The organism is Citrobacter sp. L55 (assembly GCF_002850715.1).
GTDB lineage: Bacteria > Pseudomonadota > Gammaproteobacteria > Enterobacterales > Enterobacteriaceae > Citrobacter > Citrobacter braakii.
Window position 1 is genome coordinate 843 of the sequence record NZ_KZ559420.1, and the last position, 45362, is coordinate 46204.

Consider the following 45362-nt stretch of genomic DNA (forward strand, 5'->3'; position numbering starts at 1 on the left):
CGCGGCCACAGCAGACACATACATTGAAATCACACGCATTATCATAGCGCGTATCATCCAAACCTCTTTGAATTCCATTGTCAATCCAGTACTGCCAGATCTTTTTTTTACTTGGTGCGTTTTGTCTAGGAACTACTGCCATATTACTGCTCCTCAAGAATTCAAACAGTTGACTAGAGATCAGCTGACCTGCGCCCTATAGATTAACACACTACGCTGTTAGCAACGTCCGTTCCTGGCACAGAGTGGACTGTCAGGTTAGGTTCGGCTCTGTGCCATAAGACTGCCAGCTCAGGTCTGAGCTAATACTACTCAAGCGATATGATGGTTCAAGGCGTTTAATCTGAAACCAGCCACATATCAGCCTCTTCAAACATTTCCTGAACAGTACGGCTTATCTGTTCCTTCTCATGCTTGCTGGCGTCAGTGTTGATCGCCGGCAGTGTCATCATCGGTTTAACCCGGACATCAGCATCAGGGAATACCCGGTGAACCCTCTTGGTCAATTCGCCCAGAATGATATCTTTTGCACCGGGCAGGCCATCAAAATTCCTTTTGTCATAAACGAGTTCCACGAACATTGCTTTTAGCCTCTTTACTGTATGGATATACAGTATTTATACTGTGTTTTTATCCGGTATTCAAGAGGGGTTAATTGATGCCACGACGCAGCGATATTGAAATGGCCTGGCATGCTTCGATACAGCAAGAACCTAATGGCCGGAAGACCGTCACCACACAGCGGTTTGTCCAGGAACTGAGCAAGGTTAACTGGAACTGGACGATGAAGCAGGCCAATGAATGGATTGAGTGGTATGTGACAACATTCCGCGATGTATCAACGCAGGAAGGGGAGAACCGTACCTTTCAGCTGTTCAATCCAAACGGAGGACTATAGCCATGGGCTTCCCTTCACCTGCCAATGATTACGTTGAAACAAGGATCTCCCTCGATCAGCAGCTAATCAGCCAGCCCGCAGCGACTTATTTCATGCGCGCATCACGTTCACATTTCAGGGAAGGGATAATCCAGGGTGGGCTGCTTGTTGTGGACGCGTCGCTTTCAGCCTGTGATGGCTCGCTGCTGATATGCGCGATAGATGGGGAATTCAGGATCAAGCGATATCGAACTCACCCTCAGCCTCACCTGATAAATCTGGAGAACGGGAAAAGGGAAGAACTGCCAGTAGATGATGACGCTTACAGTTCTGCACCGGCTATATTCGGGGTGATTACTTACATCATTAATGGTGCCAGGAACGCGGAGTTTGATGATTGTCCTACGATATAATATTAAAAAAGGCCCTGGGGGAACCAGGGCCTTTGCTTAATGAAGGTTAACCACGATATTTAGAAACTGGAATCTTGATCGGAAAGGCTGAAAGACCTTTCTGATGAGCGAAGATTCGCTTACCCTTTACAGTAATAAAAGGGCGATAGATAGTGATATACTCTTCGTTACTGGCGTTTGTAATACTCATGTATATGTACCTTTGAAGTTTCGCTGTTGACAAAACCTAAGGTAAGCGTATACTCACAACCGCCAAGTTTTTCGTATTCGCTTACGATAGGAGAAGCCAGCGACAGCGGTTCGCTGGCTTTTTCGTTATCTTTTAACATTTTTTCTCATCCACGTTTCAGCTGCCTGCAAGCTGACTCCGAATGTTATGCTAACGTCTTCAGCATTCATTGCTGGAGAGACTAATCTTGCATCTATAAGGAAATGGCTGGCAAAGACGTCTGCTTGCCACTCACTGTCCTCATAAATTTTGTGTCCACCATTGCTCTTACTACGAGCGTATGCTCCTTGATTGCGGTGCATAATCAGATGACCAATTTCGTGTGCGACAGTAAATCGTGCATGATTTTCTCCATTACAGAGGGCATCATAAACAGACTGTTGCAGAACAATCTTGTTTTTGTCTGGGTAAGTCACTGCGTACCGTTTAGGCAACTCGTGATCTTCCACAATTTCAAGGTCGATGCTTTCTGAGGCCATAAGACCTTCAAGCAATACATCCAGTCTCAGATATGTATGATTCGATATCTGAAGAACATCCCTCAAACGCTGCGCATAAGATTTAATCATGTCATTGCTGAGAGGTGAAACGCGATGGCCAAGTTCTCGTTTCGCAATAGTCATCATCTAGTCCTTTAACATTTTGTTGAGTTTATCAAGCTGTTCAGGACTCAGATCTTTGAACTTACGGGCAAAGACAAGCATCAATTCTTTATTCTGATCCTCTGCATCGGACATATCGACTTTCAGCGATGGTTGAGAAATCTCAGCCTGTTTCCTAAGGTCGTTGGCTTCTTGACCACTTAATCCGAATACAGCAGCTACTGAATTTACTAATGAGTCAGGTATGGCTCGCTTACCTAATTCAATGGCTGACAAGTAAGCTGAGCTCACCCCCAACATATCAGCCATATTCTTGAGTACCATACCCCGGTCTATTCTCAGTTTTCTGAGAGCCTTACCAAAGCTAGTTACCATGTTGTGCCTCCTACAAGTCCTGCTTACTTTATACTGAAAGCCAAACCCAAAATCAACAAAATTTGTAGAAATTTTTAAGCTCAACGTGTGCACTTAATTTACAAATTTTTTTCTCGAAGTGCAATGGTTAACCCAAAATAACTACATATTGTATGTGTGTTGGTTTTTGTGTCTGCATATAGTTCACTCTCAACCCCCATCTTTCAGAACCAAGTATTGTGTTTATAGCTGTCCCAAGGAAGAGGTTGGTGATGTGGAAGTGATAGTTTTTTGAACTGTGCGGGCTGGGAGTAATTCATCCTTAGTGTACGATTTTTCAGTTTTGTAGGAAAATGTGACTTATTACTATACCCATGACAATATTGCTGCCGACGGTATAATCAAAAAACTAAGGAGGGGTTGCGTGCAGAAAAACTTGTTACAACTTTGCTACGAAGGGGAGTGTGGCGAAAATTACATTCGTAGCATGAACGAAAAAGGACAGCTTTTTGTTTCACTCTCGGACGTTTTGAAGACACTTTCAGCAGAAAACAGAAAGCTTGATGGTAAAACATCCCAAAGTCTTATAACTGTTCTTAAAGCAGTAATTAAGACGCTAGATCCAGATGAATTCAGAAACCTTCCACTCATTGTAGATGGTGAGACAATTTCTGAAACTTTCCTCACTGAACCTGGTTTATACAGGGTCCTTGCTCAAGATACGACGGCAGCAGGGAAAAAATTTCAACGCTGGCTCTTTCATAGCGTTCTGCCCTCAATTCGCGAGTTTGGTGTTTATCCGCCCCCTCCTAAGCAGGAACGTTCGGAACTGAGTGCTTTCGCAAATAGTCTTCAGCAAACAGTTCAAGCTTTAGTGATGGAGATTGAAAGGCGCGAAGAACTCGAGAGCCGGGTTAACCAGGTTGAACTAAAAGTTAACTCTTTAGAAAGTTTAAGGGATTTATCAAAATTCAGAAGTGTTCCGCAACGCCTGTTAGAACTTGAGCTTGAGGGATACTCTGTCGAGGAGATTTGGCAGTGGTGTGAGAAACTACGTAGCGAAACTGGTGCCGAGAAGATTAAATGTCCTTCAGGGATTAATATCAACACCTGCTATCCATTGGCTCTGGTTGATGAAGCAATCACACTGTATCAAAAAGTTATCGAGGCAAGAATTCGGCCTTGAGCTAATGAGTATAAAAAAGCCCGCATCAGCGGGCTTTTTTGTCACTCGGGAGCCGCGGCTCCTTTGCGTATCCTTTTTCGTCCCCTCACCGTCTGGTCGGTGTCCTGCTGAGACTGCTAACTTCCTGTTTTTGTTAGTGCTGTCCTAGCACTGTCCAATCATGATTGGTGGAGCTGGCGGGAGTTGAACCCGCGTCCGAAATTCCTACATCCTCGGTACTACATGCTTAGTCAGTCTTTACATTCGCCTGGCACCTGCGGACAGACACGCCACTACCAGACTAGCCTGATTAGATTTAACGCTTCAACCCCAGGCAGGGCCTCCACGCGATCTCTTTTGGGTTTGACCTCTCTTTGATCCCCGTCTTAAGAGCGGAAGCTAGGGAGAGAGGGCTCAGAGCAGGTTATTAAGCTGCTAAAGCGTAGTTTTCGTCGTTTGCGACTATTTTTTTGCGGCTTTTTACGAGGCCAACCGCCCCTCGGCATGCACCTTGGGTTTCGCGAATCCCGTCGAATCCAGAATCAGCCCCAATGTGTTAGAGCAAGTATAACAGACTTGTGACATGCGTGACCAGCCCCCGCAACCCCTAATCCTCAAGGATTTACCGCTCGCGCAGCGCTTCTTTTGCGCGATTAAACGGTTTGATTAAATAGTCGACGATGGTTTTTTCACCTGTTTTTATATCCACTGTGGCAATCATTCCCGGTACGATGGAGAAATGGCGTCCCAGTTTGTTCTGTAAGAAGTCCTGATGGGTGCGGATAAACACGCGGTAGTAGAATATTTCCGGTTTTACTTTGTCCTGAATAGTATCCGGGGAAATAGTTTCGACTACGCCTTCCAGACCGCCGTAAATCGCGTAGTCATAAGCGGTTATCTTCACCAGCGCCCGCTGGCCGGGGTGGATGAACGCGATATCGCGCGGAGACAGGCGGGTTTCAATCAGCAGATGATCGTCCAGCGGTACAATCTCCATCATCTCGCCATTGGGCGGGATAACGCCGCCAATGGTAGTGACCTGGATGTTTTTCACAATACCGCGCATCGGCGCGCGCACGGTCAGGCGGGTGACGGAATCCTCGCGTCCTTTCAAAATAGCCGCCAGCATATCCACTTCGGCATTGGCTTTTGACAGCGCTTCCCGCGCCTGCACGAAGTATTGTGAGCGCAGATCGGTGATTTTTAATCCTAAATCGCTTTTTTGTCGTTGCAGACGCAGCACTTCAACGTGGCTGGCGGCACCACTTTTTTCCAGCCGTTGGGTTATGGCCAGCTCTTTATTTACCGAGACCAGCGCATCCTGCAGTTCTGCCATAGAATCAGCGAGCTGCGCGCGACGGCTTTTATACAAGCGCGTTTCGGAGGCGATGAGATCCGGCCAGGCGCGTAGTGAAGCGGGAAAAATGAGCGGCAGATCGTTAACTTCGGCATTGAGCCTTGCGCTGGAAGCCAGTGAGGCGCGATAGCGGGCGGCGCTCTCCCCAACGTTGGACTCAGAGCGAGTGGGGTCGAGGCGCGCGACAATCTGATTAGCCTGTACTTTATCTCCTTCGCGTACCGTGAGCTCGGCGAGAATGCCGCCATCCAGCGACTGCAAGACCTGCTCGCGCGAGCTGGGGATTACCTTCCCGCTGCCGGTCGAGACTTCATCCAGCTTGCCGAAATACGCCCAGATACCCAGAATGGCAAACAGCAGTGTGCTGAGCAGAATAATGCGGCTGGCCCCGGAAAAACGGTGCTCGCGACGGATATCGAGGTCGTCCATGGCAGCATCATGCGGATTGGTTTTCATTTTTCCACTCCCGACCGTGAGTAGGGGCTGGTGCCCGGCTCGCATTCAGCGCCTGCGCTTTCGGGGCATCCATGACCAGTTGACCTTCTTTTAACACCACTACGCGCTCGACCAGCTCCAGAACCGGTACGCGATGGGTGGCGACAATCAATGTTCGGTTGCCCAGCCACTGGTTCAGGCGCTGAATAAACTCTCGTTCGGTATGTTCATCCAGCGAGGCGCTGGGTTCGTCGAGCAGCACGATATTGGGCGATCGCAGCAGCATTCTTGCCAGCAGGATCGACTGCCGTTGTCCACCGGACAGGCCGTTGCCGCCCTCCATAATGGGGTGCGCCAGCCCTTTGGCGAGTTGTTTAACGAAAGCCGCCGCGCCGCTGACCTCCAGTGCTTCGAAGATCTGCGCGTCGCTGGCATGCGGTGCGCCGAGGGTCAGGTTCTCGCGCAGGGTGCCGAAAAACAGCCGCGCATTCTGACTGAGAAAACCGATATTGCGGCGTAAATCGGCCATATCGATCTGCGCCAGACTCAGGTTATCGAGTCGGACATCGCCCTGGATAATCTCCACGCCGCCCGCCATGGCCTGTAGCAGCGTTGATTTCCCGGCGCCGTTACGCCCGAGGATCGCCACCCGTTCACCGGGCATGACCTCCAGACGTGAGATGCGCAGCGGAACGCGTTGATCGTCGCTGTGGTAGCGAAAGTGCGCGTTTTCAAACAGATAATGGCCGTGAAAAATCTCCTGATGCACACGGTCTTCATCGTACTGCGTTTCGGTGGGAAGCTGCATGATGCTGTCTAACCCCATCTTCGCCGCCTTGACCTGCTGCCAGCGGGCCAGCACGCCGCACAGGTTCGCCATCGGGGCAATCATTCTGGAACCGAGCATCGACGCGGCCACCACCGCCCCGGTGGTCATTGTGCCTTCAATGACCATCGGCGCGCCGAACATAATGATGGCGGCGTAGACCAGGCTTTGTACCGACATGCCCCAGCCAATCAGCCCCTGAGTCAGCTTGCGCGTGCGCAGCCCGGACTCTCCGGTAATACGGATGTAGCTGTTCCACTGCTGTAAAAAGCGGTTTTCCGCCTGCATCAGCTTGATATCTTCCAGCCCCTGAACGCTCTCGACCAGCACCGCGTTGCGCAGGGTGGATTCATGCGCTGCCTGGTTGGCGAGTACCGCCAGTTTCTTCTGTAACAGCAAACCGGGCAGGATCATCAGCAGGGCCGCGACGGGGGCTATCCACGCCAAGGGCGGGGCGATAAAGGCCAGCACCACGATAAACAAAAAGAAAAACGGTAGATCGACAATCGTCGACAGGGTCGAGGAGGTGATCATCTCGCGAACCTGTTCCAGCTCGCGCAGTTGAGAAATAAAGCTCCCCGTCGAGCGGGGAACGGCGCTGTTGCGCAGCCGCAATGCGTGGCTGAACACGCGATCGGAAATGCGCATATCAGCGCGTTTGCCGAGCAGGTCCATTATGTGGGTACGCGCTTCGCGCAGCAAAAAGCCAAACAGCACCGCCACCAGAACGCCGGTGGAGAGAACATACAGCGTTGGATAAGACTGGGCGGGGATCACCCGATCATAGACCTGCATCGAAAAGATAATCCCGGCAAGCGACAGGACGTTAATCAGAAAGGCGGCAACCATGACCGGCAGGTAAGGGCGGATGTCCTGTAACACCAGTTCGCGCATCCAGTCGGGCCTGAAGCGCGAAATATAGCGGTCTACCCGACTGTCCTTCAGCGCTGACAGCGGGCGCAGCGCAGTAATGCTCACGAGCTCCGGCAGAAGTTCTGCAACTGTGAGTCGGTTACGCTGGCCCTCTTCGGCGATGATAAAAACATCCAACGCATCTTCACCGTTGAAATGTTCTATCACCATCAGTTGGCCGTCGCGCAGTTCCGCCACCACCGGCAGACGCCACTGGCCGAATGCCTGCGTGGCGGTATCCAGCGCATGAAATGACAGCCCCGCCTGACGCGCCAGCTGCGACAGGGCCATAGCTCGGCTTTTTCCCGCAAACCACGGGGCATTGGCCTGGATTGCGCCGGGCGAACAGGCTACGCGATAGTGGCTGGCAATATGCGTCATCGCCAGCGCCCACAGGCTCAGGGCGTGTTCGCCAATCGCATCTTCCGCATGTGTATCGACGTCGCTCATAGCTTTATCTCCACCGATTGAATACTGCGGTTATTTAAGGCGAACGCCTGGCGAAGCGATCCGGTGTTATAGAGGCAGTTCAACTGGAGCTGGCGCAGCTGGTTTTGAGTCTGGAGTTCAGCAAAACGGGCCTGATATACCTCCTGCTCGGCGTTAAGCACGTCGAGCAGTGGGCGTGACCCGAGGTCCAGATACTGCTGTTGATAAAGCTCGCGCGTTTGTTCACTCAGCCGTTGCTGGCGACGCAGGATCTGCAGGGCAGTGGCGAGGCTCATCGCCTGGCTGCGGGATTCCAGTAATTTCTGCCGCACTTCAAGTCGGGTACGCTGGATGGAGTACTGTGCAGACTCTACCGCGTGACTGGCGGCGTTGCGTCTGGCGGTGAGTCCGCCCCCCTGATACAGCGGCATCTCGACTTTTACCCACGTGGAGTACTGGGTTTTGTCGAGCACCTCATGGCTGGGGTATTTGTCGTTGAGATAGTGCTGAACCGACGGTTCCAGGGAGATAGTGGGCGTCATCTGCGCGTTGGCGTAATCGAGATTTGCCTGTGCCACATTCGCCTGCGCCCATGCCGCCAGCACCGCGGGAACCAGCTTATCGTCCGGTTTGACCACATCACAACTGCTGTCCAGTTTGACCGGAAATTCGTTGCTGATGCCGTTAAGCGAGTTCCAGCCGAGGAAGCTCATCAGCGTTGCCTTGCTGCTGTCGAGATTAGCCTGATACTGCGCCAACTGAGAACGTGCAGACTCGATACGCGCATCGGTTTGCACCACGTCGGATAGCGAGGTTGCCCCTTCATCATTGCGTTGACGGGTCAGCCGACCAATACCGTTCAAGGCGCTGAGCTGCTCTTCGGCGGCGTCCACCATTTGCTGCCACGTCTGCACCTGGACTATCGCGTTGGCGGTTGCGTGGGCGATGGTATCAATACTGAGTAACACATTCGCCTGCTGTTGTGCGGATCCGGCGGTTTCAGCGCGGACCTGGCTTGCCACTTTGCCGAAGTCGTACAGCATTTGCGATACTGAAATAACCAGGGCCGGGCTAAAGCCGTGATCGGTATAAGTATTGCTGTAACCGTTGTTCATCCCGGCAGAAACCTGCGGGTAATATTTTGATTTCGCCACGTCGATCTGCTCATTTTGTGAGAGCAGTTTGCCGATGGATTCACGAATAGAAGGATGCCAGCTCACGGCGCGGCTCACTGCGTCGTTGAGCGTCAGGCTGCCGGGGGCGGCGGCGCTCAGCGGCAGATCGGCAACCGCGCCGTCCAGCGAGGGCAGCATCTGGCTGGTGGCCAGGCCTTCCGGCGTAATAATTTGCGGTTCATCTTCGGCATTCACCCGCAGGGTACAGAGCGTTAATGCCAGCAGTAAGGCAACAGGCGCGACATTTCTCATAGTTTATCCCTTACAAAATACGGCAGCGACGACTGTTATTGCCCCGGACGTCATGGCATCCGGGGCTGTAGTTATGGCGCTTTAACGTTATGCGTTAGCTTCAGGGCACAATGTGATTTTGTTGCACCAGCTCATCGAGCGTGGTGTGTACGTTCTCCAGCGTTATGAGATTGGTTGAGTGCCAGGTGTTGCCGGTACCGTCGCGGTCGATAGCAATCACCGTGTTGTTACCGTTGGTGGTCACGGTGAGGTAGTTGCCGAGCGTAGCGTTCTGCCCGTTCCAGCCCACCAGCAGGTCGCCGATATCGATTTTGTCGCCCTGGGCCAGCGAGAAGTTGGTCCAGTTGTCGGTAGCGCCATTGCTAATGTTGCCGCCGGTAGCGTCGTTGGCGTTGAGCAGGTGATAAATCAGCGTATCGCCGTAGACCGATCCGGTGATCACCTCATGCTGTGCGGTGCTTACCATCTGCGGATTCATATTGATGGTCAGCGTAGCGGTGTCCGTATGCCCGTTTTGGTCGTTAAGCGTATAGGTAAAGGTCTCTTTGCTGGTGATCGATGCTACGGTTGCACCCGGCTTCAGCGTGTAGATGTATGAGCCATCCAGGTTCATGGTCAGTGATCCATAATGACCCTGAATTATTGCGCTACTGGCGCTGCTGGCCGGATTGAGGGTGGCAGTACTGCCGTTAAAGCCGGTGACGGTGAGCTGGGTATGGACGGTTGAGAGCTGATCGTGCGCGCCGGCGGCATCACTGCCATCAAAAATATTGCCATTCACCGTGGTGGCGTTAACGTCATAGGTATTGAGGTGCCATGTCGTGCCCGTGACGTTTGGCGTAATGCTGACGTTGCCAACTGCCAGTCCTCCCATTGTTCCGGTGAAGCTGATGTTGTAATGGCCTGCGGCCAGCTCGGCATTACCCAGCGAGATGGCAATTGAACTGCCTAACAGGCTGATGGAACTGGCGGGTACAGAGCCAGAAAGCGAGAATCCGTCGGGACCGGTGATTGTCCAGGCAATGCCCAGCGTACCGACGGTGATAAGCGTGCCGATGTTGAAGTTGAGCGTGGCGCTTTTCAGTACGTCATTTGTCGCGATATCAAACGAACCTGTACCGGTTGCTTTGTTCCCAAGCGTCGGAATTGTCGCTGTTCCCAGCGCGCCGCTTCCGTATGCAGCAGAATCCTGAACGGTACTTACCGCCATCGTGCTGCTGACGTCATTTACGGCGTCCAGCGGCTGCGGCGTTGGTTTGATATTCAGCGAGGCGCTGCCGGTATCGCCGTTTGGTGCTCTGACCTTATACACGAAGCTGTCCGGGGTGTTGATACCGTCTGCACCCAGTCCGCTTCTTAGCGTGTAGGTGTAGTTCCCCTTCGCATCGATAGTCAGCGTGCCGTACTGCCCATTAATAGTGGTAGTGCCCGTCCCGTTAACGACGATACCGTTTACTTCGGTGATAACGGTATTGGCCGGAGCCGAGTCGTTGACCAGCAGATTGCCATTGGTTGTCGCACTCAGGCTGTCGACGGCGTAGGTGTGATCGGCCTGAATATTCAGGGTATAGCTGGTCAGCAGCGTCAGGCCGCCGGAAGCGTTAAGCAGGAATAGATAATCGCCACCCGGTAGCGTAATGGTATACGCTGACGAACTTCCGCCCAGTAGGGCGGTGACCCAGTTTGGCTGTACCCGGTACTGCTCATACTGCTGAATTGACTCGTTGAAGCGATAAACATAGAGATCGAAGCCGCCAAGCGTCACGCCGAGAACATTCGCCTGTACGGTCAGCGTGCGGGTTGCGCCATCGTCAACGTTGAACTTAATCGGGTTAGTCAGACCGTTGACCAGACTGACGTCCAGCACATTGCCGAGTCCGACGCTGGCGAGCGTGAAGCCGGTTTGTTGTGATGGCAAGTGGTCAACCGCGATGACCTGCGTTCCGTAAGTCAGCACTGCTGCATCGTCTGCCGCGGTTACCGTGCTGGTGGTTGGAGCCTGACCGAGCGTTACCACCAGTTTTGCCGAGGAGTGATCGCTGCCATGCGTCAGCGTGTAGGTGAAGCTTTCGGAGCGCCCATACACCGAGATTGACGTATTGGTCAGGGTATAGGTGTAGCTACCGTTCTGATTGATATGCAGAATACCGTATTTCCCTTGCACATCAATGCCGCCCGCCGGGATATTCACGACGTTGCCGTTACCGTCGGTGATGGAAGTGACCAACGTGCCGGAAGGCGCATTATCCTGCCCATTGGCGGGATCGGTATCCGTGATGATGTTCCCGGATTCCGTGGTACCGCCGATGATGGTCCCTGCGCTGGCTTTCACCACCGAGACATCAAGGCTGGTGTATGCCCCGGTCGCCAGCAGGTTGGTGTTGTAACTGACCACGCGGTAATCACCGCCAGTCAGCCCGCTGTAATTGAGCGTTACGCCCGAGGCGCCCAGGGTGAGCAAGCTGGCAAAGTCTGATTTACCGGTATCCACCACCGTTACCCAGGCATTCAGCGAGGTGTCAAAGCGTTGGATGACGATCTCCAGCGTGTTTAACAGCGACAGCACCACGCCGGTCGCGGCGGCATTGATCGTAATGGACCCGCTGCCGCCAGAAGCGATGCTGAAATTAACGCTTGCCGTATCGTTCCCCAACACGTTGGCGACATTCCCTAACGCATTAACCAGCAGGAAACCATAATCGCTTTGATGATCGGTGCTGACGATAACATCGGTTTGCAGCGGCAGGCTGGTGACGTTGTCTTCAGCCAGCAGCGGTAATACCGGTGCGATAGCGCTTGTCGGCGATGAGGTATTGCCCGCCGCATCGGTCGCCGTGGCGGACAGCGACTGGCCTTCAATCTGGCGAACCGGCAGGTTGACGCTGTAGACACCGCTGCTGTTGGCGATTGCCGTCACGCTGGTGCCGCCGGGCAGGGAGATAGTGACCGTGCTTCCCGCTTCGGCGACGCCGCTGACGGTGCCGCCATCGGCGCTGATCAGTATCGTTGGCGCGGTCGGTGGCGTGGTGTCCACAATCACGCTGAACGAGCTGGACAACCCGCTTGCGCCGTTGGCGTTTGTTGCAGTGGCGGTAAACGCGTGGTTACCTTCGCTGAGCGCCCCGGATGGGGTAAAGCTCCAGATCCCGTTACCGTCTGCGGTCGTGGTGCCCATTAGCACGCCGTTGTTGTACAGGCTGACGATGGCGTTAGCCTGCGCCGTTCCGTTGAGCGTTGGCAGCGTATCATTGGTGGTTTTGCCCGCCGCGACGGGCCCCGTGATCGTACCGACGTCATCGAGAACGGTGGCAATAACCGGCGCAGGCGGTACGCCAGTAAACGGTGCCAGAACGTTACCCGCCGTGCCGATGTTGCCTGCGGCATCCTGGGCGCTGACCTGCAGCGTTTGCCCACTGATTTGCGGTGGGTTCAGCGTGAAGGTGAAATTACCGGAGGCGTTGGCGGTTGCCGTGCCGAGCACCGTTCCACCGCTGGAGGTAATAATGACCGTGCTGTTTGGCTCGGCAACGCCGGTGAGCGTGGTACCGTTGGCGTTTACCGCCAGCCCTGTAGGAATGCCCGGGGCGACGGTATCGACCACGATCGCTGCCGCAGACGATATGCCACTGGTATTACCCGCACTGTCCGTTGCGGTGATGGTAAAGGAGTGGGTACCTTGTGCCAGCGCGGTGGTTGGGGTGTAACTCCAGTTGCCGCTGCCGTCCGCTGTCACGCTGATGACAAAGCTGCCGTTATCGTAAATATCGACCCGCGCGTTGGCTTCTGTGGTGCCGTTTAACGTTGGGCGTGCGTCGTTGGTTGGCTGATTAGCGCCAATCGCCCCGGTGTTTGGCCCGACGTCGTCAATAATGCTGCTGATTGAAGGCCGCGTCGGCGCCGTGGTGTCGACCACCACGCTAAAGCCTGCCGTCGCACCGCTGGTGTTGCCCGCCGCATCAGTCGCGGTGACGGTGAAGGTGTGCGATCCATTCGTCAGCGGCGTAGTTGGGGTAAACGACCAACTGTTATTACTTTGCACCAGCGCCGTACCCAGCAGGGTGCTTCCATCATAGATGCTGACGGTGCTGCCTGCCTCGGCGGTACCGTTCAGCGTCGGGCGCGCATCGTTGGTCAGTTGTCCGTTGTTGAGCGCCGCATTGAACACGCCGCCTGCGATATCATCCACCACTGAGACCAGCAGCGGGGCGGATGGCGCAATGGTGTCGACATTAATAATAAACCCGCCGGAGGTAGGACTTACGTTTCCGGCGGCATCGGTGGCGATAGCGGTAAACACATGCTGACCGTTACCCAGCGCGGCAGGCAGATATTCCCAGGTGCCGTCTATCGCCGCAGTTACCGTTGCCAGCAGTGTGCCATTATCGTAGATGGCTACCCGGGCACCGGCTTCCGCCGAGCCGTTGAGTACGGGACGGGTGTCGTTGGTAAAGGCCCCGCTCGAAAGCGTTCCGGTTCCCGGTAGCACGTCATCAAAAGCCTGGATAATCGTTGGCGCAAGCGGGGCGACGGTATCAACAACGATGTTAAATCCAGCGGACGTGGGGCTGACGTTTCCGGCAGCGTCGGTGGCTGTCACTGTCAGCGCGTGGTTACCGTTGCCAAGCTCGGTTCCTGGCGTGAAGCTCCAGGCGCCCGTGCCATCCGCTGAGGTAAAGCCGATAAACGATCCGTTATCGTAAACTCTTACCGTGGAATTGGCTTCAGCCGTGCCGCTAAGCGTCGGGAGTGGATCGTTCGTGGCCTGACCGTTGTTCAGATTACCGATCAGCGGGCCGACATCATCTGCAACCTGAGTAATCGCTGGCGTACCAGGCAACACGGTATCCACGATAAGCGTGAAGCTATTGGATGGCTGGCTGGTATTACTGGCGCTGTCGGTGGCGGTGACGGTCAGCGTATGCGGGCCGTTACTGAGTGCATCCGTTGGGGTTAAGCTCCAGGTGCCGTTAGCCCCAACGGTGGTGGTGCCGATGGGCTGACCATCGCTCAGGACGGTAATGGTCGCGCCAATTTCACCGGTGCCGCTCAGGGCCGGACGGGATTCATTCGTGGTCTGCCCGTTGGTTATCGGGCCTGTTGTCGGTGCGGTGCTGTCCTGAACTGAGCTGATGACCGGGATTGACGGGGCAACTGAGTCCAGCTCAATAGTAAACGATGATGATACTCCGCCGGAGTTACCTGCCTGATCGGTGGCAACGGTAGTGAATATATGTTGTCCCTGTCCCAGCGGTGCATCCGGTGTGAAGCGCCAGTTGCCTGACTCGTCCACCTGCGCTGTACCGATGGCGACGCCGTTATCACGGATCGTGATGATGGTACCGATCTCGCCTTTGCCGTTCAGCGTAGGCTGCGCATCGTTCGTCAACTGTCCGTTGGTCAGCGCTGTATTGCCAGGCTGATCGTCAATTACGGAGGTAATGGTCGGTGCCGCTGGCGGCAGCGTGTCGACGACAACCACAAACGGCGGCGTTGCCGGGCTGATATTGCCCGCGCCATCTGTGACGGTGGCAGTCAGCGAGTGGCTGCCTTCACCGAGGGCAGGCGCAGGCGTAAAGCTCCAGTTGCCGTTTTCATCGCTGATGGTTGTGCCGATGACCGCCCCGTTATCGCGGATAGTAACAATCGAATCCGCCTCGGTAACGCCAGCAAGCGTTGGAGTATTATCGTTGGTCAACTGCCCGGAGGTCAGGATTTGGGTTGTACCAACGTTGTCCGTGACTGTCACAATAGAGGGGGCATTCGGCACCAGGGTATCGACAATGATCTGGAAATCACCGGATGGATCTCCCTGGTTGCCTGCGGCATCTGTTGCGCGAGCGGTAAAGATATGGTCGCCTTCTCCCAGCGGCGCGGTCGGGGTAAAACTCCAGAATCCGTTGCTGTTTACTGTGGTAGTGGCATAAGCGATGCCATTATCGTAAAGGGTGATGGTTGCCCCCGCTTCGCCGGTTCCGTTAAACGTCGGGCGTGAATCGTTGGTAATTTGCCCTTTATCCAACGATCCGGTGCCGGGGGCAATATCGTCAATAATACTGGTGATCGTTGGCACCTGCGGGGGCGTGGTGTCGATGGTGATTGCGTAGTTGGGCGACAGACCACTTGGGGTACCGTCCACCGTTTGTGAAACCGTGAAGTTATAGGTAATGCCGTTAGTCAGCGCAGTGGGTAGCTGATAACTCCATGCGCCAGACACGGCATCGGCGGTTACCGTGGCGATGGATGCGCCATTTTGATAGATAGTCACCGATGCCCCTGCAGTGGCGGTCCCTTGCAGCAGCGGTAAGGTGTCGTTGGTGGTTTTACCGTTGCCAATCACCCCCATGATGGGCGCGATGTCATCAACGATCTCAAGAGTCGGTGGATGCGGAACGCTGGAGGTAGCGGCGTTAAACGTTGTAGGGTCGCTTTGATTTCCGGCGGTATCCTGAGCGATGGCGTTGAGCGCCTGACCGGTTGTTTGCGCTGGCGAAATGGTGACAGAGAAGTTACCAGAACCGTCTGCCACCCCCTGGCCGAGAATAGTGTTACCGCTGCGAATAATCACGGTGCTGCCGGCATCGGCCGTACCGCTTACCAGCGTCCCGTTAGGATCTACGCTGGTAACCGTAGGCGTTGCAGGCGGCAGGGTATCGACAATCACCGTCAGCGGGTTATCTGCAGCCAGTGAGTTACCTGCAGCATCCACGGCGCCGAACGTCAGTGTGTGAGAGACGTTAGGCGTGAGGGGAACATCCACACTCCAGGTGCCGTTAGCAGCAACCGTAGCCGTAGCAATTGCGACGGGATTATTGCCATCGAAAATTAACACCGTACTGCCCGGTGTGCCGGTCCCGCTAATGGTCGGGGAGGTATCGTCCGTGACGCTGCCACTGGTTAGCGAACCGGTAAAGATTCCAACGTTATCCTGGATATCCGTTACCTGCGGCAACGTCAGCTTCGTGTTGTTAACCGTAAACGAAATGCTGCTTGAATTGTCGCTGATGTTACCTGCCGGATCGGTTGCGGTGGCGCTTAACGTGTAGCTTCCGTTCGCCAGCGCAGTCCCTGGCGTAATACTCCAGGTTCCGCCAGCCACCGTTGTAGTACCGATCACCGTCCCCCCGTTATACAGGGTGATGGTATCCCCGTCTGTGCCAGTACCGCGAATGGTTGGCGTGGTGTCATCAGTTACGGCATCTGGCGCAAGGTCGCCCGTGGCGTCACCGACATTATCGTTGGCGGCGATGATCACCGGTGGTGCAGACGGCGTCGTGTCGATGTTCAGTGTTATGGCGTTAGATGGCAGGCTGACGTTGCCTGCTGGATCGGTTGCGGTGAGAGTTACCTGATAACTACCAGGAGCAACCGGTGCTGACGGAGTGAAGCTCCAGGTACCGTCTGCACCTACTGTTGCTGTTCCCTGCAATGGGGGAGTACCAGCAAGATAGAGGGTAATCAGATCCCCGACGTTCCCCGTGCCGCTAAAGGTTGGCGTGGTGTCATTGGTGTTGCCATTAGTGACCACACCCGTTACCGGAGCCACATCGTCGGTAATGATTGGCGCGGCTGGTTGTGCGGGAGGCGTATTGTCTACTGTCAGAGTAAAGCTTGCCGACGGGATCCCCGTGTTGCCTGCAACGTCAGTCGCCGTGGCGGTAAATTTATGCGGCCCGTCGGCGAGTGAGGTTGGGGTAAATGTCCAGGAGCCGTCTGGCTGTACGGTGACGGTGCCAATAGAACCGCCATTATCATAAATCGTAATCTTCGCGCCGGGCTCGCCGGTTCCGGAGAGTTCGGGATTCGAGCTCTTGGTACTGCTGCCGTTACTCAGCGTTTGTAGATTTGTCCCAATCAGACCTTCTGCAGAGCTGATAACCGGGGCAACTGGTGGGGTGGTATCAATCGTCAGCGTAAAGTTCCCGGCATTGCTGGCGTTGCCTGCAGCGTCCGTGGCGATAGCGGATAAATTGTGTGCGCCTTCACTGAGCGGTTGGCTGAGTTGAATACTCCAGGTGCCGGCGGGTAAAACCGTTGTGCTGCCAATTGGCGTGGAACCCTCATAGAGGGTGATTGTAGAACCGGCTATTCCGGTTCCTTTCAGCTCTGGTAAGGTATCGTTTGAACGGCTTCCGGAAGGCAGATCGATCGGCGCATTCCCAACGTCGTCGGTGGCAACCAAAATGACAGGATCGCCTGGCGGTTGAGTATCTACGGTAACGCTGACCACTGTGGGTGAGGTGATGACATTACCGGCGGCATCGGTTGCCGATACCGTAAACTGATGAGTGCGATCGCTGAGCACCTGATTTCCCGGAACGGTATAGCTCCAGGTGCCTGAACTGTCGACAAGAATAACCGTCATCAACAGACTGCCATCGTACAGGCTCACCAGTGAACCTGGTTCACCGGTACCCGAGAGGGTTGGCGTGTTATCGTTGGTGACCCAACCGTTATTTGCAACGTTGCCCGTAATGCTGCCAACATCATCGTTAACCAACGTTATCACTGGAACGGTTGGGGCGATGCTATCGACAATAATTTTCCAACTGGCGGCGCTGCTGGTGTTGTTGGCAGCGTCTGTTGCCGTCACCGTAAATACGTGCGCGCCCTGGCTTAGTGCTGCGGTGGGCGTATAGTTCCAGTTACCGTTGTTATCAGCGGTAACGGTCGCAAGCAGGGTGCCATTATCATAAATTTTGACCCGCGAACCTGCTTCGGCGATGCCTTCAATTTTCGGTTTATCGTCGTTGGTTAACTCATTGTTATTGATGGGGCCAGTGAAATCGTCAACATCATCAGTAACGGCAATAATAACTGGCTGGTTTGGTGCAGTGATATCCGGAGCCAACGCGGAGGTAGGCTGACTCTCGTTATTGCTGCTGTCCGTTGCGGTGACTTTTACCGTTTCGCCGTTCTTTTGCGACGGCGCTATAGACACGGTGAAATTGCCGCCGCTGTCAGCCTGGCCTATGCCAATCGGGTTACCGTTGCTGTCTTTAACGGTGACGGTGCTTCCCGCTTCAGCATGTCCGCTTACAGAACCGCCGTCTCCGGCGACGGTGACGCCGGTTGGCGCATCAGGTGCCGTGGTGTCCGGTGCGTTGACAGAGGCGTCGTTGCCCTTGTTGCCTGCGGTGTCGGTCGCATTTGCCGTAAGGGTCTCGCCGTTGGTTTGCGGCGGAACCAGCGTTGCGGTGAAATCCCCATCCGTATCGGCAGTTGCCGTACCAATGATATTGCCATCTGGATCCAGAATATTGACCGTACTGTTGGGTTCGGCCTTGCCGGTGACCTGGTCGCCAGTGCCATTAACTAGCAGGTTTGTTGGGGGCTGTGGCGCGGTAATGTCTGGTGCAAGCGCTGTTTCAGGCAGGCTTGGGTTTCCTGCCGGATCGGTTGCGATGGCTTCAATGGTTTCGCCATTGGTCTGTGGTGGGTTAATGGTGATGGTAAATGAGCCGTCCGTTCCGGCGACGCCGCTGCCGATCTGAGTTCCGCCACTGCCGGTGATAACCACGGTATTGCCTGGATCGGTCGTTCCGGTGACGACAGTCCCATCCGCAGATACGTTGAGATCATCAGGTGGCGACGGTGGCTGGGTGTCGATGTTGATATTGAACGCTGGTGACATACCTCCTGTACCTGACTGGTTTGTCGCGGTGGCGGTGAAGGCGTGTAGCTCATCTGATAACGGGGAGCTGGAAGTCCATGTCCAGTTACCGTTACCGTCAGCCAGTACGCTGTCGATAATTGTGCCGTTGTCGTAAATAGTCACCGTGCTGTTGGCGTCGGCAGTGCCAGAGAGCGTGGGGGTATTATCGTTGGTGGCCTGATTATTGCTCAATGGTCCGGTTGAGGGGGCAAAATCATCCATTATGCTGACGATAACGGGCACGCCCGGGTAGCCAGAGTTGGTGGCATTGAAAGATGTATCTGGCCCGATGTTGCCTGCCTGGTCCTGAATTTTCGCGATCAGCGCTTCACCGTGCGTCTGTGAGGGCGAAATCGCGATGACGAAATTGCCGGTTTGACCGACCGTTGTTGAACCTAAAACCTGATTATTACTGCCGATGATAATGACCAGGCTTCCCGCCTCAGCGCTACCGGTTACCGTTGTACCTTCCGGATTAACGGAGGAAATGACTGCGGCTGCAGGCGGGGTGGTATCAACGGTGAATGTCGGCACGCGCGTTTCCGCGCTCACGTTACCCGCGGCGTCAGTTTGCGTCAGCGTCAGATTGTGAACACCATCGCTGAGCGGAATGTCCGGTGTAAATGTCCAGTTACCATTGTCATCCACTTGGGCCATGCCGATCAGAATGCCGTTATCAGAAATGCTGATGAAACTACCTACTTCGCCTGTGCCCGTGAGCGTCGGCGTGGCATCGTCGGTTACGCCGTTATTGGCGATAAAGCCGGTAATGGAACCGACATTGTCGGTTTCCTGAGTGACCACGGGGGCGTCGGGGGCAAGCGAATCGACAATAATTTCCCAACTGTCCGACATGCCGCTGCTGCCAGCACCGTTTGAAGCGCTGACGGTAAACTGGTGTGTGCCGTCTGCCAGAGGAGAGGATGGCGTAAACGACCAGTTGCCGTTGGCATCGATTGTGACCTGGCCTATTTCGACGCCGTTATCAAAAATATGTAATGTGGCATTCGCGGGGCCGGTGCCCTGGAGTGTCGGCGTATTATCGTTGGTGGATTCCTGCTGATTGACAGGGCCAGTAATCAGGTCCTGGTTATCGATTATGCTGGTGATAACGGGGACGTCTGGCCTGTTAGGAGTTGTCGTTGGCGGTGTGCCGCCATCACCGTCACCGTCGCCATCACCGTCGCCATTACCGTTACCGTTACCGTTACCGTTGCCGCCGTTGCCATTGCCGCCGCTACCATTGCCGTTCCCAGCATTACCGTTTCCAGCGTTACCGTTTCCAGCGTTATTATCACTCCCACCGCCGCCGCCACCGCCACCACCCGCAGCGAGGCCAATCCCGCCAGCGACAGCGATCCCGCCAAGAACCCACGGCCAGACGGCGCCGCCTTCATGACTGCCTTCGGCCGTCATCAGCGGTGTGAGATCGTCCAGGTGCTGGAAATGGAATGCTCCGTCAGTATCCTGAACCCACCACAGTGCGCCATTACTGTCCTCCAGAACAAGTTGGTTTTGCGCTTCGCCTTTTCCGAGGTAGAAATTTTTAATGGTGATGGTTTCACCTGAGCGGAGTGTGACAACCAGATCCTGATTAACGCGCGTGAGTTGACTCACCTCCTCACGCGACACAGACAGTTTCACGATAGAAGGTGAACTGAGCGTAATTTCAGAGGCTTCAACATTTGTGGAAACGCCAGTTAATTTTGATACAACGGCGAGTAGACGCATATGTTCACTCCTGATGGCATGCCGGGAGTATTAATCCGCAACAGCGCGCTGGGAAAATGAGCAGACAGGGGCTCCGTTCATCATAAAGATGAATTTACACATGTAATTTCATTGATTAGGTCACATAGATGTTAGTTTATTGATTAAATACGTCCGGGCCCTTTCGGCTGAATAGTTCTTTCGTATTAGATGATATAGTCAGAAAGAAAGTATTCTGCAACTTATCCATATTAAAAAAGTAATTAGTCATTTGAAAAGGATACTTTCCAGTTTGCTTTTAACGGTTGTATTCATGGCAACTAATTGTATTTAAATGATTTTGTTTTTATTGAAATGAATGTCAATATAATAAACAATAGTAATAATAGTGTTATTAAATAAATGGAAATATGAATGCTATGGTCTTGAACTTTTATATTATTGGACTATAGACCGCAACGGTAATGGCAGGGGGTTTATTTCATATCTGAACGATTCAGCATAAATAAACTATAAACTCGGTGAATGTATTGTGTGGGTTTCGATAACTAAAAAATAAGAACCAGTCTCAGGAGGAGAGACTGGTCACAGGGGAGTAGCATTTAGCGGCCAGCATTTTTCATGATACGCGCTTTATCTAACTGCCATTCGCGTTCTTTCACATCAGAGCGCTTGTCGTGCTGTTTCTTACCTTTCGCAACGCCAATTTTCACTTTGCACCAGGCATTCTTCCAGTACAACGAAAGCGCAACGACGGTATAACCATCACGATTCATACGACCATACAGGGAGTCGAGTTCACGCTGGTTTAACAACAGTTTACGGGTTCGGGTGGGGTCGCATACCACGTGTGTTGAGGCCACCGCCATTGGCGTGAAGTTGGCGCCAAACAGGAACGCTTCGCCGTCTTTGAGTATGACATAGCTGTCGCCGATGTTGGCTTTACCCGCGCGCAGGGATTTGACTTCCCAACCTTGCAGGGCGAGTCCTGCTTCGAACTCTTCTTCAATAAAGTATTCGTGTCGTGCGCGCTTGTTTAGCGCGATTGTGGCTGAGCCAGGTTTGTGTGCTTTTTTCTTCGTCATAATGCCGCTCAGTATAGGTAATCTGGAATCGAAAAACACCCCATTTCATCCAGCGGGGCGCAAGGCGCTATCTTAGCACGAGTTAGGCTATAGCGTTTTTTTTAGCGGGTGATAAATGGTATTATTTGTGTGATTGATATTGATGGGAATTGTTATGCCTCAGATTAGCCGGACCGCTTTAGTACCCTACAGTGCGGAACAGATGTATCAGCTAGTGAATGATGTTAAGTCCTATCCTCAGTTTTTGCCGGGTTGCACCGGTAGCCGCGTACTGGAGTCGACTCCGGGACAAATGACGGCCGCTGTGGATGTCTCGAAAGCAGGGATCAGTAAAACGTTCACCACGCGCAATCAACTGACCAGTAATCAGAGTATTCTGATGCATCTGGTCGATGGGCCGTTCAAGAAGCTGATTGGCGGCTGGAAGTTTACGCCACTGAGTCATGAAGCGTGTCGTATTGAATTTCACCTCGATTTTGAGTTCACCAATAAGTTAATCGAGCTGGCGTTTGGCCGTATCTTTAAAGAACTGGCTTCAAATATGGTGCAGGCCTTCACGGTTCGCGCGAAAGAGGTTTACAGTGTCAGCGTCGGCTAAAATTGTCGTTGAAGTGGCGTACGCGCTACCCGAGAAACAGTATTTACAGCGCGTAACGCTGCAGCAGGGCGCAACGGTGGAAGAGGCTATCCGCGCTTCCGGGCTGCTGGAATTACGTACCGATATCGATCTCAGTAAAAATAAAGTGGGTATATACAGCCGTCCGGTAAAGCTTGCTGATGTTCTGCATGACGGCGATCGGGTGGAAATTTACCGGCCACTGATTGCTGACCCAAAAGAGCTGCGCAGACAGCGAGCAGAGAAATCCGCTAAAAAGTAACAGACAATAAAAAAGGTGCTCATTGAGCACCTTTTTTTGATCTCTCAAACCTACTTGTTATCGGTCAAAGCGGGTTTGTTATCAATGTTGGTCAATACGCCGCTGCTGTTAAAGGTCAGCGTCAGCGTTTGCTGGGTTACGCCTTCATGTCCAGGTTGCTGACGGAACACATAAAACCAGGTGTTAGTGCCAAAAGGATCGGACATCATTGGTGTACCCAGAGCATAAGCAACCTGCTGTTGCGTCATACCCGTGCGCACTTTAGCGACATCGGTAGGTGTCAGATAATTTCCCTGGTTGATGTCAGGGCGGTAAACCACTCGCTCCAGAGTGGAACAGCCTGCAGTCAACATCAGTAGTACTGCTGCAGCAGCAGTCAGCGTTTTACAGCGCATAGTGATTTGATTCCTTTTCGGGCCCGAGCAGTACGCGGCTCATATGTAATATGCCGATGATAATAGACCTTTCACCACTTTAAAACCTTTTGCTGTCGGGTCGGTCGGCGATTTTATGTTGAACTCAGACCTTCACAAGGTAAAAAAGTTTATGCCGCCAGCAGTTCTTTTGCATTTGCGAGGGTATTACGCGTCACTTCGCTACCGCCAAGTAGACGGGCTAATTCCTGCAGGCGAGCGCGTTTATCAAGCGGCTGCATGTGTGTTTCCGTCATCGCGCCATCTGTTTCTTTGCTGACATAGAAATGTTGATGACCACAGCCCGCAACCTGCGGCAGGTGAGTCACACACAGTACCTGCGTTGACTCGCCCAACTGTCGCAACATTTTACCCACTACCGCAGCCGTCGGGCCGCTGATACCAACATCCACCTCATCGAAAATTAGCGCAGGCGTTTCCATCTTACGTGCTGTAATGACCTGAATAGCCAGCGCAATACGTGACAGTTCCCCGCCGGAAGCGACTTTCGCAATTGGCTGTAACGGCTGACCTGGGTTAGTGGTCACTTTAAACTCCACGCGATCGGCACCGTCTGCGCTCAGATGATGCTCCTCAAATTTCACATCAATGCAAAAGACACCGTGCGGCATCGAGAGAGCATGCATGCTCTCTGTAATAAGTTGCCCCAGTTCCTGCGCATAATGCTGACGCTGTTGGTGCAGCATTTTTGCCGTTTCCAGCGCCTGCTGGTGGTGATTGTTCACCGCCAGGGTTAAGGTTTCGAGCGAGTCGGCCTGATCGTCCAGTTGCTGTTGTTCATCCAGCAGCGACTGATAGAACTGTGGCAGCACTTCAGGGGCAACATGATGCTTACGCGCCAACGAGATTTGCCTGGAGATACGCTGTTCGAGTTCGAACAAGCGGTTAGGGTCTAAATCCAGACGATCGCAATAGTGGCGCAGCTCGTCGCTGGCTTCGCTGAGCTGGATGGTGGCCTCTTCCAGCATATCCAGAATACCTGAAAGTTTGCCGTCCATGCCTGCCAGTTCAGTGATCAGGTGTTTTGCGGTGTACAGTTGGCTTTGCAGATTGATGTCTTCACCATCTGCCAGGATAGCCAGCGCCTGTTGGCTGGTGGTGAGCAATTGCCCACTGTTAGCCAGGCGCTTGTACTCTTCATCGATTTGCTCAAACTCACCCGGCTGCGGATTGAATTCGTTCAGTTCCTTTAACTGGTATTGCAACAATTCCGCCCGGGCTGCGCGTTCCAGGCTTTGTTGCTGATGATGCGCCAGGTCACGGCAACTTTGGTGCCATAGTTGGTAGCGCGCAGCCATTTCCTGGGTCAGAGACGCTTCATTGGCGTAACCATCAAGCAGGGATTTTTGGTGTTCTGATTTTGTCAGGAGCTGATGCGCATGCTGGCCATGGATTTGAATAAGTAACTGGCCCAGCTCGCGCAACTGCGATAACGGAACGGCGGTTCCGTTAATAAACCCACGGGAGCGGCCATCGCTGCTGATAACGCGACGCAGCAAACACTCACGGCCTTCCTCAAGCTGGTTCTCTTCCAGCCAGCGCAGGGCTGCGGGGGTATCTTTTAAGGCAAAACGGGCGCAGAGGTCGGCTCGCATGGCGCCTGCACGCACCATGTCTGCGTCTGCGCGTCCGCCCAGACACAAACCGAGAGCATCAATGGCAATGGACTTACCCGCACCGGTCTCACCGGTGATAACGGTCATTCCGTTCTGGAAATCGATCTCAAGTTCACGAACGATAGCAAAATTGCTGATGGTCAGTTGTGCCAACATAGCTGTTTTCCTGTATGAAAAACCATAACTGTGATTTCATACAGTATAAACTGGTTTTTTATACAGTAAAGAGGTTGGCGTTAAATTAGAATAATTTTTTTGACCAACCAAGCTTAGTGCTTAATGTGTTGAAATAGCTGTAATCTTTTGGATGTATCAGGTTCAGATGATAATCACAGCGGCGAATCAATACGTCTTCACCTTCCTGTATAGGTAGGGCGATTTGGCTGTCACAGCTGATTTCCAGATCGTTACGGCGATGGGAAAAGCGCAGGCGAATGGTGCTGCTACTGTTGATCACCAGCGGTCGCGCGGAAAGCGTATGCGGAAACATGGGTACCAGCGTAATGGCATCCAGAGAAGGCGTCAGAATTGGGCCTCCGGCAGAGAGTGAGTAGGCGGTAGAGCCGGTCGGCGTCGAGATAATCAGCCCATCTGAACGTTGGGAGAAGGCAAAAATTTCATCGATATAGACTTCAAATTCAATCATGTGCGCCACTTTCCCGGGGTGCAGCACAACTTCATTGATGGCAGTGCTAATGCGCTTCTGGCAATCCTGTTGACACACCTGAGCTTCGAGTAAAAAGCGCTTTTCGCTGATGTAGTGGCCTTCCAGCACGTCAGCTAACTGTTGCTGGGCATTGTCTGGGTCAAGGTCGGTCAAAAAACCGAGGTTGCCGCGGTTAATGCCAATAACCTTGATGTCATAACGTGCCAGGGTGCGTGCGGCGCCCAGCATATTGCCGTCGCCGCCGACTACGACGGCGAGGTCTGCCTGTTGGCCAATTTCTGCGAGCGTGCCGGTTTTCACATTTTTCAGCTGCAGTTCGTGGGCGATTTGTTGCTCAACGATAACCTCATAACCTTTGGTGCACAGCCAACGGTAGAGCATTTCATGTGTGGTCAGTGCAGTGGGGTGACGTGGATGCCCCACAATGCCAATACACTTGAAATGTTTGTTCATTTTCTCGAGGTCCTTGTAACGAAGATTAGTGACAATGTGAGTACTTCCCTTGAATCCCTGAATCTGATCCCCATAATAAGCCAAGTTAGCGAGATGAATGCGAAAAAAACGCGGAGAAATTCATGAGTAGTAAAGAACAGAAAACGCCTGAGGGGCAAGCCCCGGAAGAAATTATCATGGATCAGCACGAAGAAGTTGAGGCGGTTGAATCAGACGCTTCTGCTGAGCAGGTGGATCCGCGCGATGAAAAAATTGCGAATCTGGAAGCTCAGCTTGCTGAGGCCGAAACTCGCGAGCGCGACAGCGTGTTGCGTATCAAAGCGGAAATGGAAAACCTGCGTCGTCGTACCGAACTGGACGTAGAAAAAGCGCATAAGTTTGCGCTGGAAAAATTCGTCAACGAACTGCTGCCGGTGCTGGATAGCCTGGACCGCGCGCTGGAAGTGGCGGACAAAGATAATGACGCTATGGCGGCGATGGTTGAAGGTATTGAGCTGACCCGTAAGTCAATGCTGGATGTCGTGGCGAAGTTTGGTGTACAGGTGGTTGCGGATATCGATGTGCCGATGGACCCGAACGTGCACCAGGCAATTGCAATGGTAGAGTCTGACGACGTTGCTGCCGGTAATGTGCTGATGGTGATGCAGAAAGGCTATACCCTGAACGGACGTACCATCCGCGCCGCGATGGTCTCTGTGGCGAAAGCCAAAGGCTAATCAGCCTTCAGGCCGGGTAATGCTCACGCGCTACCCGGCCTGAATTATTCTCACTGGTCCGACACGCTCTCCCGTAGCGGTTTGACCGGCAATACCTGCACCTGTTTAATCATATTGTCCTGCACGTCGAGAATATCGATATCGTACTGTCCAATGCGCACACGCGTGCCAGCAACCGGGATCTCTTCCAGCGCTTCAAGAATAATACCATTCACGGTACGTGCGTCATCTTCCGGCAGGTGCCAGTTAAACGCCTTATTGATTTCACGAACGTTGGCGCTGCCGTCAATGATCACCGAGCCATCATTCTGCGGCGTTACCTCTTCGGCAAGCGTGGGTGACATTGAAGTGGTGAAGTCGCCGACAATCTCTTCCAGAATATCTTCGACCGTGACCAGCCCCTGAATATCGCCATATTCATTAACAACCAGACCCACTTTCTTCTTGTTTCGCTGAAACTTAATGAGCTGGGTGCTGAGAGGCGTACCTTCCGGGACGTAATAAATTTCGTCGGCGGCACGTAACATGGTCTCTTTGGTGAACTCTTTTTTCTCTGCCATCAATCGCCAGGCTTCACGTACGCGCAGCATACTGATGGCGTCGTCCAGCGAGTCGCGGTACAGCACAATACGGCCGTGTGGAGAGTGCGAAAGCTGACGCACGATTGACTTCCAGTCATCGTTAATATCAATGCCGATGATTTCGTTACGCGGGATCATGATGTCATCGACGCTGACTTTTTCCAGATCCAGCACTGACAGCAGCATATCCTGGTTACGGCGTGAAATTTGCGAGCGCGATTCATTCACCAGCGTTCGCAGTTCATCTTTACTCAGCGAACCGCTCACCACGATATCCGTTTTGATGCCCATCATGCGCATAAGTAGCCGCGTGATGGTGTTGAGTAGCCACACCAACGGCATCATCAGAATCTGCAGTGGAGCCAGCAGTACACTGCTCGGATAGGCGACTTTTTCCGGATACAGCGCGGCAATAGTCTTGGGCAGTACTTCGGCAAAAACCAGCACGACAAACGTCAGTACCCCAGTGGCAATGGCGACACCCGCATCGCCATACAGGCGCATACCGACAATGGTGCCGAGCGCGGAGGCCAGAATATTCACCAAATTATTACCGATGAGCACCAGGCTTATCAGGCGGTCCGGCTTACGAAGTAGCTTTTCAACGCGTTTTGCCTGACGATTTCCCTGCTTGGCCCGATGACGTAGACGATAGCGATTCAGGGTCATCATTCCGGTTTCAGAACCGGAAAAATAGGCGGAAATGACCACCATGATGAGAAGCGTGATAATGAGCGTGGTGGTGGAGATGTGTTCCACGTAGGGTTCCTTAAAGATTTAACTCACGAACTGCTGCAGGATACGACTGCCGAAATAGGCCAGCGTTAGAATGCCTGCGCCTGCGACGTTAAACCATACGACGCGACGTCCGCGCCAGCCTTCATGGTAATGCCCCCACAACAGAACGATATAGACAAACCATGCCACGATAGAGAGAACGGCTTTATCAATGTTCTCGGTACTGAACAGGTTATGCATGTAAAACAGGCCAGTGCACAGGGTGAGCGTCAGCAGAACCACGCCAATTTGGGTGATATGAAACATTTTCCGCTCAATACTCATTAGCGGCGGCATCTCATTGCTGAAGGCCAGTTTTTTGTTTTTCAACTGGTAGTCGATCCATGCCAGTTGCAGCGCATACAGTGCGGCGATAATCAGCGTGGCGTAAGCGAATAGCGATAGCCCGATGTGAATCATCATGCCCGGTGTAGCTTCGAGATGGGTGATGAACTCGTTCGGCATAAACGTGGCGAAGGCCAGGTTGATTAGCGCAAAGGCGTAGACAATGGGCAGCAATAGCCAGCCACGATTGCGGGAAGCGACGATAGTCATTACCGTACAGATCATCAGGCTAACCAGCGAGCCGACGTTCAACAGACTCAGGTTTTGTCCGCTTTCACCGCCGGGCAGAATTCGCGCTTCCAGGGCGATAGCATGACTTACCAGCGCGACGACCGCAGAGAGAATAGCCATACGCCGCCAGCCGCTGTTTTTTTGCAGCAGAGCGGGAATAATCAGCGCAAGGCTGACTGAGTAGGCGACAAGGGCAAGCAGAGCAAAAACGGGCATATAGGTGTCGACAGTTGGCCAGTGATAAAGAAAAACAGTATAGCGTTACGTGACCGCTGCTCCAACCGTTGCATAACAACAAAGGCGGCTTCATGTTATACTGCGACAAATTTCTGTTGATGTGTCGCTGTCGCGACCGACCGTTTCCACCCCAGGCGAGAGACAATGTTTGATAATTTAACCGATCGTTTGTCGCGCACGCTGCGCAATATCAGTGGCCGTGGACGCCTTACTGAAGACAACGTTAAAGAGACGCTGCGCGAAGTGCGCATGGCGCTGCTGGAGGCTGACGTAGCGCTGCCGGTAGTGCGTGAGTTTATCAATCGCGTAAAAGAGAAAGCGGTTGGTCATGAAGTTAACAAAAGCCTGACGCCGGGTCAGGAGTTCGTCAAGATTGTCCGTAACGAACTGGTTGCGGCAATGGGCGAAGAAAACCAGACCCTGAATCTGGCTGCACAGCCGCCAGCCGTTGTGCTGATGGCTGGTCTGCAGGGGGCGGGTAAAACGACCAGCGTCGGTAAGCTGGGGAAATTCCTGCGTGAGAAGCACAAGAAGAAAGTGCTGGTGGTCTCCGCGGACGTTTATCGCCCGGCGGCGATAAAACAGCTGGAAACGCTGGCCGAGCAGGTCGGTGTGGACTTCTTCCCGTCGGATGTCGGCCAGAAGCCGGTCGATATCGTTAACGCCGCGCTGAAAGAAGCCAAACTCAAATTCTACGACGTGCTGCTGGTGGATACCGCCGGTCGCCTGCACGTTGATGAAGCGATGATGGACGAAATCAAACAGGTCCACGCTTCTATTAAGCCGGTTGAAACGCTGTTTGTGGTCGACGCCATGACCGGTCAGGATGCCGCGAATACCGCAAAAGCCTTCAATGAAGCGCTGCCGTTAACCGGTGTCGTGCTGACCAAAGTTGATGGTGATGCTCGTGGTGGTGCGGCGCTCTCTATTCGTCATATCACCGGCAAGCCGATTAAATTCCTCGGCGTCGGCGAGAAAACCGAAGCGCTGGAGCCGTTCCACCCGGATCGTATTGCTTCGCGTATTCTCGGCATGGGTGACGTGCTGTCGCTGATCGAAGATATCGAAAGCAAGGTTGACCGCGCGCAGGCAGAGAAATTAGCCAGCAAGCTGAAAAAAGGCGACGGCTTCGATCTCAACGATTTCCTTGAGCAGCTCAACCAGATGAAAAACATGGGCGGCATGGCAAGCCTGATGGGCAAGCTGCCGGGCATGGGGCAGATCCCAGACAACGTGAAATCGCAGATGGACGATAAAGTGCTGGTGCGTATGGAAGCCATCATCAACTCGATGACGATGAAAGAACGCGCTAAGCCGGAAATCATCAAAGGTTCCCGTAAACGCCGTATTGCTGCCGGCTGCGGTATGCAGGTACAGGACGTAAACCGCCTTCTGAAACAGTTCGACGACATGCAGCGCATGATGAAGAAAATGAAGAAAGGCGGTATGGCGAAGATGATGCGTGGCATGAAGGGTATGATGCCGCCAGGCTTCCCTGGTAGATAAATATATCGGGCTACCTAATTTGCCTTTTTGACGTCGGGGTGGGCTCGAAATGCTCACGTACTGCATGTACGTTCCGCTTTCTGCGTGCACACCGACGCCAAACTGGCTGCAACGGTAATGCCCAAGTATAAAGCCTCATCACATGTTGATTGCTTTTTTCCCAGAAATCAGTAAAATTTTCGGGCTTTTAATATGACACCCGGGCTCCGTTCCTCGATGGGGCCTGGGTGTTTTATTCACACAAGAGGATGTTATGGTTACTATTCGTTTAGCTCGTCACGGCGCTAAAAAGCGTCCGTTCTACCAGGTTGTTGTTACCGACAGCCGTAATGCACGCAACGGTCGCTTCATCGAGCGCGTTGGCTTCTTTAACCCAATCGCTAGCGAAAAAGAAGAAGGCACTCGCCTGGATCTGGATCGCATCGCTCACTGGGTTGGCCAGGGCGCGACTATTTCTGATCGCGTAGCTACGCTGATCAAAGCAGCAAACAAAGCAGCTTAATCTGTCACGGTGGTCATGATGAGCAAGCAACTCGCCGCGCAGGCTCCTGTGGAACCCATCGTTTTGGGGAAAATGGGGTCTTCTTACGGTATCCGTGGTTGGCTCAGAGTGTTTTCTTCCACTGAAGACGCCGAAAGCATTTTTGACTATCAGCCCTGGTTTATCCAGAAGGCGGGTCAGTGGCAGCAAGTACAGCTGGAAAGCTGGAAGCACCACAATCAGGATCTGATCATCAAGCTGAAAGGCGTTGACGATCGTGATTCGGCGAATCTACTGACTAATTGCGAAATTGTCGTGGATTCCTCGCAGTTGCCAGCGCTGGAAGATGGTTCCTACTACTGGAAAGACCTTATGGGCTGCCAGGTAGTGACCACTGAAGGTTACGATCTCGGTAAAGTCGTCGATATGATGGAAACCGGTTCGAATGACGTCATTGTCATTAAGGCAAACCTGAAAGATGCGTTTGGTATCAAGGAACGTCTTGTACCGTTCCTCGATGGGCAGGTTATCAAGAAAGTCGATCTCGCTACTCGTACTATCGAAGTAGATTGGGATCCTGGTTTTTAAACCACCGGATAAACGGTAAAAGTCGGCGTTATGGGGATTGGCTTGTGTTTATAGGTATCGTTAGCCTGTTTCCAGAAATGTTCCGCGCAATTACCGATTACGGGGTAACTGGCCGGGCAGTAAAAAATGGCCTGCTGAACATCCAGAGCTGGAGTCCTCGTGACTTTACTCATGACCGGCACCGTACCGTGGACGATCGTCCTTACGGCGGCGGACCGGGGATGTTAATGATGGTGCAACCTTTACGGGACGCCATTCATGCAGCAAAAGCTGCGGCTGGTGAAGGCGCAAAGGTGATTTATCTGTCACCTCAGGGACGCAAGCTTGATCAAGCGGGCGTTAGCGAACTGGCCACGAATCAAAAGCTGATTCTGGTGTGTGGTCGCTATGAAGGAATAGATGAGCGCGTGATTCAAACCGAAATTGACGAAGAATGGTCAATCGGCGATTACGTTCTCAGTGGTGGTGAGTTACCGGCAATGACGCTGATCGACTCCGTTTCTCGGTTTATTCCGGGAGTTCTGGGTCATGAAGCTTCAGCAATCGAAGATTCGTTTGCTGATGGGTTGCTGGATTGCCCGCACTATACCCGACCTGAAGTGTTAGAACAGATGGAAGTACCGGCAGTGTTACTGTCGGGGAACCACGCTGAGATACGTCGCTGGCGTTTAAAACAGTCGCTGGGCCGGACCTGGCTTAGAAGACCTGAACTTCTGGAAAACCTGGCTCTGACTGAAGAGCAAGCAAGGTTGCTGGCGGAGTTCAAAACGGAACACGCACAACAGCAGCATAAACATGATGGGCTGGTCTGAGACCCCCAAATATCAGTTTACCCAGGATAAGAGATTAAATTATGAGCAACATTATTAAGCAACTTGAACAAGAGCAGATGAAGCAGGACGTACCTTCCTTCCGTCCGGGTGATACCGTGGAATGAAAGTATGGGTTGTTGAAGGTTCCAAAAAACGTCTGCAGGCATTCGAGGGCGTGGTTATCGCTATTCGTAACCGCGGTCTGCACTCTGCATTCACTGTTCGTAAAATTTCCAACGGCGAAGGCGTTGAGCGTGTCTTCCAGACTCACTCTCCGGTAGTTGACAGCATTGCTGTTAAACGTCGTGGTGCTGTTCGTAAAGCTAAACTGTACTACCTGCGTGAGCGCACTGGTAAGTCTGCTCGTATCAAAGAGCGTCTTAACTAAGATTCGCGCAAGCGACATCCTGTTAGAAAAGGGCTGGCCGAAAGGCTGGCCCTTTTTTTATTCCGACCTTACTCTTTTGTTTTATTGCAATTGGATGACTGCGCGGCGCGCAGCCAGTTGAAGACTTTTACGGCGTAGCGATCACGACTGCAACCCGGCGGTTTTCAGCACGACCTTTTGACGTCTGATTACTGGCGATCGGGTATTTTTTCCCGAGTCCCTGCGTTGTCAGATTAGTGCGGGGAATGTTGGCGCCCTGTGCCCACGCATCGGCAACCACATTCGCGCGTTTGAGCGACAGCGCTTCGTTGTAGCTGTCTTCGCCGTAGTTATCGGTATGACCATCCATACGCGCATGGTTTAGCCCGGTAGCTGCCAGTTTGGATGCCATTTCCTGGATCTGCTTTTCACTTTCAGGGCGGAGCTTATAGTCGTTTTTGTCAAACAGGATGTTGTCAGACAGACCAAGAGACCAGTCTCCGGAAGCTTCGGTAAATCCGTACGATTTCATGGCTGCAATTTGCTCCGGGGTAAATTTTCCCAGAGGTGCCTGACAGCCTGCCAAAATCAGTAAAAGCAGAAGGAAAGGGGATGATAGACGTTTTAGCATGTGTAAGTCCTTATTTTTTAATAATGCGTTCAGAACGCAAATTTTTGGCCTGATACATATTTTTATCGGCAAGTTCTTGTAATTTCTCGGCAGAGGCATGTTCCCACGTCAGCGCAAAACCAATGCTGAGAGTCATGCTTGCCTGATGACCGTTATGCAGGTCAAAAGGTCGGTTAAACTCGTGTGACAGTGCCGCACATATCCGCTGAACTTCGTATTCAGAGTGAACGCTGTACAGCACCATAGCGAACTCATCGCCGCCAAGTCTGTAGGGGTGATGTCGATTACCACCAAACTCGGACAGCCTGTTTGCAACTTCAATCAGGACCCGATCCCCCGCTGCGTGGCCCCAGGTATCATTAATAAATTTAAAATTATCACCATCAAGAAATAACAGTGCGGAGCTGCTGTGGGCGGCATGGTCATTCATCAGGGCGTTAATGCTGCTGCGAAATGCGGCGCGATTCGCCAGGCCGGTCAGCGGATCGTGTAGCGCCGTACGCAAAAGCTGGGCGTTCTTTGCCTGCAGTTTAAGTTGCCACTCCTCCATCTCGTCCAGCAGGCTATTAAAATCCTGGGCAAAAAGGTGAAACTCTTCAATGCGCTCTTCTGAAACGCGCCGTGAAAAGTTACGGTTGGTACGAACATCATGTACCACCTCGGTTATATTTTGCAGGGCTTCCACGACGCCATTATGTAAATAACGAGTGAGCATTAATGCAATGCCAGAGGCCAACAGAATGCACCCGGTAAGGACGGCCAGCGACAAATAGATGAAATGGCTGATAACACTATCGCGCGCAGTCAATCGCACTTCGCCGATGACGTTGCCATTATGCAAAATAGGTTGAGTGACCGGTTGTGGGAACAGCCAGTGGCTGATAAGTCCGCTGATTTTTTCAGTGGTATCCTGCGCGTTATAGCGCCAGGTGGCGATCACCTTCTGGTTTTTATTACGAACTTCTGCAACGGAAAATTGCCCCTGCTGGCCCAGTGCTGCCAGCGTTTCAGTGGCCGCGACGCCATCAGAAAAAACTAATGCTGCTTCAAGTGTGCGGGTCATGGTTGCAGCGGTCAGATCCAGGTTCTTTTGCGCATACTGTCTCAATGCCAGCACCGAAGAAATGCTGAGCAGCAGCCAGATCAGCGTCATAGTTACCAGAACGCTGATTATGCTGATACGCCGTAATGTCCGCTTAAACGTCGGGCGTGTTATGGGAGAATGGCCCTTATCCATGCTTCTGATTCCGTGCAAGCATTAATACGTCCGGACTGACCCTTACGCCACTGCGTGAAAGGGAATCCATATTTACGGAAAATCTCACATCTTCATCTTTAATTATGAGGCAAAAGGCGCTGCCAATAACGCATTCGGGGTTCTGTTCGGCAATTAATAGCAATGCCTTAGACGGATATTTATTCTTTAATTCCACCTGATAAGTAGGGGATTCTTTTCCAAAATAAAAACCGTCACACTGCGAAACTAATATTTCTTGTTCCGTACGAATGATGACGGGAAGATAGGGTAATGCTCCGGCACTGGTATCTCCCAGGACACTGGAAAAACGCGATGAAGAGAAAATACACAGTTTGGGGGGCCCGGACAGTGCAGGCCAGCGCGTATAACTGACGATGCCGGAAACCATAGCGCGTACAGATTTTGCTTCTTCCGTAACGCTTTGGGCGTACAGCGGTAATCCGGTCAGGAGCAGTGCCAGTAGAAGTATGAGTCGGTAAGAATAGCTCATGAATAGTTACCTACCAGCGTTTGCCGTAAAACGTCGAAATACATTCAAGATTATTTAGGACAAAATAACATTATTTTCCTAAGCCGTCATTATGCCAGGTGGAAAGCTATTAGTGATTTAAGTTAAATCTTAGTAATTTATAAAATATAAGCTATTGTTTAATTTAATCTTATTGAGGTGGCACCTTCGTTTGCTCCTTTTTGCCAGGCACTGTGTAACTGGTCAATATTTTCGACCGTATCACAACTTGGGGGAAAGGTTTTCCCGGTCAAACCTCTGGCGTAAACAAAATCCGGCTGGCAGATTTTACGTTGTCCCTCGGCATAACCCTTAAGATATTCCGTACGATCGACTTCGGGGTCATTGTAGTTGTCGGCAAGAGTTTCATTATCTTTAACGGCATACCCCGAAATGGCATCTTGTATTCCGGCGTCGTACCAGGCGGTTCCCGTCCATGTGGGGGCGTGGGTATAAGGATCTATCTGACATCCGCTAAGAAGTAATAGAAATAGGGTGCTGATGAGTTGCTTCATTGCCTGTACTCCCTCGTTTTTTTAAGCATAGTGGATCTCAATACCGGACGGTGTAAATTTTAATGTACGAAGTGGAGGGCGTATTCTGTCATTAAAGTGTATGTTGTAAATTAAAATTTACGGTTTGTGGATTGAAATCTTTACCTGTTGTGTTATCGTTATCTCCTCCTCGCTGAGGATCAACTATCGCAAACGAGCTAAACAGGATCACCACCATGCAAAAAGACGCGCTGAACAACGTACATATTACCGACGAACAGGTTCTGATGACTCCGGAGCAGCTGAAAGCTGAATTCCCGCTGAGCCAGGCGCAAGAAGCGCAAATCTCCCAGTCGCGTAAAACCATTTCAGATATTATCTCTGGTCGCGATCCGCGCCTGCTGGTGGTATGTGGCCCGTGTTCCATTCACGATCCTGAAATGGCTATTGAGTACGCTCGTCGGTTTAAAGCCCTTGCCGCAGAGGTCAGCGATAGCCTCTACCTGGTGATGCGCGTCTATTTTGAAAAACCCCGTACCACCGTCGGCTGGAAAGGGTTAATTAACGATCCTCATATGGATGGCTCTTTTGATGTTGAAGCCGGCCTGAAAATTGCGCGTCAGCTGCTGCTTGAACTGGTGAATATGGGACTTCCGCTGGCAACTGAAGCGCTGGATCCCAATAGCCCGCAATACCTGGGCGATCTGTTTAGCTGGTCTGCAATCGGTGCGCGTACCACGGAATCGCAGACTCACCGCGAAATGGCTTCCGGTCTTTCGATGCCGGTCGGCTTTAAGAACGGTACTGACGGTAGCCTGGCGACCGCCATTAACGCGATGCGCGCGGCGGCACAGTCGCACCGCTTTGTTGGTATTAACCAGGCTGGACAGGTTGCACTGCTGCAAACTCAGGGTAACCCGGACGGTCACGTGATCCTGCGCGGTGGTAAAGCGCCGAACTACAGCCCGGCGGATGTCGCCCAGTGCGAAAAAGAAATGGAGCAGGCGGGACTACGACCTTCTCTGATGGTAGATTGCAGTCATGGTAACTCCAATAAAGATTACCGCCGCCAGCCTGCCGTGGCTGAATCCGTGATTGCACAAATCAAAGATGGCAATCGCTCGATCATTGGCTTGATGATTGAAAGTAATATTCACGAAGGCAACCAGTCTTCTGAACAGCCGCGTAGCGAAATGAAATACGGCGTGTCTGTAACTGATGCCTGCATTAGCTGGGAAATGACGGATGCGCTACTGCGTGAAATTAGCCAGGATTTAAACGGCCAGCTGTCGGCGCGTGTAGCATAAGAGGTTGGTTATGGTTGCTGAATTGACCGTATTACGCGATCAAATTGATGAAGTCGACAAGGCACTGCTGGGTTTACTGGCACGTCGCCTGGAGCTGGTGGCCGAAGTCGGTGAAGTAAAAAGCCGCTTTGGGCTGCCTATCTACGTGCCGGAACGGGAAGCCTCTATGCTGGCCTCCCGCCGGGCGGAAGCGGAAGCCCTTGGCGTGCCGCCGGACCTGATTGAAGATGTGCTGCGCCGGGTTATGCGCGAGTCTTACTCCAGTGAGAACGACAAAGGATTTAAAACGCTTTGTCCTTCTCTGCGACCGGTGGTGATTGTCGGCGGCGGCGGTCAGATGGGACGTCTTTTCGAAAAAATGCTCACCCTGTCAGGTTATCAGGTACGGATCCTGGAACAGCAGGACTGGGATCGTGCGCCGGAGATCGTCTCTGATGCGGGCATGGTGATCGTCAGCGTGCCGATCCACGTCACTGAGCAGGTGATCGCCAAATTACCGCGTCTGCCGTCCGACTGCATCCTGGTGGATCTGGCTTCGGTGAAAAATGGTCCTTTGCAGGCGATGCTGGCGGCGCACGACGGCCCGGTGGTGGGATTACACCCCATGTTTGGCCCGGACAGCGGCAGTCTGGCAAAGCAGGTCGTCGTCTGGTGTGACGGACGTCAGCCGGAAGCTTATCAGTGGTTTCTGGAACAAATTCAGGTGTGGGGTGCGCGACTGCATCGGATCAGTGCTGTTGAACACGACCAGAACATGGCATTTATTCAGGCATTGCGTCACTTTGCGACCTTTGCTTACGGTCTGCATTTAGCGGAAGAGAATGTTCAACTGGAGCAGTTACTGGCACTCTCTTCGCCGATTTATCGCCTTGAACTGGCGATGGTCGGACGTCTGTTTGCCCAGGATCCGCAGCTCTATGCCGATATCATTATGTCGTCTGAGAGTAACCTTGCGCTGATCAAACGCTACTACCAACGTTTTGGTGAGGCGATTGGTTTACTGGAGCAGGGCGATAAGCAAGCGTTCATCGACAGCTTCCGTAAGGTGGAGCACTGGTTTGGTGATTATGCGAAACGCTTCCAGAATGAAAGCCGTACTTTGTTGCGCCAGGCTAACGATAGTCGCCAATAAATACGATGCTTGATGGCAACGCTGATGCGTTGTATCAGTCATACAAGGATCGGCTAAATAGAATGCCGGAGAAGCGTAGCGCCATCCGGCATTGTCAAACGTTAGCTTGGATCGACCGGCACCACATTCTCACTTGGATAGCAGCCAAGTACTTTCATCGAGCGCGTAATCTCACCTAACTCCTTCAATGCTTTTTGTATCTGGGGTGATTCCAGGTTGGCCTGGATATCAAGATAAAACATTTCTTCCCACGGATTGCCGTGAATCGGGCGTGACTCCAGTTTAGTCATAATCAGATTATGGTTGCGCAGTACCAGCAGAGCTTCTACCAGCGCACCGGCTTGTTGTCCTGTCGCCATCAGCAACGTGGTTTTTGCTGGCACCTGATCGGAAACATTGATTGCCTTGCGCGCCAGTACCACGAAGCGGGTGATGTTTTGCGTCTGATTAGCTTCGATATGCTCAAGAACCTGCAAACCGTATAGTACGCCTCCGGCTTCGCTCCCCAGAGCCGCCACGCGCGGTGAGTTAGCCTGCGCAACTTTTTCCATCGCCGCCGAGGTGCTTTCGGTGTACTCAATCTTCCAGTGTGGGTAACGACTCAGGAATTTGCTGCACTGCTGGAATGGCTGCGGATGGCTATATACCGTTTCAATGGTCTCGAGATCTGTCGTGCCGGACACCAGTAGGCAGTGGTCAATCGTGATAGTCATCTCGCCAACGATAGACAGGCTGGTGTGCTGTAGCAGGTCGTAAACGTCGTTAATCCCACCGGAACTGGTGTTTTCAATCGGAACCACTGCGTAGTCAGCTTGTCCGGTTTCGACCTGATTAAAGATATCGGCAAATTTCGCGCAGCCGCTTTCTATAAATTGTTCAAAATGGCGGGCAGCATACTGGCGTGCGGCAAGATGAGAATATGACCCTTTTGGCCCAAGGAAAGCAACGCGTGCTGAGTGCGGGTTAATTTTGTTCAGATGCTGCTGGAGCAGTGCCTGCTGAGTCAGGACGGAGTCTTCGATTATGAGCTGGAACAGGCGAGTGATGTAGTGAGCATCAAGATGATGTGCTTTGCCAAGCTGAATCAGTCGGTCCAACAGATCGCGCTCACGGTCGATATCACGAACTGGACGATGTGAAAGCAGCTTAGCTTTGCCAACTTCTACGGCCAGTCCACGTCGCTCAGCCAGCAGGGCCAGTAATTTTTCATCCAGCGTGCTGATCTTATCGCGCAGCGCCAGCAATGGGTTTTCCGATGTCATAGTGTTGCCTTTCTTGTTATCAATAAAAAAGGCCCCCCGTTGTGGGAGGCCTTATTGTTCGTCTTCGCATTCTTTATCACACGACGAAACGCCTCCCATTCAGGGGAAGGTAAAAAAGAATGCGAAGAAGAACGGGACAAGTTTCATGTAATTTTCCTTTGGCTACGTCAGTAAAGTACCCGTACTGTTTTCACCCTGTCAACAAAAAACGCGCCCGGAGGCGCGTTGGCGATACACTCAATGTAAGGGACTACTCTTCTTCTGCTTCGACGAAGTTGGCGTCTTTGACTGAAGTTGTTGCACGACGGGCTTCGCCTTTGTGCTGCACTTTATTGAGCTGCCGTTCCAGCTTGTTGATCAAATCGTTAATTGCGGTGTACATATCCTCGTGTTTTGCGCTGGCGACCAGATGTCCGTTCGGTGTATTGATGGTGGCATCAGCAATGAAACCCTGCGGCTCCTTAGACAGAATGATATGTGGATTAATCAGATGAGTTTGCCATTTTTCGAGTTTGGCGAGACGGTCTGCGACATGCTGGCGAATTGCCGGAGTAATTTCCATTTGTTTACTGGTAATGTTCATTGTCATAAATTTTACCTCTTGTCTTTCCCGTCTTGGTGATTCCAGCATACCGTTCCTAATGTCAAAATGTGTGATATTAATCACATTTTTTTGTCGCTTTTTGTCAAGAAAACCTTTTTGTGAGGCACCGCAGGAACAAGCGATTTTTTACTTGAGGAATACCTGAAAGCAGGCCATATTTGATGAGATGCGTTGCGGCTAAACCGCTTCAGTTGTTGTGTTTACGGATAAAAAAACGGCAGCCTTTGGGCTGCCGTTTGCATTCTGAGATAAATCAGGTATTGCTGCTGTTGGCGGCAATGATTTTCGCTACTTTTTCTGCCTGCGCATTCATCTGCATCTGGCGATAAGCATTTTCCATCAACGGCAGGGCATTGCGTGTTGCTTGAGTATCCGGGAAGTCGCGCAGCATGCCTTCTACACGGTTTACCACGGCAACCCATGCACCGCGGGCAGTGTAGTATTCCACAACGGAATATTCATACTTCGCCAGACGGTCTTTCAGGAATACCAGACGTTTGGTGGCGTCAGTGGTGTACTGGCTGTTCGGATAGCCACGTACCAGTTTGGAAAAGTCATTAAACGCAGCTCGGGCATGTTGCGGATCGCGATCGCTGCGATCAACACCAAAGAATCCTTGCAGTGCGCTATCATCCAACGCCATATTGGTCAGGCCACGCATATACATGACATAATCAATGTTAGGGTGTGTCGGGTTAAGACGAATAAAACGATCGATGGCAGCCTGAGCAAGTGGCAGATCGGCGTTTTTGTAGTAGGCGTAGATGAGATCTAATTGCACCTGCTGAGAATACGGTCCAAATGGATAACGGTTATCCAACGCTTCTAATTGCGTTATTGCCTGTTTCCAGTTACCGTCCTGCAGCTTTTGCTGAGCAGTCGCGTAGATTTCATTTGGCGGATTATCGGGCACCTCTTCCTTTGAACCAGAGCAACCCGCCAAAAACAGGCTCAACGTGGCTGCTGCCACCAGATATTTCATGCGCGTCATGACGTTTTGACTTTCCTCAAAATGTTTTACGGGAGATTCTCTGTTCCTGCTCCCGGTTAAGACCAGCTACAATAGCACACTATATTAAACGGCAAAGCCGTAAAACCCAACGTTAAACGAAGAAGCAGTTTATGGCACAACGAGTAGAACTCACCGCAACAGTCTCCGAAAATCAGCTCGGTCAACGCTTAGATCAGGCTTTGGTCGAATTGTTCCCTGATTATTCGCGATCGCGCATAAAAGAATGGATCCTTGACCAGCGCGTACTGGTAAATGGCAATCTTTGCGATAAACCGAAAGAAAAAGTGTTGGGTGGAGAGCGCGTCTCCATCACTGCAGAAATTGATGAAGAGGTTCGTTTTGAACCTCAGGATATCCCACTGGATATCGTTTATGAAGATGACGATATTCTTGTCATCAACAAACCCCGTGACCTCGTAGTGCATCCGGGTGCCGGTAATCCTGATGGCACGGTATTGAATGCATTACTGCATTACTACCCGCCAATCGCGGATGTTCCACGTGCTGGTATCGTGCACCGTCTGGATAAAGACACGACCGGATTAATGGTGGTGGCAAAAACCGTTCCGGCGCAAACGCGTCTGGTGGAGTCGCTGCAGCTGCGTGAAATTACCCGTGAGTACGAAGCCGTGGCGATTGGTCATATGACGGCAGGCGGAACCGTTGAGGAACCGATTAGCCGCCACCCGACCAAGCGTACGCACATGGCGGTACACCCGATGGGGAAACCGGCGGTGACGCACTATCGCATTATGGAACACTTCCGTGTGCACACGCGTCTGCGGCTGCGTCTGGAAACCGGACGTACGCACCAGATCCGCGTGCACATGGCGCATATCACCCATCCGCTGGTGGGCGATCAGGTCTACGGCGGTCGTCCGCGTCCCCCGAAAGGCGCTTCTGACGAATTTATCTCCGTGCTGCGTAAGTTCGATCGTCAGGCGCTGCACGCGACTATGCTGCGTTTATATCACCCAATTTCAGGTATCGAAATGGAATGGCATGCACCGATTCCACAAGATATGGTGCAATTGATTGAAGTGATGCGCGCTGATTTCGAAGAACATAAGGATGATATTGCCTGGTTATGAGTAAGCTAATTGTCCCGCAGTGGCCGATACCGCAAGGTGTTGTTGCGTGTAGTTCTACCCGTATTGGCGGTGTTAGCATGCCGCCTTATGATTCGCTGAATCTGGGCGCCCATTGCGGTGACAACCCGGAGCATGTTGTAGAGAACCGCAAGCGGCTGTTTGCTGCGGGCAATCTGCCGTCAAAGCCAGTCTGGCTGGAGCAGGTCCACGGTAAGGATGTCCTGAAACTGACCGGCGAGCCTTATGCCTCCAAACGTGCGGATGCTTCTTACAGCAATACGCCGGGCACCGTGTGTGCCGCGATGACGGCCGACTGTCTGCCGGTGCTGTTTTGCAATCGCGCAGGAACGGAAGTCGCGGCGGCACATGCGGGTTGGCGCGGATTATGCGCCGGCGTGCTGGAAGAGACGGTGGCGTGTTTTGCCGACAAACCTGAAAACATTATTGCCTGGCTAGGCCCGGCGATTGGCCCGAACGCGTTTGAAGTGGGAGCAGAAGTTCGCGCAGCGTTCATGGCGAAAGATCCGCAAGCGGACCTCGCATTTGTACCGCATGGTGATAAATATCTGGCGAATATTTACCAGCTTGCGCGTCAGCGTCTGGCAAATATCGGAGTAGAGAACATCTACGGCGGCGACCGTTGCACGTTCAGCGAAAGTGAGACGTTCTTCTCTTATCGTCGCGACAATACCACGGGTCGTATGGCAAGTTTTATTTGGCTGATATAACCTAAAGAATCAAGACGATCCGGTACGTGTAATTTTCTTTTCACATAATTCAGGTCATTCACCTTGAATAATTGAGGGATGACCTCATTTAATCTCCAGTAGCAATTTTGACCTGTTATGGGAGGAGTTATGCGTCTGGATCGTCTTACTAATAAATTCCAGCTTGCTCTTGCCGATGCCCAGTCACTCGCATTGGGGCACGACAATCAATTCATCGAACCACTTCATCTAATGAGCGCCTTGCTGAATCAGGAAGGGGGATCGGTACGTCCTTTATTAACGTCTGCTGGCATTAACGCTGGCCAGTTACGTACAGCCATTGACCAGGCGTTGAGCCGGTTGCCGCAGGTAGAAGGTACCGGCGGTGATGTGCAGCCTTCTCAGGATCTGGTGCGTGTACTGAATCTTTGCGACAAGCTGGCGCAAAAACGTGGGGACAACTTTATTTCGTCAGAACTGTTCGTACTGGCGGCGCTTGAGTCACGCGGTACGCTGACCGATTTACTAAAATCAGCAGGTGCGACGACCGCGAATATCACTCAGGCAATTGAACAAATGCGTGGAGGTGAAAGCGTGAATGACCAGGGGGCTGAAGACCAACGTCAGGCCTTGAAAAAATATACCGTCGACCTGACCGAACGTGCCGAGCTGGGCAAACTCGATCCGGTTATCGGCCGTGATGAAGAAATTCGCCGTACCATTCAGGTACTGCAGCGGCGTACTAAAAATAACCCGGTGTTAATCGGCGAACCAGGTGTTGGTAAAACGGCCATCGTTGAAGGGCTGGCCCAACGAATTATCAATGGTGAAGTGCCGGAAGGCTTAAAAGGTCGCCGTGTGCTGGCGCTGGATATGGGCGCGCTGGTGGCTGGGGCCAAATATCGTGGTGAGTTTGAAGAACGCTTAAAAGGCGTGCTGAACGATCTCTCGAAACAGGAAGGCAATGTCATCCTGTTTATTGATGAGCTGCATACCATGGTTGGGGCGGGTAAAGCCGATGGCGCAATGGACGCCGGGAACATGCTGAAACCGGCGCTGGCACGCGGGGAACTGCACTGTGTAGGCGCAACAACGCTTGATGAATATCGCCAGTACATCGAAAAAGATGCGGCGCTGGAACGTCGTTTCCAGAAAGTATTTGTAGCCGAACCTTCAGTAGAAGACACCATCGCGATTCTGCGTGGCCTGAAAGAACGTTATGAGCTGCACCACCATGTGCAGATCACTGACCCGGCGATTGTTGCGGCAGCTACGCTATCTCACCGCTATATTGCCGATCGTCAGTTGCCGGACAAAGCTATCGACCTTATCGATGAGGCGGCATCCAGCATTCGTATGCAGATTGACTCCAAGCCGGAGGAACTCGACAGACTCGACCGCCGTATTATCCAGCTCAAACTGGAACAGCAGGCATTAATGAAAGAGTCTGATGAGGCGAGTAAAAAACGTCTCGATATGCTCAACGAAGAGCTGGACGATAAAGAGCGCCAGTATTCTGAATTAGAAGAAGAGTGGAAAGCTGAAAAAGCATCCCTTTCGGGAACGCAAACTATCAAGGCTGAGCTGGAGCAGGCGAAAATCGCCATCGAACAGGCGCGTCGCGTCGGCGACCTGGCGCGGATGTCTGAACTGCAGTACGGCAAAATTCCTGAACTGGAAAAACAGCTGGAAGCAGCCACCCAGTCTGAAGGCAAAACCATGCGTCTGCTGCGTAATAAAGTCACGGATGCAGAAATTGCAGAAGTGCTGGCGCGCTGGACCGGGATCCCGGTTGCTCGCATGCTGGAAGGCGAACGGGAAAAACTGTTGCGTATGGAGCAGCAGTTGCACAGCCGCGTGATTGGCCAGAACGAAGCGGTGGAAGCCGTTTCTAACGCCATCCGTCGTAGCCGTGCTGGCTTGTCCGATCCGAATCGCCCGATTGGTTCGTTCTTGTTCCTCGGCCCAACCGGTGTCGGTAAAACTGAACTGTGCAAAGCGCTGGCAAACTTTATGTTCGACAGTGATGATGCCATGGTGCGTATCGATATGTCCGAGTTTATGGAGAAACACTCGGTGTCTCGTCTGGTCGGGGCACCTCCGGGATATGTCGGCTATGAGGAAGGTGGATATCTGACAGAAGCGGTACGTCGTCGTCCTTACTCTGTCATCCTGCTGGATGAAGTGGAGAAAGCGCACCCGGATGTGTTCAATATTCTGTTGCAGGTGCTTGACGATGGTCGTCTGACTGACGGGCAGGGGAGAACGGTCGACTTCCGTAATACGGTTGTCATCATGACCTCGAACCTAGGGTCCGATCTGATTCAGGAACGCTTCGGCGAGCTGGACTACGGCCACATGAAGGATATGGTCCTGGGCGTCGTGAGCCATAATTTCCGCCCGGAATTCATCAACCGTATAGATGAAGTTGTTGTATTCCATCCGTTGGGTGAGCAGCACATTGCTTCTATTGCACAGATCCAACTGCAACGTCTGTACAAACGTCTGGAAGAGCGTGGCTATGAAATCCATATCTCTGACGAGGCGCTTAAACTGCTGAGTGCGAATGGTTACGATCCGGTGTATGGCGCACGTCCACTCAAACGTGCTATCCAGCAACAGATCGAAAACCCGCTGGCGCAGCAAATTCTGTCTGGTGAGCTGATTCCAGGCAAAACGATTCGGCTGGAAGTGAATGACGATCGCATTGTGGCAGTGCAGTAAGTCACAAAACGACAATAAACGAGCCCTGCGGGGCTCGTTTTTGTTTAAAAACAAAGCAAAAATCAATGTAATGGTTGAAAAGTAGTCGCTTGATAAGTTTTTTGTATTTTTAACTTGTCAGCCTGAAATAACTCCCTATAATGCGCCTCCACTGACACGGAACAACGGATTACAAACCGCCGGGTCAGCGGAGAAAGGCGAAAATAAACGCTTGACTCTGTAGCGGGATGGCGTAATATGCACACCCCGCGCCGCTGAGAAAAAGCGAAGCGGCACTGCTCTTTAACAATTTATCAGACAATCTGTGTGGGCACTCGAAGATACGGATTCTTAACGTCGCAAGACGAAAAATGAATACCAAGTCTCTGAGTGAACACGTAATTCATTACGAAGTTTAATTCACGAGCATCAAACTTAAATTGAAGAGTTTGATCATGGCTCAGATTGAACGCTGGCGGCAGGCCTAACAC

The 45362-nt window shown here is 52.4% G+C and carries 34 protein-coding genes, 1 other RNA gene, 3 pseudogenes and 1 other annotated feature; of the genes and pseudogenes, 15 read left to right on the forward strand and 23 right to left on the reverse strand.

All coding sequences use genetic code 11. From position 1 onward, the window contains the following. Positions 1-338 precede the first annotated feature (338 nt). Positions 339-754, reverse strand: a pseudogene (locus B9P82_RS29540) (DinI family protein). A gap of 30 nt (positions 755-784) precedes the next feature. On the opposite strand from B9P82_RS29540, the pseudogene B9P82_RS25230 reads away from it, so the two are divergent. Further along, a pseudogene (locus tag B9P82_RS25230) lies at positions 785-1290 on the forward strand (S24 family peptidase). 167 nt (positions 1291-1457) lie between these two features. On the opposite strand, the gene B9P82_RS28590 reads toward B9P82_RS25230, so the two are convergent. Genes B9P82_RS28590 through B9P82_RS25240 form a run of 3 tightly spaced genes read right to left on the reverse strand, consistent with a single transcriptional unit; the run spans position 1458 to position 2496 of the window. Beyond that, positions 1458-1619 (reverse strand): hypothetical protein, encoded by a 162-nt coding sequence (locus B9P82_RS28590; RefSeq protein ID WP_168188473.1) that lies wholly within the window; start codon positions 1617-1619, stop codon positions 1458-1460. Then, entirely contained in the window at positions 1606-2145 is a 540-nt protein-coding gene (locus B9P82_RS25235) for an ImmA/IrrE family metallo-endopeptidase (RefSeq protein WP_233597649.1), read from the reverse strand. Before B9P82_RS25235 ends, B9P82_RS28590 begins: the two co-directional genes overlap by 14 nt. Next, positions 2146-2496, reverse strand: coding sequence for a helix-turn-helix domain-containing protein (locus B9P82_RS25240; protein ID WP_101701202.1), 351 nt, complete (start codon positions 2494-2496; stop codon positions 2146-2148). A 403-nt stretch (positions 2497-2899) separates the two neighbouring features. Here B9P82_RS25240 and B9P82_RS25245 point away from each other — a divergent pair, with 403 nt between their 5' ends. Next, a complete protein-coding gene (locus B9P82_RS25245; protein ID WP_101701203.1) occupies positions 2900-3661 on the forward strand; it encodes a BRO-N domain-containing protein in 762 nt (253 codons plus the stop codon). Positions 3662-3826: 165 nt separating this feature from the next. Here the strand turns inward: B9P82_RS25245 and ssrA are convergent. From ssrA to smpB, 6 genes are all read right to left on the reverse strand, one after another. Next, positions 3827-4190, reverse strand: a transfer-messenger RNA (tmRNA) gene (gene ssrA, locus B9P82_RS25250). Between the two features lie 72 nt (positions 4191-4262). Beyond that, entirely contained in the window at positions 4263-5426 is a 1164-nt protein-coding gene (locus B9P82_RS25255) for a putative HlyD family type I secretion protein (protein WP_101701213.1), read from the reverse strand. A gap of 7 nt (positions 5427-5433) precedes the next feature. After that, positions 5434-7620 carry a type I secretion system permease/ATPase gene (locus tag B9P82_RS25260; RefSeq protein WP_101701204.1) on the reverse strand — a complete coding sequence of 729 codons (2187 nt, stop codon included), beginning with the start codon at positions 7618-7620 and terminating at the stop codon, positions 5434-5436. Further along, positions 7617-9026, reverse strand: coding sequence for a TolC family outer membrane protein (locus tag B9P82_RS25265; RefSeq protein WP_046275995.1), 1410 nt, complete (start codon positions 9024-9026; stop codon positions 7617-7619). Before B9P82_RS25265 ends, B9P82_RS25260 begins: the two co-directional genes overlap by 4 nt. A gap of 100 nt (positions 9027-9126) precedes the next feature. Beyond that, positions 9127-20409, reverse strand: coding sequence for a BapA/Bap/LapF family large adhesin (locus B9P82_RS25270; RefSeq protein ID WP_101701205.1), 11283 nt, complete (start codon positions 20407-20409; stop codon positions 9127-9129). Between the two features lie 581 nt (positions 20410-20990). Beyond that, positions 20991-21473, reverse strand: coding sequence for an SsrA-binding protein SmpB (gene smpB, locus B9P82_RS25275; RefSeq protein ID WP_003031211.1), 483 nt, complete (start codon positions 21471-21473; stop codon positions 20991-20993). A 154-nt stretch (positions 21474-21627) separates the two neighbouring features. Here smpB and ratA point away from each other — a divergent pair, with 154 nt between their 5' ends. Then, entirely contained in the window at positions 21628-22071 is a 444-nt protein-coding gene (ratA, locus tag B9P82_RS25280) for a type II toxin-antitoxin system toxin RatA (protein ID WP_003031213.1), read from the forward strand. Then, positions 22055-22351: an RnfH family protein gene (locus tag B9P82_RS25285; protein ID WP_003839823.1), complete on the forward strand. Its 297-nt coding sequence runs from the start codon at positions 22055-22057 to the stop codon at positions 22349-22351. The genes ratA and B9P82_RS25285 overlap by 17 nt, the downstream gene beginning before the upstream one ends. Before the next feature lie 50 nt (positions 22352-22401). Here the strand turns inward: B9P82_RS25285 and bamE are convergent, their stop codons facing one another. The 3 genes from bamE to nadK form a co-directional block, all read right to left on the reverse strand. Next, positions 22402-22746, reverse strand: a complete 345-nt coding sequence (gene bamE, locus B9P82_RS25290; protein ID WP_003826401.1) for an outer membrane protein assembly factor BamE — start codon at positions 22744-22746, stop codon at positions 22402-22404. A 149-nt stretch (positions 22747-22895) separates the two neighbouring features. Beyond that, positions 22896-24557 (reverse strand): DNA repair protein RecN, encoded by a 1662-nt coding sequence (recN, locus tag B9P82_RS25295; RefSeq protein WP_101701206.1) that lies wholly within the window; start codon positions 24555-24557, stop codon positions 22896-22898. 85 nt (positions 24558-24642) lie between these two features. Next, on the reverse strand, positions 24643-25521 hold the full coding sequence (nadK, locus tag B9P82_RS25300; RefSeq protein ID WP_016154073.1) for an NAD(+) kinase: 879 nt from the start codon (positions 25519-25521) through the stop codon (positions 24643-24645). Between the two features lie 122 nt (positions 25522-25643). Here nadK and grpE point away from each other — a divergent pair, with 122 nt between their 5' ends. Further along, complete coding sequence (gene grpE, locus B9P82_RS25310) at positions 25644-26237, forward strand: nucleotide exchange factor GrpE (RefSeq protein WP_003031221.1); 594 nt, start codon at positions 25644-25646, stop codon at positions 26235-26237. 50 nt (positions 26238-26287) lie between these two features. Here the strand turns inward: grpE and B9P82_RS25315 are convergent, their stop codons facing one another. Continuing rightward, the gene (locus tag B9P82_RS25315; protein WP_008785520.1) at positions 26288-27577 is read right to left on the reverse strand and encodes an HlyC/CorC family transporter; all 1290 of its coding nucleotides are present in this window, start codon (positions 27575-27577) and stop codon (positions 26288-26290) included. An 18-nt stretch (positions 27578-27595) separates the two neighbouring features. Continuing rightward, entirely contained in the window at positions 27596-28387 is a 792-nt protein-coding gene (locus tag B9P82_RS25320; protein ID WP_003031224.1) for a cytochrome C assembly family protein, read from the reverse strand. A gap of 165 nt (positions 28388-28552) precedes the next feature. Between B9P82_RS25320 and ffh the strand changes: the two genes are divergently transcribed. The 5 genes and pseudogenes from ffh (at position 28553) to rplS (ending at position 32183) form a co-directional block, all read left to right on the forward strand. Next, positions 28553-29914, forward strand: coding sequence for a signal recognition particle protein (gene ffh, locus B9P82_RS25325; protein ID WP_003031226.1), 1362 nt, complete (start codon positions 28553-28555; stop codon positions 29912-29914). 253 nt (positions 29915-30167) lie between these two features. Next, positions 30168-30416, forward strand: a complete 249-nt coding sequence (gene rpsP, locus B9P82_RS25330; RefSeq protein WP_003031228.1) for a 30S ribosomal protein S16 — start codon at positions 30168-30170, stop codon at positions 30414-30416. 18 nt (positions 30417-30434) lie between these two features. Continuing rightward, positions 30435-30983 (forward strand): ribosome maturation factor RimM, encoded by a 549-nt coding sequence (rimM, locus tag B9P82_RS25335; RefSeq protein ID WP_003031230.1) that lies wholly within the window; start codon positions 30435-30437, stop codon positions 30981-30983. A 44-nt stretch (positions 30984-31027) separates the two neighbouring features. After that, positions 31028-31795, forward strand: coding sequence for a tRNA (guanosine(37)-N1)-methyltransferase TrmD (trmD, locus tag B9P82_RS25340; RefSeq protein WP_016157187.1), 768 nt, complete (start codon positions 31028-31030; stop codon positions 31793-31795). A 41-nt stretch (positions 31796-31836) separates the two neighbouring features. Then, positions 31837-32183 (forward strand): annotated as a pseudogene (gene rplS / locus B9P82_RS25345) (50S ribosomal protein L19). A 127-nt stretch (positions 32184-32310) separates the two neighbouring features. Here rplS and B9P82_RS25350 read toward each other — a convergent pair. From B9P82_RS25350 to B9P82_RS25365, 4 genes are all read right to left on the reverse strand, one after another. Beyond that, positions 32311-32793 (reverse strand): OmpA family protein, encoded by a 483-nt coding sequence (locus B9P82_RS25350; RefSeq protein ID WP_101701207.1) that lies wholly within the window; start codon positions 32791-32793, stop codon positions 32311-32313. Between the two features lie 10 nt (positions 32794-32803). Further along, positions 32804-34030 carry a diguanylate cyclase DgcN/YfiN gene (dgcN, locus tag B9P82_RS25355; protein ID WP_047414892.1) on the reverse strand — a complete coding sequence of 409 codons (1227 nt, stop codon included), beginning with the start codon at positions 34028-34030 and terminating at the stop codon, positions 32804-32806. Beyond that, positions 34023-34541: a regulatory sequestration protein YfiR gene (locus B9P82_RS25360; protein ID WP_016157185.1), complete on the reverse strand. Its 519-nt coding sequence runs from the start codon at positions 34539-34541 to the stop codon at positions 34023-34025. Before B9P82_RS25360 ends, dgcN begins: the two co-directional genes overlap by 8 nt. A gap of 158 nt (positions 34542-34699) precedes the next feature. Continuing rightward, on the reverse strand, positions 34700-35074 hold the full coding sequence (locus B9P82_RS25365) for a DUF2799 domain-containing protein (protein WP_016157184.1): 375 nt from the start codon (positions 35072-35074) through the stop codon (positions 34700-34702). Positions 35075-35289: 215 nt separating this feature from the next. Between B9P82_RS25365 and aroF the strand changes: the two genes are divergently transcribed. Both aroF and tyrA read left to right on the forward strand, forming a co-directional pair. Next, positions 35290-36360, forward strand: a complete 1071-nt coding sequence (gene aroF, locus B9P82_RS25370; RefSeq protein ID WP_016154067.1) for a 3-deoxy-7-phosphoheptulonate synthase AroF — start codon at positions 35290-35292, stop codon at positions 36358-36360. Between the two features lie 10 nt (positions 36361-36370). After that, positions 36371-37492: a bifunctional chorismate mutase/prephenate dehydrogenase gene (gene tyrA, locus B9P82_RS25375; RefSeq protein WP_053389386.1), complete on the forward strand. Its 1122-nt coding sequence runs from the start codon at positions 36371-36373 to the stop codon at positions 37490-37492. Positions 37493-37593: 101 nt separating this feature from the next. Here tyrA and pheA read toward each other — a convergent pair whose 3' ends face one another. From pheA to bamD, 4 genes are all read right to left on the reverse strand, one after another. Next, a complete protein-coding gene (gene pheA / locus B9P82_RS25380) occupies positions 37594-38754 on the reverse strand; it encodes a bifunctional chorismate mutase/prephenate dehydratase (protein WP_101701208.1) in 1161 nt (386 codons plus the stop codon). A gap of 22 nt (positions 38755-38776) precedes the next feature. Further along, positions 38777-38902: a sequence feature (Phe leader region), on the reverse strand. Next, positions 38854-38901, reverse strand: a complete 48-nt coding sequence (gene pheL, locus B9P82_RS25385) for a pheA operon leader peptide PheL (RefSeq protein ID WP_100250063.1) — start codon at positions 38899-38901, stop codon at positions 38854-38856. Its footprint overlaps the feature before it by 48 nt. Positions 38903-39004: 102 nt before the next feature. Further along, on the reverse strand, positions 39005-39343 hold the full coding sequence (gene raiA, locus B9P82_RS25390; RefSeq protein WP_003031244.1) for a ribosome-associated translation inhibitor RaiA: 339 nt from the start codon (positions 39341-39343) through the stop codon (positions 39005-39007). 268 nt (positions 39344-39611) lie between these two features. Beyond that, on the reverse strand, positions 39612-40349 hold the full coding sequence (gene bamD / locus B9P82_RS25395) for an outer membrane protein assembly factor BamD (protein WP_016154064.1): 738 nt from the start codon (positions 40347-40349) through the stop codon (positions 39612-39614). A 131-nt stretch (positions 40350-40480) separates the two neighbouring features. Between bamD and rluD the strand changes: the two genes are divergently transcribed. The 3 genes from rluD (at position 40481) to clpB (ending at position 44892) form a co-directional block, all read left to right on the forward strand. Continuing rightward, the gene (gene rluD / locus B9P82_RS25400) at positions 40481-41461 is read left to right on the forward strand and encodes a 23S rRNA pseudouridine(1911/1915/1917) synthase RluD (RefSeq protein WP_101701209.1); all 981 of its coding nucleotides are present in this window, start codon (positions 40481-40483) and stop codon (positions 41459-41461) included. After that, positions 41458-42189, forward strand: coding sequence for a purine nucleoside phosphorylase YfiH (yfiH, locus tag B9P82_RS25405; RefSeq protein WP_101701210.1), 732 nt, complete (start codon positions 41458-41460; stop codon positions 42187-42189). Before rluD ends, yfiH begins: the two co-directional genes overlap by 4 nt. Positions 42190-42318: 129 nt before the next feature. After that, complete coding sequence (clpB, locus tag B9P82_RS25410; protein ID WP_101701211.1) at positions 42319-44892, forward strand: ATP-dependent chaperone ClpB; 2574 nt, start codon at positions 42319-42321, stop codon at positions 44890-44892. Positions 44893-45362 lie beyond the last annotated feature (470 nt).

Coding starts and splice junctions, on each gene's coding strand:
- B9P82_RS28590 (WP_168188473.1), bottom strand. CDS start 1,619: ATGTTAAAAGATAACGAAAAAGCCAGCGAACCGCTGTCGCTGGCTTCT.
- B9P82_RS25235 (WP_233597649.1), bottom strand. CDS start 2,145: ATGATGACTATTGCGAAACGAGAACTTGGCCATCGCGTTTCACCTCTC.
- B9P82_RS25240 (WP_101701202.1), bottom strand. CDS start 2,496: ATGGTAACTAGCTTTGGTAAGGCTCTCAGAAAACTGAGAATAGACCGG.
- B9P82_RS25255 (WP_101701213.1), bottom strand. CDS start 5,426: ATGGACGACCTCGATATCCGTCGCGAGCACCGTTTTTCCGGGGCCAGC.
- B9P82_RS25260 (WP_101701204.1), bottom strand. CDS start 7,620: ATGAGCGACGTCGATACACATGCGGAAGATGCGATTGGCGAACACGCC.
- B9P82_RS25265 (WP_046275995.1), bottom strand. CDS start 9,026: ATGAGAAATGTCGCGCCTGTTGCCTTACTGCTGGCATTAACGCTCTGT.
- B9P82_RS25270 (WP_101701205.1), bottom strand. CDS start 20,409: ATGCGTCTACTCGCCGTTGTATCAAAATTAACTGGCGTTTCCACAAAT.
- smpB (WP_003031211.1), bottom strand. CDS start 21,473: ATGACGAAGAAAAAAGCACACAAACCTGGCTCAGCCACAATCGCGCTA.
- ratA (WP_003031213.1), top strand. CDS start 21,628: ATGCCTCAGATTAGCCGGACCGCTTTAGTACCCTACAGTGCGGAACAG.
- bamE (WP_003826401.1), bottom strand. CDS start 22,746: ATGCGCTGTAAAACGCTGACTGCTGCTGCAGCAGTACTACTGATGTTG.
- recN (WP_101701206.1), bottom strand. CDS start 24,557: ATGTTGGCACAACTGACCATCAGCAATTTTGCTATCGTTCGTGAACTT.
- nadK (WP_016154073.1), bottom strand. CDS start 25,521: ATGAACAAACATTTCAAGTGTATTGGCATTGTGGGGCATCCACGTCAC.
- grpE (WP_003031221.1), top strand. CDS start 25,644: ATGAGTAGTAAAGAACAGAAAACGCCTGAGGGGCAAGCCCCGGAAGAA.
- B9P82_RS25320 (WP_003031224.1), bottom strand. CDS start 28,387: ATGCCCGTTTTTGCTCTGCTTGCCCTTGTCGCCTACTCAGTCAGCCTT.
- ffh (WP_003031226.1), top strand. CDS start 28,553: ATGTTTGATAATTTAACCGATCGTTTGTCGCGCACGCTGCGCAATATC.
- rpsP (WP_003031228.1), top strand. CDS start 30,168: ATGGTTACTATTCGTTTAGCTCGTCACGGCGCTAAAAAGCGTCCGTTC.
- rimM (WP_003031230.1), top strand. CDS start 30,435: ATGAGCAAGCAACTCGCCGCGCAGGCTCCTGTGGAACCCATCGTTTTG.
- B9P82_RS25350 (WP_101701207.1), bottom strand. CDS start 32,793: ATGCTAAAACGTCTATCATCCCCTTTCCTTCTGCTTTTACTGATTTTG.
- dgcN (WP_047414892.1), bottom strand. CDS start 34,030: ATGGATAAGGGCCATTCTCCCATAACACGCCCGACGTTTAAGCGGACA.
- B9P82_RS25360 (WP_016157185.1), bottom strand. CDS start 34,541: ATGAGCTATTCTTACCGACTCATACTTCTACTGGCACTGCTCCTGACC.
- B9P82_RS25365 (WP_016157184.1), bottom strand. CDS start 35,074: ATGAAGCAACTCATCAGCACCCTATTTCTATTACTTCTTAGCGGATGT.
- aroF (WP_016154067.1), top strand. CDS start 35,290: ATGCAAAAAGACGCGCTGAACAACGTACATATTACCGACGAACAGGTT.
- tyrA (WP_053389386.1), top strand. CDS start 36,371: ATGGTTGCTGAATTGACCGTATTACGCGATCAAATTGATGAAGTCGAC.
- pheA (WP_101701208.1), bottom strand. CDS start 38,754: ATGACATCGGAAAACCCATTGCTGGCGCTGCGCGATAAGATCAGCACG.
- raiA (WP_003031244.1), bottom strand. CDS start 39,343: ATGACAATGAACATTACCAGTAAACAAATGGAAATTACTCCGGCAATT.
- bamD (WP_016154064.1), bottom strand. CDS start 40,349: ATGACGCGCATGAAATATCTGGTGGCAGCAGCCACGTTGAGCCTGTTT.
- rluD (WP_101701209.1), top strand. CDS start 40,481: ATGGCACAACGAGTAGAACTCACCGCAACAGTCTCCGAAAATCAGCTC.
- yfiH (WP_101701210.1), top strand. CDS start 41,458: ATGAGTAAGCTAATTGTCCCGCAGTGGCCGATACCGCAAGGTGTTGTT.
- clpB (WP_101701211.1), top strand. CDS start 42,319: ATGCGTCTGGATCGTCTTACTAATAAATTCCAGCTTGCTCTTGCCGAT.